54 protein-coding genes, 1 tRNA gene and 1 pseudogene (2 of these 56 cut by a window edge) are annotated in these 56,021 nt (G+C 63.8%); 33 read left to right on the top strand and 23 right to left on the bottom strand.

Going from position 1 to position 56,021, the window contains the following annotated elements; genetic code table 11:
- On the bottom strand, window positions 1-1,339 hold the 5' portion of the coding sequence (locus tag GWG67_RS09695) for an MFS transporter (RefSeq protein ID WP_275169052.1). 50 nt of this gene lie to the left of the window's left edge; 1,339 of the gene's 1,389 nt are visible here — the first part of the coding sequence; it begins with the start codon at window positions 1,337-1,339; the stop codon falls past the left edge of the window.
- 99 nt (window positions 1,340-1,438) lie between these two features.
- Between GWG67_RS09695 and ggt the strand changes: the two genes are divergently transcribed.
- Window positions 1,439-3,190 carry a gamma-glutamyltransferase gene (gene ggt / locus GWG67_RS09690; protein WP_275169051.1) on the top strand — a complete coding sequence of 584 codons (1,752 nt, stop codon included), beginning with the start codon at window positions 1,439-1,441 and terminating at the stop codon, window positions 3,188-3,190.
- Between the two features lie 151 nt (window positions 3,191-3,341).
- On the opposite strand, the gene GWG67_RS09685 is transcribed toward ggt, so the two are convergent.
- Window positions 3,342-4,007 carry a glutathione S-transferase family protein gene (locus GWG67_RS09685; protein WP_275169049.1) on the bottom strand — a complete coding sequence of 222 codons (666 nt, stop codon included), beginning with the start codon at window positions 4,005-4,007 and terminating at the stop codon, window positions 3,342-3,344.
- A gap of 151 nt (window positions 4,008-4,158) precedes the next feature.
- On the opposite strand from GWG67_RS09685, the gene GWG67_RS09680 reads away from it, so the two are divergent.
- The 4 genes and pseudogenes from GWG67_RS09680 to panE all read left to right on the top strand — a co-directional run bounded on the left by GWG67_RS09680 (window position 4,159) and on the right by panE (window position 7,993).
- Entirely contained in the window at window positions 4,159-4,755 is a 597-nt protein-coding gene (locus GWG67_RS09680; RefSeq protein WP_275169154.1) for a DUF2239 family protein, read from the top strand.
- Between the two features lie 89 nt (window positions 4,756-4,844).
- Window positions 4,845-6,181 (top strand): annotated as a pseudogene (locus GWG67_RS09675) (MATE family efflux transporter).
- Between the two features lie 94 nt (window positions 6,182-6,275).
- Window positions 6,276-6,884, top strand: coding sequence for a 2-hydroxychromene-2-carboxylate isomerase (locus GWG67_RS09670; RefSeq protein WP_275169048.1), 609 nt, complete (start codon window positions 6,276-6,278; stop codon window positions 6,882-6,884).
- A 185-nt stretch (window positions 6,885-7,069) separates the two neighbouring features.
- The gene (gene panE / locus GWG67_RS09665) at window positions 7,070-7,993 is read left to right on the top strand and encodes a 2-dehydropantoate 2-reductase (protein WP_275169046.1); all 924 of its coding nucleotides are present in this window, start codon (window positions 7,070-7,072) and stop codon (window positions 7,991-7,993) included.
- Between the two features lie 184 nt (window positions 7,994-8,177).
- Here panE and GWG67_RS09660 read toward each other — a convergent pair whose 3' ends face one another.
- The 4 genes from GWG67_RS09660 to GWG67_RS09645 all read right to left on the bottom strand — a co-directional run bounded on the left by GWG67_RS09660 (window position 8,178) and on the right by GWG67_RS09645 (window position 11,762).
- On the bottom strand, window positions 8,178-8,771 hold the full coding sequence (locus GWG67_RS09660) for a cytochrome c (protein WP_275169044.1): 594 nt from the start codon (window positions 8,769-8,771) through the stop codon (window positions 8,178-8,180).
- Between the two features lie 194 nt (window positions 8,772-8,965).
- Window positions 8,966-10,246, bottom strand: coding sequence for a sorbosone dehydrogenase family protein (locus GWG67_RS09655; RefSeq protein WP_275169042.1), 1,281 nt, complete (start codon window positions 10,244-10,246; stop codon window positions 8,966-8,968).
- 377 nt (window positions 10,247-10,623) lie between these two features.
- Window positions 10,624-11,610 carry an NAD(P)-dependent oxidoreductase gene (locus GWG67_RS09650; RefSeq protein WP_275169041.1) on the bottom strand — a complete coding sequence of 329 codons (987 nt, stop codon included), beginning with the start codon at window positions 11,608-11,610 and terminating at the stop codon, window positions 10,624-10,626.
- Window positions 11,611-11,687: 77 nt separating this feature from the next.
- Window positions 11,688-11,762: transfer RNA gene (locus GWG67_RS09645), tRNA-Gly, on the bottom strand.
- A 275-nt stretch (window positions 11,763-12,037) separates the two neighbouring features.
- Here GWG67_RS09645 and trxA point away from each other — a divergent pair.
- Window positions 12,038-12,961, top strand: coding sequence for a thioredoxin (gene trxA, locus GWG67_RS09640; protein WP_275169040.1), 924 nt, complete (start codon window positions 12,038-12,040; stop codon window positions 12,959-12,961).
- A gap of 31 nt (window positions 12,962-12,992) precedes the next feature.
- Window positions 12,993-13,670, top strand: coding sequence for an LON peptidase substrate-binding domain-containing protein (locus tag GWG67_RS09635; protein WP_275169038.1), 678 nt, complete (start codon window positions 12,993-12,995; stop codon window positions 13,668-13,670).
- Window positions 13,671-13,689: 19 nt separating this feature from the next.
- Here GWG67_RS09635 and GWG67_RS09630 read toward each other — a convergent pair whose 3' ends face one another.
- From GWG67_RS09630 to GWG67_RS09620, 3 genes are all read right to left on the bottom strand, one after another.
- Complete coding sequence (locus GWG67_RS09630) at window positions 13,690-14,283, bottom strand: cytochrome b/b6 domain-containing protein (protein ID WP_275169036.1); 594 nt, start codon at window positions 14,281-14,283, stop codon at window positions 13,690-13,692.
- A 63-nt stretch (window positions 14,284-14,346) separates the two neighbouring features.
- Window positions 14,347-14,625, bottom strand: coding sequence for a PepSY domain-containing protein (locus GWG67_RS09625; RefSeq protein ID WP_247357338.1), 279 nt, complete (start codon window positions 14,623-14,625; stop codon window positions 14,347-14,349).
- Window positions 14,626-14,840: 215 nt separating this feature from the next.
- A complete protein-coding gene (locus GWG67_RS09620) occupies window positions 14,841-15,191 on the bottom strand; it encodes a hypothetical protein (RefSeq protein WP_275169034.1) in 351 nt (116 codons plus the stop codon).
- A 107-nt stretch (window positions 15,192-15,298) separates the two neighbouring features.
- Between GWG67_RS09620 and GWG67_RS09615 the strand changes: the two genes are divergently transcribed.
- Together GWG67_RS09615 and GWG67_RS09610 are read left to right on the top strand one after the other, a co-directional pair.
- On the top strand, window positions 15,299-15,829 hold the full coding sequence (locus GWG67_RS09615; RefSeq protein WP_275169032.1) for a TetR/AcrR family transcriptional regulator: 531 nt from the start codon (window positions 15,299-15,301) through the stop codon (window positions 15,827-15,829).
- A gap of 62 nt (window positions 15,830-15,891) precedes the next feature.
- Window positions 15,892-16,089: a Trm112 family protein gene (locus tag GWG67_RS09610; RefSeq protein ID WP_007598651.1), complete on the top strand. Its 198-nt coding sequence runs from the start codon at window positions 15,892-15,894 to the stop codon at window positions 16,087-16,089.
- Window positions 16,090-16,311: 222 nt separating this feature from the next.
- On the opposite strand, the gene GWG67_RS09605 is transcribed toward GWG67_RS09610, so the two are convergent.
- Window positions 16,312-17,532: a ubiquinone biosynthesis hydroxylase gene (locus tag GWG67_RS09605; protein WP_275169030.1), complete on the bottom strand. Its 1,221-nt coding sequence runs from the start codon at window positions 17,530-17,532 to the stop codon at window positions 16,312-16,314.
- A gap of 213 nt (window positions 17,533-17,745) precedes the next feature.
- Between GWG67_RS09605 and tesB the strand changes: the two genes are divergently transcribed.
- The gene (gene tesB / locus GWG67_RS09600) at window positions 17,746-18,609 is read left to right on the top strand and encodes an acyl-CoA thioesterase II (protein WP_275169029.1); all 864 of its coding nucleotides are present in this window, start codon (window positions 17,746-17,748) and stop codon (window positions 18,607-18,609) included.
- Window positions 18,610-18,654: 45 nt separating this feature from the next.
- Here tesB and GWG67_RS09595 read toward each other — a convergent pair whose 3' ends face one another.
- Window positions 18,655-19,536 carry a DUF4339 domain-containing protein gene (locus tag GWG67_RS09595; protein WP_275169027.1) on the bottom strand — a complete coding sequence of 294 codons (882 nt, stop codon included), beginning with the start codon at window positions 19,534-19,536 and terminating at the stop codon, window positions 18,655-18,657.
- Between the two features lie 239 nt (window positions 19,537-19,775).
- On the opposite strand from GWG67_RS09595, the gene GWG67_RS09590 reads away from it, so the two are divergent.
- The 13 genes from GWG67_RS09590 to xth all read left to right on the top strand — a co-directional run bounded on the left by GWG67_RS09590 (window position 19,776) and on the right by xth (window position 33,411).
- The gene (locus tag GWG67_RS09590; protein ID WP_007598647.1) at window positions 19,776-20,114 is read left to right on the top strand and encodes a P-II family nitrogen regulator; all 339 of its coding nucleotides are present in this window, start codon (window positions 19,776-19,778) and stop codon (window positions 20,112-20,114) included.
- A 127-nt stretch (window positions 20,115-20,241) separates the two neighbouring features.
- Window positions 20,242-21,543 carry an ammonium transporter gene (locus GWG67_RS09585; RefSeq protein WP_275169026.1) on the top strand — a complete coding sequence of 434 codons (1,302 nt, stop codon included), beginning with the start codon at window positions 20,242-20,244 and terminating at the stop codon, window positions 21,541-21,543.
- Between the two features lie 43 nt (window positions 21,544-21,586).
- Complete coding sequence (locus tag GWG67_RS09580; RefSeq protein WP_275169024.1) at window positions 21,587-21,901, top strand: helix-turn-helix transcriptional regulator; 315 nt, start codon at window positions 21,587-21,589, stop codon at window positions 21,899-21,901.
- A complete protein-coding gene (locus GWG67_RS09575; protein WP_275169022.1) occupies window positions 21,898-22,272 on the top strand; it encodes an SRPBCC domain-containing protein in 375 nt (124 codons plus the stop codon). The genes GWG67_RS09580 and GWG67_RS09575 overlap by 4 nt, the downstream gene beginning before the upstream one ends.
- Window positions 22,273-22,313: 41 nt before the next feature.
- Window positions 22,314-22,916, top strand: coding sequence for an ATP-dependent Clp protease proteolytic subunit (locus tag GWG67_RS09570; protein WP_275169020.1), 603 nt, complete (start codon window positions 22,314-22,316; stop codon window positions 22,914-22,916).
- Between the two features lie 437 nt (window positions 22,917-23,353).
- Window positions 23,354-23,692 (top strand): P-II family nitrogen regulator, encoded by a 339-nt coding sequence (locus GWG67_RS09565; RefSeq protein ID WP_008142813.1) that lies wholly within the window; start codon window positions 23,354-23,356, stop codon window positions 23,690-23,692.
- A gap of 38 nt (window positions 23,693-23,730) precedes the next feature.
- Window positions 23,731-25,179: an ammonium transporter gene (locus tag GWG67_RS09560; protein WP_275169018.1), complete on the top strand. Its 1,449-nt coding sequence runs from the start codon at window positions 23,731-23,733 to the stop codon at window positions 25,177-25,179.
- A 205-nt stretch (window positions 25,180-25,384) separates the two neighbouring features.
- A complete protein-coding gene (locus GWG67_RS09555; protein ID WP_275169016.1) occupies window positions 25,385-26,983 on the top strand; it encodes a caspase family protein in 1,599 nt (532 codons plus the stop codon).
- A gap of 116 nt (window positions 26,984-27,099) precedes the next feature.
- Window positions 27,100-27,504 (top strand): GFA family protein, encoded by a 405-nt coding sequence (locus GWG67_RS09550; protein WP_275169014.1) that lies wholly within the window; start codon window positions 27,100-27,102, stop codon window positions 27,502-27,504.
- Between the two features lie 328 nt (window positions 27,505-27,832).
- Window positions 27,833-29,047, top strand: coding sequence for an aminotransferase class I/II-fold pyridoxal phosphate-dependent enzyme (locus GWG67_RS09545; protein ID WP_275169013.1), 1,215 nt, complete (start codon window positions 27,833-27,835; stop codon window positions 29,045-29,047).
- Between the two features lie 9 nt (window positions 29,048-29,056).
- Window positions 29,057-31,534: a DNA translocase FtsK gene (locus GWG67_RS09540; RefSeq protein WP_275169012.1), complete on the top strand. Its 2,478-nt coding sequence runs from the start codon at window positions 29,057-29,059 to the stop codon at window positions 31,532-31,534.
- Between the two features lie 152 nt (window positions 31,535-31,686).
- A complete protein-coding gene (locus tag GWG67_RS09535) occupies window positions 31,687-32,442 on the top strand; it encodes an outer membrane lipoprotein carrier protein LolA (RefSeq protein WP_275169010.1) in 756 nt (251 codons plus the stop codon).
- A gap of 153 nt (window positions 32,443-32,595) precedes the next feature.
- On the top strand, window positions 32,596-33,411 hold the full coding sequence (gene xth / locus GWG67_RS09530; protein ID WP_275169008.1) for an exodeoxyribonuclease III: 816 nt from the start codon (window positions 32,596-32,598) through the stop codon (window positions 33,409-33,411).
- Window positions 33,412-33,523: 112 nt separating this feature from the next.
- Here the strand turns inward: xth and GWG67_RS09525 are convergent, their stop codons facing one another.
- Both GWG67_RS09525 and GWG67_RS09520 read right to left on the bottom strand, forming a co-directional pair.
- Complete coding sequence (locus tag GWG67_RS09525; protein WP_007598631.1) at window positions 33,524-33,967, bottom strand: cyclic nucleotide-binding domain-containing protein; 444 nt, start codon at window positions 33,965-33,967, stop codon at window positions 33,524-33,526.
- A 58-nt stretch (window positions 33,968-34,025) separates the two neighbouring features.
- Entirely contained in the window at window positions 34,026-34,712 is a 687-nt protein-coding gene (locus tag GWG67_RS09520) for a response regulator transcription factor (RefSeq protein ID WP_007598630.1), read from the bottom strand.
- A 235-nt stretch (window positions 34,713-34,947) separates the two neighbouring features.
- On the opposite strand from GWG67_RS09520, the gene GWG67_RS09515 reads away from it, so the two are divergent.
- Together GWG67_RS09515 and GWG67_RS09510 are read left to right on the top strand one after the other, a co-directional pair.
- Window positions 34,948-35,484, top strand: a complete 537-nt coding sequence (locus GWG67_RS09515) for a L,D-transpeptidase (RefSeq protein ID WP_275169006.1) — start codon at window positions 34,948-34,950, stop codon at window positions 35,482-35,484.
- Window positions 35,485-35,490: 6 nt separating this feature from the next.
- Window positions 35,491-36,264: a 2-keto-4-pentenoate hydratase gene (locus tag GWG67_RS09510; protein ID WP_275169004.1), complete on the top strand. Its 774-nt coding sequence runs from the start codon at window positions 35,491-35,493 to the stop codon at window positions 36,262-36,264.
- 138 nt (window positions 36,265-36,402) lie between these two features.
- Here the strand turns inward: GWG67_RS09510 and GWG67_RS09505 are convergent, their stop codons facing one another.
- The gene (locus tag GWG67_RS09505; protein WP_275169003.1) at window positions 36,403-37,092 is read right to left on the bottom strand and encodes a YggS family pyridoxal phosphate-dependent enzyme; all 690 of its coding nucleotides are present in this window, start codon (window positions 37,090-37,092) and stop codon (window positions 36,403-36,405) included.
- Window positions 37,093-37,199: 107 nt separating this feature from the next.
- On the opposite strand from GWG67_RS09505, the gene GWG67_RS09500 reads away from it, so the two are divergent.
- Window positions 37,200-38,897, top strand: coding sequence for a diguanylate cyclase (locus tag GWG67_RS09500; protein ID WP_275169001.1), 1,698 nt, complete (start codon window positions 37,200-37,202; stop codon window positions 38,895-38,897).
- Here the strand turns inward: GWG67_RS09500 and GWG67_RS09495 are convergent.
- Window positions 38,851-39,939, bottom strand: coding sequence for a GGDEF domain-containing protein (locus tag GWG67_RS09495; protein ID WP_275168999.1), 1,089 nt, complete (start codon window positions 39,937-39,939; stop codon window positions 38,851-38,853). The two genes, GWG67_RS09500 and GWG67_RS09495, sit on opposite strands and share 47 nt — an antisense overlap.
- A 193-nt stretch (window positions 39,940-40,132) precedes the next feature.
- Between GWG67_RS09495 and leuS the strand changes: the two genes are divergently transcribed.
- The 3 genes from leuS to holA are packed head-to-tail and all read left to right on the top strand — an operon-like array spanning window position 40,133 to window position 44,371.
- Window positions 40,133-42,757 carry a leucine--tRNA ligase gene (leuS, locus tag GWG67_RS09490; protein WP_275168997.1) on the top strand — a complete coding sequence of 875 codons (2,625 nt, stop codon included), beginning with the start codon at window positions 40,133-40,135 and terminating at the stop codon, window positions 42,755-42,757.
- Window positions 42,744-43,295: an LPS assembly lipoprotein LptE gene (gene lptE / locus GWG67_RS09485; protein ID WP_275168995.1), complete on the top strand. Its 552-nt coding sequence runs from the start codon at window positions 42,744-42,746 to the stop codon at window positions 43,293-43,295. The genes leuS and lptE overlap by 14 nt, the downstream gene beginning before the upstream one ends.
- A gap of 47 nt (window positions 43,296-43,342) precedes the next feature.
- On the top strand, window positions 43,343-44,371 hold the full coding sequence (holA, locus tag GWG67_RS09480; protein WP_275168993.1) for a DNA polymerase III subunit delta: 1,029 nt from the start codon (window positions 43,343-43,345) through the stop codon (window positions 44,369-44,371).
- A gap of 144 nt (window positions 44,372-44,515) precedes the next feature.
- Here the strand turns inward: holA and GWG67_RS09475 are convergent, their stop codons facing one another.
- The 8 genes from GWG67_RS09475 to GWG67_RS09440 form a co-directional block, all read right to left on the bottom strand.
- The gene (locus tag GWG67_RS09475) at window positions 44,516-45,400 is read right to left on the bottom strand and encodes a ParB/RepB/Spo0J family partition protein (RefSeq protein WP_275168991.1); all 885 of its coding nucleotides are present in this window, start codon (window positions 45,398-45,400) and stop codon (window positions 44,516-44,518) included.
- A gap of 170 nt (window positions 45,401-45,570) precedes the next feature.
- Window positions 45,571-46,425 carry a ParA family protein gene (locus GWG67_RS09470; RefSeq protein ID WP_007598621.1) on the bottom strand — a complete coding sequence of 285 codons (855 nt, stop codon included), beginning with the start codon at window positions 46,423-46,425 and terminating at the stop codon, window positions 45,571-45,573.
- A 29-nt stretch (window positions 46,426-46,454) separates the two neighbouring features.
- Window positions 46,455-47,096, bottom strand: a complete 642-nt coding sequence (gene rsmG / locus GWG67_RS09465) for a 16S rRNA (guanine(527)-N(7))-methyltransferase RsmG (protein WP_275168989.1) — start codon at window positions 47,094-47,096, stop codon at window positions 46,455-46,457.
- 139 nt (window positions 47,097-47,235) lie between these two features.
- On the bottom strand, window positions 47,236-49,116 hold the full coding sequence (gene mnmG / locus GWG67_RS09460; protein ID WP_275168987.1) for a tRNA uridine-5-carboxymethylaminomethyl(34) synthesis enzyme MnmG: 1,881 nt from the start codon (window positions 49,114-49,116) through the stop codon (window positions 47,236-47,238).
- Window positions 49,117-49,568: 452 nt separating this feature from the next.
- Window positions 49,569-50,927, bottom strand: coding sequence for a tRNA uridine-5-carboxymethylaminomethyl(34) synthesis GTPase MnmE (mnmE, locus tag GWG67_RS09455; RefSeq protein ID WP_275168985.1), 1,359 nt, complete (start codon window positions 50,925-50,927; stop codon window positions 49,569-49,571).
- A gap of 310 nt (window positions 50,928-51,237) precedes the next feature.
- Window positions 51,238-52,503, bottom strand: coding sequence for a transcription termination factor Rho (gene rho, locus GWG67_RS09450; RefSeq protein ID WP_007598612.1), 1,266 nt, complete (start codon window positions 52,501-52,503; stop codon window positions 51,238-51,240).
- 246 nt (window positions 52,504-52,749) lie between these two features.
- Complete coding sequence (hemJ, locus tag GWG67_RS09445) at window positions 52,750-53,184, bottom strand: protoporphyrinogen oxidase HemJ (RefSeq protein WP_027514824.1); 435 nt, start codon at window positions 53,182-53,184, stop codon at window positions 52,750-52,752.
- A 176-nt stretch (window positions 53,185-53,360) separates the two neighbouring features.
- Complete coding sequence (locus tag GWG67_RS09440; RefSeq protein WP_275168984.1) at window positions 53,361-53,576, bottom strand: hypothetical protein; 216 nt, start codon at window positions 53,574-53,576, stop codon at window positions 53,361-53,363.
- A gap of 66 nt (window positions 53,577-53,642) precedes the next feature.
- Here GWG67_RS09440 and GWG67_RS09435 point away from each other — a divergent pair, with 66 nt between their 5' ends.
- The 4 genes in view from GWG67_RS09435 to dnaQ are tightly spaced (at most 28 nt apart) and all read left to right on the top strand, a layout consistent with a single transcriptional unit that may run on beyond the window.
- A complete protein-coding gene (locus tag GWG67_RS09435) occupies window positions 53,643-54,482 on the top strand; it encodes a pyruvate, water dikinase regulatory protein (protein WP_018459640.1) in 840 nt (279 codons plus the stop codon).
- Window positions 54,483-54,500: 18 nt separating this feature from the next.
- Window positions 54,501-55,109 carry a Maf family nucleotide pyrophosphatase gene (locus tag GWG67_RS09430; RefSeq protein ID WP_275168983.1) on the top strand — a complete coding sequence of 203 codons (609 nt, stop codon included), beginning with the start codon at window positions 54,501-54,503 and terminating at the stop codon, window positions 55,107-55,109.
- Window positions 55,110-55,132: 23 nt separating this feature from the next.
- Window positions 55,133-55,732: a dephospho-CoA kinase gene (gene coaE, locus GWG67_RS09425; protein WP_275169152.1), complete on the top strand. Its 600-nt coding sequence runs from the start codon at window positions 55,133-55,135 to the stop codon at window positions 55,730-55,732.
- A gap of 28 nt (window positions 55,733-55,760) precedes the next feature.
- Window positions 55,761-56,021: the 5' portion of a DNA polymerase III subunit epsilon gene (gene dnaQ / locus GWG67_RS09420; RefSeq protein WP_275168982.1), read on the top strand. 456 nt of this gene lie beyond the right edge of the window; only the first 261 of its 717 coding nucleotides appear in the window; its start codon is at window positions 55,761-55,763; the stop codon falls past the right edge of the window.

Raw genomic sequence — 56,021 nt, 5'->3', positions numbered from 1 at the left:
CCACCAGCACGGCCATGCCGGCCTTCTGGCTCGCCGTCACCGCGGTGATCACGCCGATCAGGAGCGGGCCGATGAAGGACGTCACTTTCCCCGTCAGTGCGAACAGACCGAAATACTGCGCGATGCGGTCCTTCGGTGCGAGACGGATCAGGAGCGTGCGTGAGGCCGCTTGCAGCGGACCGCCGGCTGCACCGATCAGGCAGCCAAGCACCAGATAAGCGCGCTCCGACGCAGCGGCAAACAATGCACCGCCGGGCGCGGGCGGCGCGACCTTGATGAAGAAGATCGAATCCTTGTCGACCAGCAGGATCGCCGCCAGCGCCAGCAGCAGGACCAGCATGCTGCCGGCGATCACGCGCTTCGGCCCGAAGCGATCGTCCAGCTTACCGCCAAACCACGCGCCAAACGCGCCGGCGATCGCGAGCATGATGCCAAAGGTGCCGATCTGGATCGTGTGCCAGCCGAACGTGCCAGCCGCATAGATGCCGCCGAAGGCAAACAGCGACACCAGACCGTCGGTGTAGATCATGTTGGCGAGTAGAAACGCGGCAAGCGATTTCTGCTGCGGCAGCCCCTTGATCGATTGCTTCAGCTCCGACAGGCCTTCGTGCAGTGCCTCGCGCACCGGACGCTTCGCCGGATAGTCCGGAGTGAACAGGAACATCGGCGTCACGAAAATGATGAACCAAAGCCCGGTCAACGGTCCCGCGGCGCGGTCGCCTTGACGGCTGACGGGATCGAGCCCGAACAGCGGCGTAAAGCCGAGCAGCGTGCGGCCGGTCTCGGGATTCGCGGCGAGCAGGCCGAGCACGATGATCAGGCTAACGATGCCGCCGACATATCCCGTCGCCCAGCCGGTGCCGGACAGCCGTCCGATACGCTCCGGCGGCACCAGCGTGGGCATCATCGCATTGTTGAAGAGAGTGGCGAATTCCGCGCCGACGCTGGCGAGCGCGACCGCGGTGAGCAGCGGCGGAATGATCGAGGGATCGCCCGGCTTGCCGATCCACAGCGTGCAGGATGCCAGCACCAACACGGCACCGAATCCGGCGATCCACGGCTTCCTGCGACCCGAAGCATCGGCAATAGCCCCCAGCACCGGCGACATCAGCGCGATTGCGAGGCCCGCGGCAGCCATCGCAAAGCCCCACAGCGATTGCCCGGTGGCGGGATTCGGCGCAATGCCGGTGGCAAAATACGGCGCGAACACGAAGGTCGTGATCAGCGTGAAGTAAGGCTGCGCCGCCCAGTCGAAGAAGATCCAGCTGACGACGGCCCTGCGCTGCGGATAGGTCCGCTGCGCGCCGGCGATGCGCGCATCCGGGGCGATCGTCGTCACTCCACAATCCTCATCACGAACAGTTTTGCCTCTGTCGAAACAAACCGTATAGCATTGCAACGCTGCATGTGAACTGCCCATGGCCATTGCGGAAGTTTGATGATGTCGTCTTTTTCGACACGGCGGACATTTTTCGCCTTCCTTGCCACTCTGGCGTTTGGACTTCCGACCGCGACCGCGCAGGATGCGCGGCGGGCCTATGTGCCGCCGGCGCTCGACACGGTGCGTGCCGTTCCCGCCGAGCACGGCATGGTGGTCGCGCAGGAGAAAATCTCTGCGCAGGTCGGCGCCGACATCCTGCGACGGGGCGGCAATGCCGTCGACGCCGCGGTCGCGACCGGCTTTGCGATGGCCGTGACCTATCCGCGCGCCGGCAATATCGGCGGCGGCGGCTTCATGGTGATTCATTCCACTGAGCGCAACGAAGACATCACAATCGATTATCGCGAGACCGCGCCGGCTGCGACCACGCCACAGATTTTCCTCGGCGCCGACGGCAAGCCCGATGCGGCGAAGTCGCGGGATTCCGCGCTCGGCGTCGGCGTGCCCGGCACCGTCGCGGGTCTTGCGCTGGCCCTGGAAAAATATGGCTCGGGCCGGTTCACGCTGGCGCAACTGCTCGAGCCCGCGATCGCGCTCGCCCGCGACGGCTTCCTCGTCGGCGACGACATTGTCGACACTCTGCCGGGGTGGCACAAGCGGCTGGTGCGCTGGCCCTCGTCGGCCAGGATCTTCTCGCGGCCTGATGGTACACCGCTCGGCGAAGGCGACCGACTGGTGCAGAGCGATCTCGCCGAAACGCTGTCGGCTGTTGCCGCACAGGGCCCGCGCGGTTTCTATGAGGGGCCGGTCGCGGAAAAACTCGCCAAGGCCGTGACTGACGCGGGCGGCATCATGACGCCGGCCGATTTGAAATCCTATCAGGCGGTCATCCGTGCACCGGTGCGCGGCACCTATCGCGGCTATGACATCGTGTCGATGCCGTTGCCGTCGTCGGGCGGCGTGGTGCTAGTGGAGACGCTCAATATCCTCGAAGGTTTTCAGCTCGCTGATCTGAAGCAAGGATCGCCGGCCTCGCTGCATCTGCTGATCGAGGCCATGAAGCGCGCTTATGCGGACCGGGCGCGCTATCTCGGCGATCCCGCGTTCGTCAACGCACCGATCGGGACGCTCACCGCCAAGGACTACGCCGGCAAGCTGCGGGCAACCATCTCCGCCGATCGCGCCACTCCGTCGAAACAGCTCGTTTCCACCGCGGCCTCACCGCATGAGGGCAGCAACACCACGCATTTTTCCGTCGTTGACGGCAGCGGCAACGCCGTCAGCAACACCTATACGCTGAACTTCAGTTACGGCGTCGGCCTAGTCGCCGACGGCACCGGCGTGCTGCTCAACAACGAGCTCGACGATTTCACCGCAGCGGTCGGCGCTTCCAATGCCTACGGCCTCGTCGGCTTCGAGGCCAATTTGCCCGGCCCGGGCAAGCGGCCGCTGTCCTCGATGTCGCCGACCATCGTCCTGAAGGACGGCAAGCCGGTGCTGGTGACGGGCTCGCCGGGCGGCAGCCGCATCATCTCGACCGTGCTCCAGGTGATCGTCAACGTCCTCGATTACAAAATGGACGTCGCGGCAGCCGTGGCCGCACCGCGGCTGCATCACCAATGGCTGCCCGACGAGGTCCGGGTCGAGAGCGGCTTCCCTGAGAATGTGCTGGTCGAGCTGAAGGCGATGGATCATCTCATCGTCACGCCGATGGGGCAGACATCGGCGAATTCGATCGCGGTGACCGCCAACGGTCCGCTCGGCGCGCCCGATCCGCGTACCCGGGGTGCGGAAGCAGCGGGGCAGTAACTCTGTCCTTGCATGGCGCGAAGGCCGGCGGCCGGCTTGCGCGGGCCGCCGCGCGTGCTACCACCGCCAGGCCAGAGAAACCGCCAGAGACGCGCGGACGCGTATTGCATGCGGACTGCCGAGCACTGTCGCGCAGCGCGCAGTGAGGAAGTTAGCGCCCCACCTGATACGGACCGCCCTTCTCGAGCGCCCTCGCGTAGGCCGGCCGCGCGTGAATGCGCTCCAGGAACGCCATCGCCTTGGGATGGCCGAGCTCGAGCCCGCCGCGCGCCTGGGCTGCCTCGAGCGGAAAGCTCATCTGGATGTCGGCGGCGGTGAACTCGTTACCGGCGAACCACTCGCTCTTGCCGAGCTCGCCTTCCCAGTAGTCCATGTGCTGCTTGAGCTGCGGATTGACCAGAGCAGTCAGCGCCTGGTTCGAGACCTTGCGCACCAGGGGGCGGAGCAACGCTGGCGCGCGCTTCGGCATCAGCGTGAACAGCAGTTTGAGCAGCAGCGGCTGCATCGCCGAGCCTTCCGCATAGTGCAGCCAATAGGTGAAGCGCAGCCGCTCGGGCGTGTTCGGCGGCGGGACCAGCCGGCCGTTGCCATAGGTGGCGATGAGATATTCGATGATCGCGCCGGATTCGGCGATGGTGTTGCCGTTGTCGGTGATGACGGGCGACTTGCCGAGCGGATGGATGGCGCGGAGCTCCTTCGGCGCGCGCATGTCCGGCTGGCGCTGATAGCGCACGATCTCGTAGGGCACACCGAACTCCTCGAGCAGCCACAGCACGCGCTGCGAGCGCGAATTGTTGAGGTGATGAACGGTCAGCATCGCGTGGTCCCCGGGGCTAGGCATGGTTCGATCAGCCGCGCGTTCGTGCCAGCCCGGGAACGCAATGTCGAGCCATCCGGTCGGTTATTTTAACCCGGGTATATTGACCTTAGCTATTTACCCGGGTATTAAAAGTCTCAGCACGATCAATATGGCAATGATTCCAATGCAGAAGACTTTCACCGCCTTTCAGGGTCACCGCCGTCTGGTCTCCGGGCCGGCAGGAGAGGTCGCGCTGGTCATCAAGCGGATGGCGGAGCGGCCCGACGAGCCCATCATCATCTTCGAGGATGGCACGGGCCGATCGATCGACTTCGATCTGCGCGGCGGAGACCGCGAGGTGCTGGCGCGGCTGGCGAAGCTTGTCCCGCCCCCGGTTGAGGACACTCCATCGCCGAGCGAACCGCGCGGCCGCGGCCGGCCGAAGCTCGGCGTGGTCGCGCGTGAGGTGACGCTGCTGCCGCGGCACTGGGAGTGGCTCAGCGCGCAAGCAGGCGGCGCTTCGGTGGCGCTGCGGAAACTTGTCGAAGAGGCGCGGCGCGCCAGCGGCGACAAGGACCGCGAGCGGCAGGCGCGCGATGCCGCCTATCACTTCATGTCGACGATGGCCGGCAATCTGCCGCAGTTTGAGGAAGCATCGCGCGCGTTGTTTGCGGACGACCGGCGGCGTTTCACCGGACTGATCGCAGATTGGCCCGTCGACATCCGCGACCACATCGTCAAGCTCGCCTATAGCGACCGCGCTTAGGCGCGCGCCTTCTCACAACCCCATCGACGACCGCGCCGCGCGCACTTTGCGTGGCGACGGTTCCGCACGCCCTGACGAAAGGCCAATCCATGTCCGCCGCCAAGCCGCTCTGGAAAAGTTTTCTGCGCTTCCTCGCGCCGTTGATGCTGAGCGATGCGCTGCAATCGCTGTTCGGCACCCTCAGTAACGTCTATCTCGGCCAGATGGTCGGGGTCGACGCGCTCGCGTCGGTCTCGGCGTTCTTTCCGGTGTTCTTCTTCCTCTTCGCCTTCGTCATCGGGCTAAGCACCGGCGCCACGGTGCTGATCGGCCAGGCCTATGGTGCGGGCGAGCAGGGCCGGATCAAGCTCATCGTGGGCACGACGCTCGCGATCGGCCTGCTGCTCTCGATTGCGATTGCACTGATCGGCGGGATCTTCAGCCGCCAATTGATGACCATGCTCGCAACGCCTGCGGATATTCTCGACCAGGCCAGCGCCTATGCCCGAATCATGCTGCTCACCATGCCGCTCGGCTTCATCTTCCTGCTGATGACGGCGATGATCCGCGGCGTCGGCGACGCGCTGACGCCGCTGCTGGCGCTGGCCTTGTCGACCGCGATCGGCTTGATCCTGACGCCGATGCTGATCCGCGGGTCGTTCGGATTTCCGGCGGCCGGCATCACCAGCCCGGCCTGGGCGGCGGCGATCGCGAACGCGCTGACGCTGGTCGCGCTGGCGGCCTATCTGCTCCGAAGAAAACATGCGTTGGCACCGGACGCTGCACTGCTGCGCCATCTGCGGCTCAATCGTGCGGTGCTGAGACAAATCCTTGGCATTGGACTGCCGAGCGCGATCGGCATGGTGGTGATGGCGATCGCCGAGCTGGTGCTGCTCGGCCTCGTCAACGGGTTCGGCTCGAACGCAACCGCAGCCTACGGCGCGGTCAACCAGGTGATGGGCTACACGCAGTTCACGGCGATGTCGATTTCAATAGCGGTCTCGATCCTCGGCGCCCAAGCGGTCGGCCGCGGCGACAGAGCGGGGCTCGACGGCATCGTGCGCACCGGACTTGCGTTCAACATCGTCCTGACCGGCGGGCTGGTAGCGCTGATCTATCTGGCGCCGCGCGCCGTGCTCGGTATCTTCATCACTGACGACACCGTGCTTGATCTGGCGAAGAACTTGCTCAACATCGCACTGTGGAGCTCGGTGCCGTTCGGCCTGGCGACGGTGTTTTCCGGGGCGATGCGCGCTGCGGGCGTGGCACTGACGCCAATGCTGCTCGCTATCTTCGCCATTGGTGCAATCGAGCTGCCGTCCGCGGTGATCCTGAGCCGCACGATCGGCCTTGAGGGTGTGTGGGCCGCCTATCCGATCGTGTTCTGCTCCATGTTCCTTATTACCTTCTGGTGTGGCGCAAGCGAACAATCCGGCGTCTGACCTGACGACATCATCAAGAGATTATGACCGTCATTAAAAGGTGGACCCGCGGCGCGCGCTGCGCCACAATGCGAAAAAGCGACGTCAGGGAGGATGATTTTGACCCGCACAGCCCCGCAATTCCTGTTCGATTTCGGCAGCCCGAACGCCTATCTCAGTCATCTCGCGATCCCCGCCATCGAGCAGCGCATCGGCGTCAAGTTCGAGTACGTGCCAATCCTGCTCGGCGGCATCTTCAAGTCGACCAACAACAAGTCGCCGGCCGAGACGTTCGCCGGTATCAAGAACAAGCGCGAATTCCACACGGTCGAGACCGAGCGCTTCGTCAAGCGCTTCGAGGTTCAGCCCTACGTCATGAATCCGTTCTTCCCGGTCAACACGCTGAACCTGATGCGCGCGGCGATCGCGGCCCAGCTCGAGGGCGTGTTCGAGACATATGTCGAGGCCGCCTTCCACCACATGTGGCGCGAGCCGAAGAAGATGGACGATCCGGAAATCGCGGCGAAGGCGCTGGCGTCCTCCGGCCTCGACGCGCAAAAACTGTTCACCCGCGCCGGGGAACCCGAGGTGAAGGGCAGACTGATCAAGAACACCGAAGAGGCAGTCGCGCGCGGCGCGTTCGGCTCGCCGACCTTCTTCGTCGGCAACGAGATGTTCTTCGGCAAGGAGCAGTTGCGCGAGGTCGAGGAGATGGTGTCGGGGAAGTGATTTTCGTATGATGGACAAATCGAGCCATCATCTCCGATGTCGTCCTGGCGAAGGCCAGGACCCATAGCCACCGAAGGCTATGGCTGGGACGAGCTGGGGCTTCAACTTGCCCGACAACATGCAGTCGGGGTAATGGGTCCTGGCCTTTCGCCAGGACGACGGCAAGAAACAACAAGGACAATCCCATGCGTATCCTCGTGGTCGGCGCTGGCGCCATCGGCGGCTATTTTGGTGGCAGGCTGTTGCAGGCCGGCCGCGACGTCACCTTCCTGGTCCGGCCGCGGCGCGCCAGCGAGCTTACGAGCGCTGGTCTCGTCATCAAGAGCCCGAACGGCGACGTGACCTTGAAGAATCCGCCGACGGTTCAGGCCGACGCGCTCAAGGAAAAGTTCGAGGTCGTGCTGCTCAGCTGCAAGGCCTTCGACCTCGATGACGCCATCAAGTCGTTCGCGGCAGCAGTCGGGCCGAATACCGCGATCATCCCGATGCTCAACGGCATGAAGCATCTGGACATCCTCGACAGCAAGTTCGGCAAGGAGCGCGTGCTCGGTGGCCTCTGCGCCATCGCCGCGACGCTCAACGAGAAGCGCGAGGTGGTGCAACTCCAGCCGATGCAGTCGATCAATTACGGCGAGCGCGACGGCAAGCTGTCGGATCGCGTCAAGGCGATCGACGAGGCCTTCAAGAGCGGCATCGTTGGGGCCACCGCCAGCCAGAACATCATGCAGGACATGTGGGAGAAGTGGGTGTTCCTGTCCTCGCTGGCGGCGTCCACCAGCCTGATGCGCACCTCTGTCGGCAACATCCTCGCCGCTCCCGGCGGCAGGGATTTCCTGCTCGGCATGCTGGACGAGACCAGCGCAATCGCCGCAGCGTCGGGCTACGCGCCGGGCGGGCCGTTCTTCGAGCGCGTGAAGGGCAACCTCACCACCGAGGGTTCACCGATGACGGCCTCGATGTTCCGCGACGTCAAGGCAGGTCTGCCGGTCGAGGCCGATCACGTCATCGGCGATCTCATCGCCCGCGCCGATGCCGCCAAGGTGCCGGTGCCGAAGCTGCGCATCGCCTACACGCATCTGAAGGCGTATGAGAAGCAGCGGGCGGGGTAGGCCCCTCGCTCGATCGTCATCCCCGGGCGCGCATAACGCGAGCCCGGGATCCATAACCACAGGCCGTGGTTATGAACCGAGCTGGTCACGACGAGTCTTCGCCAAACCACTCCCTGTGGTTATGGGTCCCGGATCTGCGCTTCGCTTCTCCGGGACGACAGTGGGTTTGCAGCTACATCGCGCGCTATTTGAAATACGCGAGATAGTGCGAGACGGCGGTGATTTCCTCATCGCTCATGTGATAGGCGACATCGGCCATCGCCGCGCCTCCGCCGCCGACGCGCTGGCTGCTCTTGTAGTCGTGCAGCGCCTTGACCAGGTATTCCTCGCGCTGGCCCGCGAGCCGTGCGACGGCCTTGGTGCCGGCAAAGCTATCCGTATGGCATGATGCACAACGGCGGCCGACGGCAACTTGGGCGCCCTTTTTCGACAGGTCCGGATCCCCGTCCTCCGCCGCTGTCGGCGGCGTCAGCGCTGCGAAATAGGCGCCGAGATTGCGGACGTCCTCGTTGGTGATTTCCTCGGCGATGGGCTGCATCTGGTCGTTCTTGCGCGAGCCGGCGCGGAAAAACACGAGCTGCCATTGCAGGAATTGATCGGGCTGCCCGGCGAGCGAAGGAATGTTCTCGGTCTGCGAGATGCCGTTCTCGCCGTGACAGCCGGCGCAGACGGCGGCCTTCTCCTTGATCGCGGCATTGTCGGCGGCGCTTGTGGGGAGAGAACCGAGCGCTGCGAGCGCAACCACGCTGATTGCGTGCGAGATGAACTGCCGGCGCATGATTGGAATTCCGATCTATCGAACGCGTCATTTCCCGGCACGCGGCGGCACGAGCCCGGTGATTCATAACCCGCGTTCATGGTCATGGGTTCCGGACTCGCGCAAGCGGCGCGTGATCAGGAACGGCAGCGTGCGAAATTGAAATGAGAAAGGCTGCGGCGCCCCTCGGCACCGCAGCCTCGTGTCATCTTGCGCTACTTCTTGCTGTAGCTGATGCGGTAGATCGCGCCGGCCCAGTCGTCGGCGACGAGGATCGAGCCATCCTTGGCGAGGATGATGTCGTCGGGGCGGCCGAGATAGCCTTGGTCGCCCTCGATCCAGCCGGAGGCGAACACTTCCTGCTTGGCGTTCTTGCCGTCGGGCCCGACGATCACGCGCATGATGCGGCCGCCCTGGTACTTGTGACGATTCCAGGAGCCGTGCTCGGCGATCAGGATGTTGTTCTTGTACTCGGCCGGGAATTGATCGCCGGTATAGAATTTCATGCCGAGCGGAGCGACGTGGGCACCGAGGTTCAGCACGGGCGGCGTGAACTCGGAGCACTTGTGGCCCATCGCGAACTTGGTATCCGGCAGGTCACCCTGGTGGCAGTAGGGATAGCCGAAGTGCTCGCCGATCCTGCTGATCATGTTCAGCTTGTCCGAGGGCAGATCGTCGCTGATCCAGTCGCGGGCGTTCTCGGTGAACCAGAACTTGCCGGTGCGCGGATCGACGTCGCCGCCGACCGAGTTGCGAACGCCCAGCGCATAGATTTCCGCATTGCCGGTCTTGGGATCGACGCGGCGGATCTGCGACACGCTGGTCGGGGGCACGCCGATGTTGAAGGGCGGTCCGAACGGAATGTAGAACCAGCCTTCCTTGTCGACCGCGATGTACTTCCAGCCATGCGCCGCATAGGACGGCATGTCGTCATAGACGACCTTGCCTTCGCCGGGACTGTCGAGCTTGTTCTCGATGTCGTCGTAGCGGATCAGCTTGTCGACCGCGATGACGTAGAGCGCACCGTCCTTGACAGCCAGACCCGTGGGCATGTTCAGGCCCTTCAGGATCGTCTTGACTTCCTTCTTTCCGTTGTTGTCCTTGATGGCATAGACGTTGCCGAGGCCGAAGGATCCGACGAACAGCGTGCCCTTGTCACCCCAGGCCATCTGCCGCGCGGCCAGCACACCGGACGCGTAGACCTCCATCTTGAAGCCTGGTGGCAGCTTGACCTTCTTGACGATGTTGGCGAGCTCGGCGTCGGACGCGCCGGTCGGCGGACCCGACGGCGGCGCCAGGCCCTTCTGCGCCTCGGTCTCGTCGCCGAGGAACCAGTCGTCCGGCGGATGGGTCCAGAACTCCTTGGTGCCGGATTCGTATTTCTTCAGCGGCTTGTTCTTGTCCTGCTGCTGCGCGTGACCGGCGCTTGTCCCCGCGAGAAGGGCAACCGCTGCAAGCGCCAGGACGGATTGAAAGACGGATCGATGGAATTTCATCGCGTCACTCCCCTAAGGCAGCCATCAGGGCTGCACGTTATTTGTTTTGCTAGTCGAGAGGCGAAGTTTGAACTCTGTCGAGAGGACAGACGAAAAAGGTTAGCACATCTGCCAGCGGAGAGAAGCGCGCCGCGTGCGCTGCGATAGCGCTCAATAAAAATTGAGACGGAAAGTCAACGATGGCGAATACCGTGACGACAACGCTCTCGCTGCAGCGCGGAATCAAGATCGCGCGCGGCTAATTTGCGGGCAGCAGGAGCTCCGGAACAAAAAAACGCGAAAACAACCCCATGCACAGTAGAACGGATCTGGCCATCTTGCTGCCTGTGACTCCGGGTAGACATCTGACGACTCGAGCGAATTAGCAAAGGTCGCGGCTACGGGGCGACGGGGTAGGGACCGTCGTCGAAAATCGTCTCATGATAGCCTTTGGACCCGACATCGCGCGCCAGCGTGCTGCGAAAATCGCGGTCATCGCGAAGACACTTCAGGATATGCGCGAAGTCGAATTCGGGCCGCCAGTCCAGCTCGCGCCGCGCGCGCTCGTTGACATAGACGCGGTCGATCGCGGGGAACAGCCGCCAGCCGCGCGTCGCGTAGAGCTCCGCACAATCCGGATAAAGCTCGCGCACGACACCGGCCGCGTCGCGCGCCAGCGCGGCGAGATGGCGCTGCTCGAACGGGCTCGTGGCCGAGACGATGTAGCGGGCAAACCCGATATCCGGCGCGCGCTCGACGGCGAGCAGATGGGCGCTCACCGCATCCGCGATATCCAGCCGGCGATAGAGCAGCTCGTTGGCCCGCGCATTCTCCGGAGCGTAAGCCGATCGCATCGCCGGATCGTCATCGTCTTCCGGGAAGAAGCGCGAGGTCCTCAAGACCACGACAGGCAGGCCGCGCTCGCGAGCGAATAGCTCGCAGAGAGTCTCAGCCATCAGCTTGGTCGTGCCGTAGATGTTCTTCGGGATCGGCGGCAGGTCCTCGGTGACCCACACCGCGGCTTGGTCGGCGTCGGGCCGAAGCTGCGAGCCAAACGCGCTGGTGGTGCTTGTGAAGACAAAACTGCGCACGCAGGCGGCCACAGCCGCTTCGAGCAGGTTGAGCGTGCCGGTGACATTGGTGTCGATGAAATCTTGCTTGCTGTGGGTCGCCACATGCGGCTTGTGCAGCGTCGCGGTGTGGATCACGGCGGTGACGCCGCCCATCTGGCCCCGCACGAAGTCGGGATCGACGATCGAGCCGACGGCATCGGTGAAGGGCGACGCCTTCAGGTCGATCCCACGCGCAGGCGAACCGCGCCCGCGGAGCGTGCGGAGAAGGGCTTCCCCGAGATGGCCTGCACTGCCGGTGACCAGAATTGTCATTCGTGACCCAATACAGCCGCCAGCGGCGTGGAAGAACACGTGCCCGTCCGGTTCGGCTGGATGCTTTGGGAGAAAATTGGAGCGGGCGAAGGGGCTCGAACCCTCGACCCCGACCTTGGCAAGGTCGTGCTCTACCACTGAGCTACACCCGCATCCTGTGTCGGTCGCATGACTGCGCCGGCAACGGCTGTCGTATGCCAAAAGCGGGAGGGGAATGCAACAGCTACCGGCGGCATAGCTTCGCAATCGGCGGCCCGAGATCGACCCGAACGCGGCCAAATGACCCAAAAATGCCCCGGAACCGCCGAATCGGCACGCACGGATTGAAATTCGGCCGTCCCGGCCCAATTTAGGGCCAACAGCGAAGCATATGAATTGGCGACGTGCTAAAGACCCGCCAATTCCAGACATCAGACGAGGGGATCCCGTGACGATCATCGACCAGGGTAACGGAGCAGCGGGCCCGGCTGCCGCCGATCTGATCAAGGACACGACCACCCAGACCTTCGTGAAGGACGTCATCGAGGAATCGAAGCGCCAGCCGGTGCTGATCGACTTCTGGGCGGAGTGGTGCGGGCCCTGCAAGCAGCTCACGCCCTTGCTGGAAAAAGCGGTCAAGGCCGCCAAGGGCAAGGTCAAGCTGGTCAAGATGAACATCGACCAGCACCCGGCGATCCCGGGCCAGATGGGCATCCAGTCGATTCCGGCGGTGATCGCCTTCGTCAACGGCCAGCCGGCCGACGGCTTCATGGGCGCGGTCCCGGAGAGCCAGCTGAACGCCTTCATCGAAAAGCTGACCAAGGGCGTGACCGCGCCGGGTGAGCCGAATATCGCGGAAATCCTCCAGGAAGCCGAGGCCGTGCTCGCCGAGGGCGATGCCGCCGCGGCCGCCCAGATCTACGCGGAAGTGCTGCAGCTCGAATCGACCAACATCGCAGCCCTTGCCGGGCTCGCGAAATGCTACGCCGTCTCCGGCGCGATGGAGCAGGCCAAGCAGACGCTCGCCATGGTGCCGGAATCCAAGCGCAACGACCCGGCTGTGAAAGCCGTGCAGACCGCGATCGATCTCGCCGAGCAGGCGGAGCAGCTCGGGCCCGTCGCCGAGCTGGAACAGAAAGTCGCCGCAAACCCGCTCGATCATCAGGCCCGATTCGACCTCGCGATCGCGCTCAACGCCCAAGGCAACCGGGCAGCGGCCACCGAGCACCTGCTCGCGATCGTCAAGCGCGACCGCAAATGGAACGACGACGGCGCCCGCAAGCAGCTGGTGCAGTTCTTCGAGGCCTGGGGCGGCACGGACGATGCAACGGTCGAGGGACGCAAGCGCTTGTCGATCATCCTGTTTTCCTGACGCGCGCTGGCAAGGCCAGGGGACCCGGCAGATGCCGATCAATATCGAATATCGCGGGCCCGCCGACCTTCCGGAGATCCTTCCGGTGTTTCCGTTGCCGGGCGCGCTGCTGCTGCCGCGCGGGCAGATGCCGCTCAACATCTTCGAGCCGCGCTACCTCGCGATGATTGACGATGCTTTCCGCGACGGCCATCGCCTGATCGGCATGATCCAGCCCGACATCGCGCACTCGCCCAAGAATTCCGACAAGCCGGCGCTGTTTCGTGTCGGCTGTGTCGGCCGCATCACCCAGCTCGCCGAATCCGGCGACGGCCGCTACATCCTCGAGCTCACCGGCGTCTCGCGCTTTAGGGTGCTCGAGGAGCTCGAAGTGCTCACCGCCTACCGGCAGTGCAAGGTGGATTTCTTTGCCTTCGTCGACGACTTCACGCCGCGCATGGGCGAGGAGGAGGTCGATCGCGAAGCACTGCTGACGGTGCTGGCGGACTTTCTGAAGGCCAACAACCTCAAGGTCGACTGGGAGGGCGTCGAGACCGCCCCGAACGAAGCGCTCGTCAACGCACTGGCGATGATGTCGCCCTATGGCGTGGCCGAGAAGCAAGCGATGCTGGAAGCGCCCGACCTGAAGACCCGCGCTGAAATCCTGGTCGCGGTCACCGAGATGGATCTCGCCAAGAAGCGCACCAGCGGCGATCCGCCGCTGCAGTGACAGGTGCGTGCGCAGCTGCTCAGGAATGACCGCGGATGCGCTTGCGTCCGGTGATCATCGCGCTGATCAGGTTCTCGCGTTGAAGACGCCCCATCATCAGCACGCCCAAGACGTGCAGCACGACCAGGACGATGACCGCGTCGGATGAATAGTGGTGGGTGTCCTCGACCCACCAGACGCCGAAAAATGTCACGGTTACCGACATCGCACCTGATATCGTCGAGACCGCGAGCGAGACCAGCAGCGCCACCAGCATCAACGTGCCGGCGGGATTGAGACCGATATAGCGGCCGGTGATGCCGCGGCGCAGATTCCAGAGATAACCCGGTGCGGCCCGAAGCCTGACGCCGACCATGCGGAAGCGCGAATAGCGGCTTCCCCAAACACCCCAGACCAGACGGAACGCAACAAGCCCGAGTACGGTATAACCGAGGATGCGGTGAAGTCCGTCATAGACGGTCGGCGTGAACCACGCGGCCAGAACGCAAGCCGCGAGCGCCCAGTGCCAGAGCCGCAACGGGAGGTCCCAAACCGCGACTGTCCGCGCAACGGCTCGATCCGCGGGGGTCCGGTTGGACTCCCCGCGTGCGTGCGGCACCGTTTCTTCGATCAAGCGAGGACCACCCTCAGGCATGACTTTGCGCAGACCATTTGCGCGCAGACCATCTCGCGCGGTCTACTTCGCAATCGTGTGCTTCAGGCTGAGATCTTCGGGGCTGTAGAACAGCTCGTAAAGCTTGCCTTCCTTGACGCCGTAGACCTCGTAGCACGAGCCTTCGATCTTGGAGCGCCGCACCTCGTAGCCGAGCGCCTTGGCCTTGGCTTCGGCTTCGCTCGCCGGCTTCCACGACGCCTTGTCGAGCTTGGTGCAGTCCTTGAAACCATCGGCCAAGGCGGCCGATCCCATGCCAATCCCGATCGTCAATGCAACGGCAACAACACGAATAACCTTCACGAACGTCTCCTCTTCTGTCGTGGGCGCTACGCCCTGAGGCGAAGCGGGACCGAAGGAAGCAAAGCACATGATGAAGTCAATCCGCAGCTACGGCGGAAGCCTTTAGAGATATTCTAACGATCCGAAAAAGCTCAGCGCCCTCCGCGCGCAACGTGCATTTGGTGCGTCGATGCGGCCTTTCGCCTCACAACAGGCATGACTGCGATATACCGCGCCTAGTAGCCGGCAGCCGCCATCGCGACGACCGCACTGAGCGCCATCCAGCCGAAGTGCCGACCGCGCGTTGCCCATGCGTTGGCGAGAGCAGAGAAGCCGAACACGCCGGCCATGGTGACGACGATCCAGTGACGCGCCGGCTCCGATTGCATCCAGGGCGCCGCGATCAGGAGCACACCCCCGCCGATCCAGGCAACGGTCGAGGCCTGCCAGACCAGGCGGATCAGGGTGCGGAGCCGCTCCGGCTCGATGCGGGCGCGGGCAAAGACCTTGGTCTCGCCGAGAATGCCATGAATGAGGGCCACGGCAATGGTCACGACCCCGGCGCACTGGAGCAAGAGATCACGCATCGTCAAAGCTCCCTGCAAATCTCGTCCATACAGTTATGTATGGTGAGATAGGCGCTGGCCTGCTCGCTGTCAATACACTAGTGTATGGTTTGCATCCGGAACCCGACATGGCCGAACAGCTGACCGCCGACGACTGGATCAAACAGGGCCTGAAGGCGCTCGCGAGAGACGGCTTCACCGCGCTGAAGGCCGATCCGCTGGCGAAAGCCATGGGGGTGTCGCGCGGCAGCTTCTATTGGCATTTCGCCGATCTCGGCGCGTTCCATGCTGCTCTCTTGAAGCGTTGGCGCGAGATCGCGGCCGAGCAGATCATCGCCGATGTCGAGGCGGACAGCGACGAGCCGCTGAAAGCGCTACTGCGCAGGACTTTTAGCGCGCGGCTCGACCTCGAGCGCGCGGTGCGGAATTGGGCGGCCTTCGATGCGGCGGCACAAACGGCGGTGCGTGCCATCGACCGGCGCAGGCTCGACTATATCAAAGAGCTGCTGGGAAAGCGCGGGTTGGAGGTGGCGACGGCACGAGCCCGCGCGCAAATCCTGTACTGGACGTTTCTCGGCTTCGCCTTATCGGGCCCGCCATTGCCGGCCGCGCGGCTCGAGGGCCTGCTCGACGAGATCCTGCGGATGGTTTCCGCTTGAGGCGACGCGATGGGCTGCTACGATTTTTCATGCTAGAGGCAACCGACCGCCGGAGACCCCCCATGAACGCGCCCACCGAACGCCCCGAAGCCAGCGTCGATCCCAAATTGCTGGAGATTCTGGTCTGCCCGCTGACCAAGGGGCCGCTGGAGTTCGATTCTGCAAAGCAGGAACTGATCTCGCGCAGCGCCAAGCTCGCCTATCCGATCCGCGACGGCATCCCGATCATGCTGCCGGAAGAGGCCCGCAAGATCGATTGAGGGACTTGTAGCGCGCCGGTCGTTTGGTGCGATGACCGCGCCACACCCTAGCTGTCGCCCCGGCGAAGGCCGGGGCCCATAACCACAGGACGTGGTTATGGCGCAAGCCGGCAACTCCGAATCATCGCAAAACTAATGCTGCGGCGTATGGGTCCCGGATCTGCGCGCGCTTGAGGCGCGCTTGTCCGGGACGACGGCGGAGAGTGAGGCGTCAGCGCGGCGCTACAGCGCCTCGCCCTTCAACAGCCGCGGTATCTCACCGGTCAAACCCGCGGCCTGGCGGATGAACAGGTTCTTCAGCGGCGGAGCGCGGTCGACGAGGCCGAGGCCGATGTCGCGCACGGTGCGCAGCAGCGTCGACTGGTTGGAGAACAGGAAGTTCAGCGAGTTGGTAGCGACGCCCATGGCCATGGTGTCGAAGCGGCGCCAGCGCTGGTAACGTTCGAGCACGTCGGCGGCGCCGATATCCATGCCGAGCCGTGCCGCATCGACCACGACCTCGGCCAGCGCGGCGACGTCCTTCAGCCCCATATTGAGGCCTTGGCCCGCGATCGGGTGGATGACGTGGGCGGAATCGCCGACCAGCGCAAGGCGCTGAGCAATGAAAGAGCGTGCAACGAAATAGGACAGCGGAAACGCGCGCGGCTTGTCGAGCGCCTTCACCTCGCCGAGATGCAGGCCGAAGCGTTGCTCGAGCTCGCCGTGGAATTCCTCGTCGCTCAACGCAACGATACGCGCGGCTTCGCTGCGGCGCTCGGTCCAAACCAGCGAGGAGCGCTTGCCTGAAAGCGGCAGGATCGCGAACGGACCCGCCGGCAGAAAATGCTCTTCGGCGCGACCCTCGTGATCGCGCTCATGGCCGACAGTGACGACGATGCCGGACTGATCGTATTCCCAGCCATGGGTGGCGATGCCGGCGCGCTCGCGCAGTTTCGACTTTGCACCGTCGGCCGCGACCAGGAGGCTCGCGGCAATCACGCTGCCATCACCGAGCGTCACGTCGATGCCTTCGGCCCGCGCGTCGTAAGACGACACGGTGGTTGCGCGGAGATCGATGCCCTCGGCCTCGGCGCGCACCACCAGCGCATCGATTAGACGGCGGTTCTCGACCATATGCGCGAAGGGCTCGCCCGGCGCGACGTCGCCGGCAAAGTTGAGGAACGCCGGACGGGTGGCGTCTTCCAGCTTGGAATCGGTGACGATCATGTCGAGGATGGGCTGCGCCTCGCCCCGGACGTCGTCCCAGGCGCCGATCGCCTCGAACAGGCGGCGGCAGGCGGCCACGATCGCGGTCGCGCGCGGGTCCCGGCTCGGCCGTGTGCCGAGCGCGGGGTCGGCGACGATGACGGGGATCTCGGGGCCGAGCCCCTGGCGCAGCGCTAGAGCCAGCGCCAGACCCGCAAACGCGCCGCCACCGATGACAATGCTACCCTGTACCGACATACCCAATTCCCGGCTAAGTCTTCGCGTTTTCTTGGTCTTGCTACCAGACTTGAGGTGGGCGAAACAGTGCGGTGAAACAAGGGCGGAACGGCCTCATTCCGTCGTTCCGGGGCTCGCGCGAGCGCGAATCCGGAATCCAGAGGTCGTCAGCTCAAGATTTCAGGTTCGCACTCCGTGCGCCCCGGAATGACGAGGCATTTTGAAAGCACCAGCATGTCCAAGAGCCTGATCGACCTCATCTCGATCCTCGACCTCGAACAGCTCGAGGTGAATCTGTTTCGCGGCAACAGTCCGAAGACCAGCTGGCAACGGGTGTTCGGCGGCCAAGTGATCGGGCAGGCGATGGTTGCAGCGTGCCGCACCGTCGAGGGCCGGCTGCCGCATTCGCTGCATTGCTATTTCATCCTGCCGGGCGATCCGCAGATCCCGATCATCTACCAGGTCGAGCGCCTGCGCGACGGCAAGAGCTACTCGACGCGACGCGTCACCGCGATTCAGCATGGCAACGCGATCTTCTCGATCATGGTGTCGTTCCATGCCGAGGAAGAGAGCGCGTTCGATCACCAGGACAAGATGCCCGACGTGCCGCCGCCGGAAAAGCTCACGGCGGAGGAAGTGGCGAAGCAGCCGATGTTCAAGGAGATGCCGGAGTTCATCCGCCGCTACTATGAATCCGACCGTCCGATCGAGCTGCGCCCGGTCGAGCTCGGCCGCTATTTCGGCCAAAAGATCGAGGACGGCCGCATCCATGTCTGGATCAAGACCGCGGCGACGCTGCCGGACGATCCAGCGCTGCACATGTGCGCGCTGGCTTACGCGTCCGACTTCTCGCTGCTCGATGCCATCATGGCGCGCTACGGCCGCACGCTGTTCGATAAGCGCATGATGCCGGCGAGCCTCGACCACGCGATGTGGTTTCACCGGTCGTTCCGCGCCGACGAATGGCTGCTCTACGCGCAGGATTCGCCGAGCGCCCGAAGCGGCCGTGGCTTGACCCGCGGCTCGATCTTCAAGCCTGACGGCACGCTGGTGGCCTCCGTCGCGCAGGAAGGCTCCGTGCGCGAGCGGAAAGCCTAGTCTAGGAGGCATAAGCACGATCGATCGCGCTTATGCCTCTCGAGGTCATGCCCGGAGCGATCCTCGCGGAGCCAGGACGGTCTCCGACGCGAACCAGTTCATGATCCAGCGATACACCCATGGGATCGGGATGATGAAGCCGCACAGGAATGCGGCCACGATACCCCTCCAGAGAATCCCGAGACCGCTGCCGTTGAAGACAATCTCGCGCCGCGTACCTTCGATGCTGCGGCAGAACCAGCGCATCTGGGCTGCGGCGACCCAGGCCCAGCCGATGATGGTGATGATGGAGATCGCGAACAGCAGGCTCCAGCCCACATAGGCCCAGACCGTGCCGGTGAAGCTCAGGCCGAGCGGCTGCCCGTTGGAGGCGAGGTTCGCGACCATCCATTTGATCAGGAGCCAGTACAGAACGATCTGGGCGATGAACAGCAAATTGCTCAGCAACGGGGCGCCGATCAACCCGATCACGATCGCCAGGACGATGAAGCCGAAATACCAGGGCACCAGCGTCATCGCATTGCCGGTGAAGCTGAGATTGGGCCGTCCGGGGACCTTCACGCAGGACACGATCCATTTCGTGTACCAGACGAACACCCACGGCACCGGGATGATGAAGCACATGCCGATCAGCATCACGATGCTGCGCCAGGTGAACTCGAGGATGCCGAAATCGACCGCCAGCGATCCTCCGCCGCCATAACCGCCGGAGCCCATCATCGGCGGGCCGCCAGCCGGCATCATCGGGGGCGCACCGCTGCCGCCGATCAGGCCGGGGATTTCGGCGGCCTTCTGCCAGCCAGCCATGCCCTCCGACCACACCAGCGTATCCGGGCGCACGACTCCCTGGGCGACGAGGTCGCGGAATTGCCCTTCCTGATAGGGTCCCTGCTGCTTGCCCTCGGATGCGTAGAACCAACTCGCCATGAAGCGTCCCCCTCAAACATAGTTTTGTACCGGCCGCGACGCTTGGGTTCATCGCATCCATGCCAAAAACGCATTGTGGAGGATGAACGGCTGCCCTGTACAGAGGCGGCCGTTCACATGGTCCAACGATTTTCCGCTTCAATCTGCAACATTTTTATGCCATTTGCCCGGAAAGATGCCAGATTGACGCTGCGCCGGGGACATACGGCGCTGCGCATCCCCGGGGAACAGGCCTGACCATGAAACTCGTCGTCGCGATCATCAAACCCTTCAAGCTCGATGAAGTCCGCCAGGCGCTGACGGCGATCGGCGTCCACGGCATGACCGTGACTGAAGTGAAGGGCTATGGCCGCCAAAAGGGCCACACCGAGATCTATCGCGGCGCCGAATATGTCGTGAATTTCCTGCCGAAGCTGCGGATCGAGATCGCGGTTGCCTCCGATATCGCCGAGAAGGCCGTCGCCGTGATCACTGCGACGGCGCGCACTGGCCAGATCGGCGACGGCAAGATCTTCGTCACGCCGATCGATCACGCGACCCGCATTCGCACCGGCGAAACCGACAGCGACGCGCTCTAGATTTTTGTTCTGACGCGTTTTCCTTACGCGAACCGGTATCCACTTCGCTCGAAAACGCTCTTCTTCTTCGATCGCACCGGGCAACGGCGCCACAGCGTGCGACGCAATCAATAGCTGGGGGAACGACATGGCGGGATTGTTGCGCCGCGCGGCCGCTATGGCCGCGCCGATCGGGCTTGTCTCGATCATGGCTTCGCCGGCGCGCGCCGCGGGCTCAGAGATCAGCACCGCCGACACCGCCTGGATGATCGTCGCCACCGCATTGGTGCTGATGATGACGATCCCGGGGCTCGCGCTGTTCTATTCCGGCATGGTGCGCAAGAAGAACGTGCTCGCCACCATGGCGCAAAGCCTCGCCGCGGTGACGATCATCTCCATTCTCTGGGTCGCGTTCGGCTATTCGCTGTGCTTCGTCGGCGACGGCCCGTGGATCGGCACGCTCGACCGCTGGTTTCTCGCCGGCATGACCATGGACAGCGTCAATCCGGCGGCGAAGACGATCCCGGAAGCGCTGTTCATGCTGTACCAGATGACGTTTGCGATCATCACGGTGGCGCTGGTCGCGGGCGCGGTGGCCGACCGGATGCGGTTCTCGGCCTATCTGTTGTTCTCGGTCGCCTGGTTCATCTTCGTCTACATTCCGCTGGCGCATTGGGTGTGGGGCGGCGGCTTCCTCGCCAGCATGGGCGTGCTGGATTTCGCCGGCGGGCTCGTGGTGCATCTGTCGGCCGGCACCGCCGGCCTCGTGGCGGCGAAGGTGATGGGACGCCGTCATGGCTACGGCACTGAAAATCTCTCCCCGTTCGATCTGTCGCTCGCGGTGATGGGCACCGGGCTGTTGTGGGTCGGCTGGTTCGGCTTCAACGGCGGCTCGGCGGGCGCAGCCAATTCGCGCGCGGTGCTGGCGATCATCGCCACCCATCTCGCCGCCTGTTCCGGCGCGCTGACCTGGGGCGCGATCGAATGGTCGACGCGGCGCAAGCCGTCCGTGCTCGGCATGATCTCCGGCGCGGTCGCCGGCCTCGGCACCATCACGCCGGCCTCGGGATTCGTGGCGCCCTGGCACGGTATCGTCATCGGCGTGATCGCAGGCCTCGTCTGCTACTGGGCCTGCACCTGGCTGAAGCACCGCTTCGACTATGACGATTCGCTCGACGTGTTCGGCGTCCACGGCATCGGCGGGCTGACCGGCACCCTGCTGGCCGGCGTGTTCGCAACCAGCGCGATCGGCGGCACCGCCGGCCTGCTCGAAGGCCATCCGCAGCAGCTTCTGATCCAGCTCTCAGGGGTCGCCGTCACCTTCGTCTGGTCGGCCGGCGTGAGCTTCGTCCTGCTCAAGCTGGTCGGCCTGTTCGTGCCGTTGCGCGTCTCCCGCGAGCACGAGCTTGAAGGACTGGATATTTCGCAGCACGGCGAGGCGCTGCAATGATCGGGGGCTTGCGCAACACATAAGCGTATGCTTATGTGTTGCCATGATCGAAGCCGATATCTTCAAGGCGCTGGCCGACCCGACCCGCCGCAAGGTCTTTGAGAAGCTGGCCGGCGGAAGCCTGAATGCCAGCGCTTTGCGCGACGGATTGGAGATCAGCCAACCGGCGATGTCGCAGCATCTCGCGGTTCTGCGCGGGGCAGGCCTGGTGCGCGAACAGCGGCAGGGCCGCTTTGTGAATTACGAAGTCGATCCCGAAGGAATCGTTGCCATCGGGACGTGGCTTGCGCGCTACCGCGCCTATTGGCCGAAACGTATGGATGCCCTCGCCGATCTCTTGAAGGAGATGGATCAATGAGCGACGCCGTGAAGCCTGATCCCTCCGACGCAGACTTGGTGCTCAAAACAGACTTGGTGCTCGAATATGAATTCGATGCGCCGCCGGCCAAGGTCTGGCGCGCGGTGACCATTCCGGCTTTGCGCGAGCGCTGGCTGCCGGATTGCGATCTTGCGGGCGCCGAGCCTGAGACATCGATCCCGGGCCAAGAGGTGCGCTACCGGCTTCGCGATTCCGAACCGCCGTTTCGCGAAAGCCATGTCATCTTCCGGATCGAACCGACCGAGGACGGCGGCACCCGCTTTCGCATCATCCAGCAAGCCTGCGATATCGGCATGAAGCTGCCGCAGCCGGCCAACAGCAATGGCTGCCTGATGCGCGCGGCCGCCTAACACCAACACCAGTTCATCACCCGCAGACATGGAGGTCGCCGATGCGCGACATGCTTCAGCTCGTCCCTATGGTCGTCGAACAATCCGCCCGCGGCGAACGATCCTTCGACATCTATTCGCGCCTGCTGCGCGAGCGCATCATCTTCCTCAACGGCGAGGTCAATGACGCGATGTCGGGACTGGTCTGCGCGCAGCTCTTGTTTCTGGAGGCGGAGAATCCGAACAAGCCGATCAATCTCTACATCAATTCCTATGGCGGCGTGGTCACCAGCGGCCTCGCGATGTACGACACCATGCAATTCATCAAGGCGCCGGTGCATACGCTGTGCATGGGCACCGCGCGCTCCATGGGCTCGTTCCTGCTGATGGCCGGCGCGCCCGGTCACCGCGCCGCCCTGCCCAATGCGAGCCTTCACGTGCATCAGCCGCTCGGCGGCTTTCAGGGCCAGGCGTCGGACATCCTGATCCATGCCACCGAGATGCAGGAAACCAAACGGCGCCTCATCCGGCTCTATGCACAACATTGCGGGCGCCCCGAGCAGGACGTGGAACGGACCCTGGACCGCGACCACTTCATGACCGCGCAGCAGGCGGTCGACTGGGGGCTGATCGACCGGGTGTTCGCGGAACGCAGCGCCGCCTGACGGTCTCTGGCGGCGGCCGTCCAGCAAACCTCGCCACGCTCCCGCTGGTTGGCTCGGTTGCGCGTATTCCGTGAGCATTTGTGCGAGGGGCCCGATATTCCGCAGCACGGCCAGCCCTGCAGCAGGCGTCCGCCCTTACAGAAATACCTTTCTGCTGCCCGACGCGTGAGCACCAATGTGTCGGCAGCTTGTCATGCCTTTATTTTAATCAGGCATGGCTAGGTATTGAGCGCGGCGTAATGGCGCACTGCACCGCAATACCCGTCCAACGCGAAAACACCCGTTTTCATAGTCCGTTAGGCAACACGCCCGATCTGGCACGGCATTTGATTCTATGGGTCCTGGCTGTGCCCGCGTAGTGAACTTTCTCCCTCGTGGCGAACCAGTCGAGAAACGCCCGGCCACGTCCGGACCGGGCCCAAGCGGGGATAGGACCCATGAAAATTGTTATGGCGATTATTAAGCCATTCAAGCTGGAAGAAGTCCGTGACGCCCTGACCGCCATCGGCGTTCACGGTCTCACGGTGACGGAAGTCAAGGGATATGGCCGCCAGAAGGGCCATACGGAAATCTATCGCGGCGCCGAATATGCCGTGAGCTTCCTGCCCAAGATCAAGATCGAGGTCGCTGTCGCCTCCGACCAGGTCGACAAGACCATCGACGCCATCACGTCTGCCGCGAAAACCGGACAGATCGGCGACGGCAAGATCTTCGTCATCAATCTCGACCATGCGGTTCGCATCCGCACCGGCGAGGCCGATGCTGCGGCCCTTTGATTTCGCGCTCAATCAAAATTCAATCAGGAGTAAATGAAATGACGTTTAAGCGTCCCTATGGCGCGGGATTGGCGGCTCTCGCAGTCGGCCTGTTCGCTGCGACCGCAGCCTACGCCGAGCCAACGGTCAACAAGGGAGACAACGCCTGGATGCTGACATCGACAGTGCTCGTGCTGTTGATGACGATCCCCGGCCTCGCGCTTTTCTACGGCGGCCTCGTCCGCTCCAAGAACATGCTCTCGGTCCTGATGCAGGTGTTCTACACCGTATGCGTCGTCACCGTGATCTGGGCCGTGTACGGCTACAGCCTCGCCTTCACCGGCGGCTCGGACTTCATCGGCGGCTTCTCCAAGGCCTTCATGATGGGCGTCACCACCGATTCGAAGGCAGCGACCTTCTCGGTCGACGCCAACATCTCGGAGCTCATCTATATGTGCTTCCAGATGACCTTCGCGGCGATCACGCCCGCCCTCATCGTCGGCGCCTTCGCCGAGCGCATGAAGTTCGCGGCGCTCGCGCTCTTCGTTCCGCTCTGGGTCACGCTGATCTACTTCCCGATCGCGCACATGGTCTGGTATTGGCCCGGCCCGGACATGATCCAGGATGCTGCCAAGGCTCTGGCTGCTGCGACTGACGCGGCGGCGAAGACCGCGGCGCAGGCCAAACTCGACGAGATCAACGCCGACGCAGGCTGGATCTTCAAGAAGGGCGCGATCGACTTCGCGGGCGGCACCGTGGTGCACATCAACGCCGGCATCGCAGGCCTCGTCGGTGCTCTCCTGATCGGCAAGCGCGTCGGTTACGGCAAGGAGCTGATGGCTCCGCACTCGCTGACGATGTCGATGATCGGCGCCTCGCTGCTCTGGGTCGGCTGGTTCGGCTTCAATGCTGGCTCCAACCTCGAAGCCAACGGCGGCGCAGCCCTCGCCATGACCAACTCCTTCGTCGCCACCGCAGCCGCCGCGCTGTCGTGGATGTTCGCGGAATGGATCATCAAGGGTCACCCGTCGGTGCTCGGCGTCATCTCCGGCGCTGTCGCGGGCCTCGTGGCCGTCACGCCTGCCGCCGGCTTCTCCGGCGTGATGGGTGCGATCGTCCTCGGCCTCGTGGTCGGCGTGGTCTGCCTGTTCTTCTGCACCGTCGTGAAGAACGCGCTCGGCTACGATGACAGCCTCGATGTGTTCGGCGTGCACTGCGTCGGCGGCATCATCGGCGCCCTCGGCACCGGCATCCTCGTCAATCCGGCGCTGGGTGGTGCGGGCATCATCGACTACACCGCGATCCCGCCGAAGGTTGCCGATTACGACTTCGCGGCGCAGATGATCTCCCAGATCTGGGGTGTCGGCACCACGCTGGTGTGGTCGGGTATCGGTTCGGCGATCCTCTACAAGGTCGTCGATGTGATCGTTGGCCTCCGCGCCAATGTCGAGAGCGAGCGTGAAGGCCTCGACATCACGGAGCACACCGAGCGCGCCTACAACATGTAAGTCTCCTCCCGGGCGCGGCCTCCTCGGAGGTCGCGCTCACAACTACGGTTTGGGGCACATACCCGGCAATGTCCCGACCGTTGAGGGGCTCCAGCGCAAGTTGGAGCCCCTTTCTTTTTGGTCCCGTGCCGCTGGGCCGTCATAAGTTAAATTGCATTGCTGCGAGCTTGCTGAATATCATGCTCCCCGTTTGGAGCAGGATTTCATGCGTCTGCCCTATTGCCTGGTCTGGTGTTTCCTGTTGCTCGCTTTGTCGAGCCTCGAGGCCCGCGCGGACAAGCGCGTCGCGCTGGTGATTGGCAACGGCGCCTACCGAAACGTTCCCACGCTCGCCAACCCGACCAATGATGCGGCCGATGTCGGCGCGGCCCTCAAGCGATCGGGGTTCGATCCTGTCGTCGCGACCGACCTCGACCAGCCCGCCATGCAGGACACCATTCTTCGCTTCGCGCGTGAGGCCCGCGGCGCCGATGTCGCCCTGTTCTACTACAGCGGGCACGCGCTCCAGTTCGCCGGCGTCAACTATCTGGTGCCTGTCGATGCCGTCGTTCGCGACGAGGTCGATCTGCGCCGCCTGGTACGTGCCGACGAGATCCTGGCGGATCTGCAGCAGGCCAAGAACCTGCGAATCCTCGTGCTCGACGCCTGCCGCGACAATCCATTTGCCGACGAGTTGCGGCGAAACGTCGGACAGGGCCGCGGCGTCACCGTCTCGCGCGGCCTCGCCAAGATGGAAAGTCCCGAGGGCACCATCATTTCCTATGCGACACAGGCCGGCCGGACCGCCGACGACGGCAGCGGCCGCAACAGCCCCTATACCAGCGCGTTCCTGGAGCACATCGGCGACAAGGGCAACGTCAACACGGTATTTCAGACGATCAGCGCCGGCGTCTACCAGCGCTCGAAAGGCTCGCAAGTGCCGGAGCTGTCGCTGTCGTTCTTCGGCGAGTTCTACCTGAACGGCAAGCCCGAGACGGCGGCGTTGTCGCCTGCGACGCCTCAGGTGGATCCCTGCGCGGAGGCCGGAGACCATTGGCGCAGCGCGGAAGCGCTGGGAACGCTCGCGGTATTCAAGGATCACCTCGTACGCTTCCCGGCCTGCGCCTTCGCAGATCTGGCGAAATCACGCATCGAGAGCTTGGCGAAACCAGCGGACGCCGCCAAGCGCGTAACCACGTTCGATGGAACCTGGATCGCGAAGGAGACTTGCGAGAACAAGCCTCCATTTTCCGAGGCCTATTTCCAGTATGCCCTGCGCGTCAAAGATGGCGTCCTGCACACTCTCTCCGGGGAAGAGGGCAAGCCCGGTGCGACAATCTATGACGGGAAGATTGAAGCGGATGGCCGCGCGACTGTCACCGTCAGCGGGCTGGTTGGTGAGAATGATCCGCTGCGCCGCACCGCCGGCGCGCCCTATCGGTACAAGCTCGCACTCGAGCTGAAAGGAACCACCGGCGCCGGCGTCCGCACCGAGACCAGCCGACCGTGTCGGATGGAACTCTCCAAGCTGACGACACAGAGCCCCGCCGCAAGTCCGGGCCAACCTGATTCGAAGCGGGCGCCCACGCGCGACGACAAGAGGGCGGTGCTGCCGCCAGATCAGGCCGGAGCAGGGCAACCGCGGCAGACCGGAAGCGGCATGAGCTGTTCGTTCATGCGAAGCAGGTGCGCCACGGCATGCGCCAGTATGGGCGGCCGCGCGGATTGCGCTTCAACCGCTTGTCCACGGCTGGAGGCCGAGTGCATGAGCAGCGGGTGCTGGCGCGGCCGGGGATTCAACGGCTGCGGACTTGCCAAGAGATAGTTGCACGAACCGGCTGCGGATGGGCTGCCTTTGTCCGCTCGCAAAGAAAAAGATTGCCATTCCATGCCGCCGGGGCAGAAATATCGACCTCAAGAATAACAAACCGGGAGGTCGTCATGCGTTTGGAAGGCGGATGCTATTGCGGCGGAGTGCGCTATGTCGCCGAGGGCGACCCGATGATGCAGGCGCAGTGTCATTGCCGCGAGTGCCAGTACATCTCGGGCGGCGCGCCCAACACCTTCATCGCGATGCCGGCGGCCGGCTTCAGCTACATCACCGGGCAACCCAAGCAGTTCACACGCAAGGACCTCGAACGCGCCGTGACGCGCGAATTCTGCGCCGAATGCGGCACGCATCTAGTGACCAAGGTCCCCGGATTGCCGGCCGCGATCCTGAAGGTCGGCACGCTGGACGAGCCTGCGCAGTTCCATCCGCAGATGGCAATCTACACCTGCGACAAGCAGGACTTCCACGCGATCCCCGCGGGCATGGCGACCTTCGAGAAGCTTCCGGCGCGCTAGGCGCGCCTGGTCACGAGCCCGTCGTGCCCGGGCCTCCACGTTCTTGGGCACAGCAGGAAGTTCTTGGGCACAGCAGGAAAGGCCGTGGATGGCCGGGCCTTCGCCTCGCCGAAGCGGCTTCGGCCGCGCAGGCGGGACAAGCCCGGCCATGACGAGCTTGGGGTTCGCCGCGCATCCCGTTGTTATCCGGCCTCATTATTCCTGCTCTGGACGGAGGCGGCGACCGATGGTTAATCGCGTCTTAACCTCGCCCTATCTATGGTGAACTGAACCGCTTCCCGCCGGCGCCGTGCTGCGACCGGCTGTTCCAAGAGTGCTGGCGTCCAGAATGGCTATGACCGCTTCATCCCGTGCGCCGCAGGACAGTGGAAGCTCCGATAGCGAACGCTCTCCCTTCGTCCGGCTGAACGAGCTGCTGGCACCCCATCAGCCGGGCAAGTCATTGATTTCGCTTGCCGTCGGCGAGCCGCAGCATCCCGTACCCGACTTCGTCGGCCCGGTGCTGGCCAAGCACATCGCCGATTTCGGCCGTTACCCCGCGAATAAGGGCACCGACCCGTTCCGCAAGACAGCGGGCGCCTGGCTGTCGTTGCGCTTCAAGCTGCCGCGCGCCCTCGATCCCGAGAGCGAGATTCTCGTCCTCAATGGCAGCCGCGAGGGGCTGTTCCTCGCCGCGATCGCGGCCGCGCGCTATGTCGGCCCGCGTCCCGGCAAGCCCGCGATCCTGATGCCGAACCCATTCTATCCGGTCTATGGCGCCGGCGCCGGCGCCGCGGGCTGCGAGCCGGTGTTTCTGCCGACCACCGCCGAAAATGGTTTCCTGCCCGATCTCGACGCCATCGACGAAGCGACGCTGGCGCGCACGGTGGCGTTTTATCTGGCTTCGCCCGCCAACCCGCAGGGCTCGGTGGCCTCGCGCGATTATTTCACGCGCCTGAAGCAGCTCGCCGACCGCTACGGCTTCGTGATCCTCAGCGACGAATGCTATTCTGAGATCTACACCCGCGAAGCGCCCGGCAGCGCGCTCGAATGCGCAGGCCCTGATTTCACCCGCGTGGTTGCGTTCCAGTCGCTCTCGAAGCGCTCGAACCTGCCGGGCATGCGCGTCGGCTTCGCCGCCGGCGACAAAAAGTTCATTGGCATGTTCCTCGAGCTGCGCAACATTGCGGCGCCGCAGGTGCCGGTCCCGCTGCAGCATGTCGCGACCGTCGCTTACGGCGACGAGGCGCATGTCGAGGAGAATCGCAGGCTCTACCGGATCAAGTTCGATCTCGCCGACCAGATCATCGGCGATCGGTACGGCTATCGCCGACCTGACGCCGGCTTTTGCGTCTGGCTCAACACGTCCGCAATCGGCGACGACGTGTCTGTGTGCCTAAAACTCTTCACGGAAGCAGGCGTGCGCGTGGTGCCCGGCAGCTATCTGGCGCGGCTCCAGCCCGACGGCTTCAATCCCGGCGCGGGCTACATTCGCCTTGCGCTGGTGCAGGATGGCGAGACCACGGCGCAGGCGCTGCACCGCCTGGTCGAGACTCTGGGTTAGGCGGGGCCCGTGAGCATGTCGACGATCGAACGTGTTATTCCCCTGGTCGGCCATCTGCCGCCCTCGATCCGCGAGGGGCTGGCGCGGCGCGTGCGCGAGCTCAGCGGCCTCGGCCTGATCGCATTGTCGGGCGTCGCCTCGGCGGCGTTGATGACCTGGTCGGTGCAGGATCCCAGCCTCAGCCACGCAACGTCGCGGCCGATCCGCAACATTCTCGGCTATGCCGGCGCGATCGGCGCCGACCTTGCGATGCAGATCCTCGGGCTCGGCGCAATCATGCTGGTCCTGACGGTCGCGGTCTGGGGCTGGCGCATGCTGACCCATCGCCCGTTCGACCGCGAGGCGCTGCGGCTCGGCTCCTGGATCCTCTGCACGGTGATCGCGGCGGGCTTCGTCAGCTGCTGGCCGCATGGCGGCGCCTGGCCGCTGCCGACAGGCCTCGGCGGCGTGGTCGGCGATGCCCTGGTTCGCGCGCCCGCGGTGATCTTCGGACCGGCGGGCATGATCTATCGCATCGTGCTCGGCACGATCCTGTTCGCGGCGATGACGGCGACCTTCCTGATCGCCTGCGGCCTTGGCGCACGCGAGCATGACGACGAACTCGCGGAAATCGAGGATGACGACAAGCCGCTCGACCAGGACGAGGAGGGCGATCGCGGTTCGGTATCGCTGGGCTGGCTGTTCCACGCCTTGATGAGCACGAAGGCGCGGCTGACCTGGTTGCTTGGCGCGGCCTACCGCTCGCTCGTCTCGAGCGGACCGAAGACAAAGGCCGTTTCATTCAGCCGCCAGGAGCCGAAGCTCGGTGGCGGCCGCGCCGCGCCGCCGATCTCGCCGCAGGCCCAGGACGAGGACTACGACGACGAGCACGAAGAGGTCGAGGAAGACGAGGAGGAAGAGGAGGAGCCGGTTGCGCGCGCCCCACGCAAGAAGGCAGCGCCGAAAGCCACTTCCAAGAAATCCTCCGACAAGTTCGAGCTTCCCTCCGTATCGGTGCTGGCCGCGCCCAAGGCCGGCGATCGCCAGCCGCTCAGCAAGGCCGAGCTGGAAGCCAATTCGCGCGCGCTCGAAGGCGTGCTGCAGGATTTCGGCGTTCGCGGCGAGATCGTGAAGGCCCATCCAGGTCCCGTGGTCACGCTGTACGAGCTGGAGCCGGCGCCGGGAATCAAGTCGTCGCGCGTGATCGGACTGTCCGACGACATCGCGCGTTCGATGAGCGCGCTGTCGGCGCGCGTCGCCGTCGTGCCCGGCCGCAACGCGATCGGCATCGAGCTGCCCAACGCCCATCGCGAAAAGGTCTATCTGCGCGAGCTGCTGGTCGCCAAGGAGACCGTCGATTCGGTTGCGAAACTGCCGCTTTGCCTCGGCAAGACCATCGGCGGTGATCCCGTCATCATCGACCTCGCACGCACGCCGCACATGCTGATCGCCGGTACCACCGGCTCGGGCAAGTCGGTCGCCATCAACACCATGATCCTCAGCCTGGTCTACCGGCTGCGCCCCGACCAGTGCCGCCTGATCATGGTCGACCCGAAGATGCTCGAACTCTCAGTCTATGACGGCATTCCCCATCTGCTCACGCCCGTCGTGACCGACCCGAAGAAGGCCGTGGTCGCGCTGAAATGGGCCGTGCGCGAGATGGAAGAGCGCTACAAGAACATGGCCAAGCTCGGTGTGCGCAACATCGACGGCTATAACACGCGCTTGCTCGAATTGAAGGCCAAGGGCGAAGAGCCGACGCGCACGGTGCACACCGGTTTCGACAAGGAAACCGGCAAGGCGATCTACGAGGAAGAGAAGCTCTCGCTCGACCCGCTGCCCTACATTGTCATCATCGTCGACGAAATGGCCGACCTGATGATGGTCGCCGGCAAGGACATCGAAGGCGCGGTGCAGCGCCTCGCGCAGATGGCGCGCGCCGCCGGCCTGCACGTGATCCTCGCAACGCAGCGTCCCTCGGTCGACGTCATCACCGGCACCATCAAGGCGAACTTCCCGACCCGCATCGCCTTCCAGGTGACGTCCAAGATCGACAGCCGCACGATTCTCGGCGAGATGGGCGCAGAGCAGCTGCTCGGCCAAGGCGACATGCTCTACATGGCGGGCGGCGGTCGCATCAGCCGCGTGCACGGTCCTTTCGCGTCGGACGACGAAGTCGAGAAGGTGGTGCGCCACCTCAAGACGCAGGGACAGCCGGAATATCTCGAAGCCGTCACGGCCGAAGAACCCAGCGAGGACGAGGACGGCGCGGTGTTCGACGCGTCCGCCATGGGCGCGGACGGCGGCGGCGATTTGTTCTCGCAGGCCGTTGCGATCGTCAAACGCGACCGCAAGGCCTCTACCAGCTACATCCAGCGTCGCCTGCAGATCGGCTATAACCGCGCCGCATCGCTGATGGAGCGCATGGAACTGGAGGGCATCGTCGGACCCGCCAACCACGCCGGCAAACGCGAGATTCTCGTCGAGGAAGAAGACAGCCATATGTGAGGCGAGCCGCCTCAGACCACCATTTCACGCAAAAACGTTATCTGCTTTTGGCCGAAATCAGGCTAAAAGGGCGCCCAGCCACACAGGACGACGCGTTGATCAGACATCCGGACATTCGATTCGCTGCCATCGTCGCTGCGCGAAGCGCGCGCATGGCCGGCGTGATTCTCGTCATCGCCGCGATGGTGAGTGCGGCGTCGTTCGCGCAGACCGTTCCCGTGCCGAAGCCCGCACCGAAGGGCCGCGATGGCGGTCCGGCCGGCGGCGGGCCCACTGTCACCGGCGCGACCCAGGCGCCGCCGAATCCGGTGATCCCGGACCCGCGCCGCAACGTGCCGAGCAGCATCTTCCAGACCTTCGATGCGAACCAAAAGGCCCAAGCCGCCAAGGTCAGCGCCTACCTGTCGTCATTGTCGACGTTGGTCGGAAATTTCGTCCAGGTCGGCCCCGACGGCAGCAAGACGCAAGGCGACTTCTACATCCAGAAGCCGGGCAAGGTGCGCTTCGAATACGACGCGCCGAGCCCGATCGACATCGTCGCCGACGGATCGTCGCTGGTGGTGCGCGACCGCAAGCTCGCGACGCAGGACGTCTATCCGCTGTCGCAGACACCGCTGCGTTTCCTGCTGTCCGACCGCATCGACCTGATGAAGGACACCAACGTCGTCAACGTCTCTGCCGATGACGTCTTCGTCAGCGTCACCATCGAGGAGAAGCAGGCGCTGGTCGGCACCAGCCGCCTCTTGCTGATGTTCGGCGCCAAGGACGGCCAGTTGAAGCAGTGGACCGTCACCGACCCGCAGGGCTACGACACCACGATCGCGGTCTATAATCTGGACACGAGCAAGAAGCTCGATCCCGGCATGTTCAAGATCGACTTCACGAATTACGGCGCGTCGCCGGGCTGACGGTGCGTAGGGTGGGTTAGCGAAGCGTAACCCACCATCTCGGTCCGCAAATGTGGAAGCATGGTGGGTTACGCTGCGCTAACCCACCCTACGAATCCACTTGCTGTGGACAAGCATTTTCCCCGCATCAATCCATGCTAAGACGCATCCCTCATGCGTTTTTCCCTGACAACCTGGAACATCAACTCGGTGCGGCTGCGCATCGATCTGGTCGCAAAATTTCTCAAGAGCGCGCGACCGGACGTGCTGTGTCTCCAGGAAACCAAGTGCATCGACGACGCCTTTCCCCTGAAGCGCTTCAAGCGGCTCGGTTACGAGCATGTCGCGTTGAACGGGCAGAAGGGCTATCACGGCGTCGCCATCGTCTCCAAGATTCCGTTCGAGTCGAAGGATATCCGCACCTTCTGCGACAAGGTGGATTCTCGCCACATCTCAGTATCGTTCGGTGAGAAGGCTGGGATCGCGAAGCCCCTGGTGGTGCATAATTTCTACGTGCCGGCCGGCGGCGACATTCCCGATCCCGCGTTGAACGAGAAATTCGATCACAAGCTCCGCTTCCTCGACGAGATGAAGGCGTGCGAGCCGTTGCATCCGCGCGGCGAGGATCGCCACATCCTGGTCGGCGATCTCAACGTCGCTCCGCATGAGAACGACGTCTGGTCGCACAAGCAGCTTCTGAAAGTGGTGTCGCACACGCCTGTCGAAACCGAAAAGCTGCAAGCCGCGCTCGCCGCCGGCGAGTGGGTCGACGTCGCCCGCGAGCGCATTCCGCTTTCGGAAAAGGTCTACACCTGGTGGAGCTACCGCTCCGCCGATTGGACCGTCGGCGATCGCGGCCGCAGGCTCGACCACATCTGGGTCTCGCGCGCGCTGAAAGATGCGGTCAGTGATTTCAAGATTTTGCGCGACGCGCGCAACTGGGAGCGGCCGTCGGACCATGTGCCGGTGACGGTGACGCTGGATCTATGATTACGGGAGATCCGTAGCCCGGATGGAGCGAAGCGCAATCCGGGACGATCTTTCCGTAGGCGAGTATCCCGGATTACGCTTCGCTCCATCCGGGCTACGAAGCTATGACCTCTCAACTCGTCAGCTTCGCACCGGCCATCAATATATCGCTGGCGATCTGGCTGGAGCGAACCGCGAATTCATCGCGCAGGCGGACGGCGGCGGCGGGATCGCTTTCGAGCACGCGCTGAAACAGGCTGCGCGCGACGCGGATGACGGAGGCGTGCTCGATTGCGATCGCGCTCGACGGCCGCTTCATCGGCACGATCAGCGCGAGCTCGCCGATCAGCGCACCGGGACTTGCGATCATCTCCGCGCCGGCGCCGTCGTCGACCCGGAAGGCGCCGCGCTGGACCACGAAACCCGCATCGGCATCGTCGCCGAGATTGAACAAGACGTCGCCGCGGACGAAGTCACGCTGCTCGGAGCCGATCGCTAGCATGCGCAACGAAGCGTCTCCCAACAGGCGCAGTGTCGGGACACGCTCGAGAAGCGCTACATCGTCGTCGATTGACATTCAGGTCCGGGGCTCAAGGGCATGCGATCTAAAACGATTCGCACGCCCCAGAAGCGTATCACGGCACCAGCTTGTAGCCACCGGCTTCCGTGACCAGGATTTCCGGGTTGGCGGCGTCCTTCTCGATCTTCTGGCGAAGGCGGTAGATGTGGGTTTCCAGCGTGTGGGTGGTGACGCCAGAATTGTAGCCCCAGACCTCCTGGAGCAGGGTCTCGCGCGAGACCGGCATCTGGCCGGCCCGGTAGAGGAAGCGGAGGATGGCGGTTTCCTTCTCCGTCAGCCGGACCTTGCGCGCATTGGCGGCGGTCAGCATTTTGGAGCCGGGCCGGAATGAGTAGGGGCCGACCGAGAACACCGCGTCCTCGCTGGCTTCGTGCTGCCGGAGCTGGGCGCGGATGCGCGCCAGCAGCACGGCGAAGCGGAAAGGTTTTGCGACATAGTCGTTGGCGCCGGATTCCAACCCCAAAATCGTGTCGGAATCGGTGTCATGCCCGGTGAGCATGATGATCGGAGCCTTGAACCCACCCTTGCGTAACGAACGGACCACTTCGCGGCCATCCGTGTCGGGCAGGCCAACATCCATCAGGACGAGATCGGGGGCATTGGCCTTCGCGGCGCTCGCGCCCTTGGCGCCGGTATCGACCGCGGAGGCTTCGAATTCTTCGTGCAGCGACAATTGCTCCACCAACGTATCGCGCAGATCGGTATCGTCATCCACGATCAGGATCTTGCGGGCATTGGCCATAGGGGGTCATCCTTTTGGGGTCCGGCGCGGCGCGCATCCATGCTGCACCCAGCCGAGAGGGAAGTTTAGGGGTCGCCGTTATTATTGTTGTTCGTCTTGAAGTAGTGGGCTGTTACCGATTCACAAGCCAGAACCACTCTAACCCAGAATAGCAGGCCGTTTTGATGAATGTCCTGTAATGAATTCGACATCGCACGTTCACATGAAAAATAAAGCTGCTTCAGCTAGTTACACCATGAACCGAAGCGCCGGGCCGCTCTCGGCGATCCGCGTTAAGCCTGCCGCCGGGAATCCGCGCCGGGGTTGGCTGACTGCCGGAGCGCTGACGATTCCGGTGGCGCTCGGACGCGGCGGCATTCTGGCGAACAAGCGCGAGGGCGATGGCGGCACCCCGAGGGGCAGCTTCCGTCCCAGGCGATTGTGGTGGCGGGGCGACCGGCATAGCCGCCCGCAGACCTTCCTGCCGGCCCGGATCATCACCGGCGAGGACGCCTGGTGCGAGGATCCCAAGGACCGTCACTACAATCGGGGAATCCGGCTCGGCGAGGGGCAGGGCGGTGACCGGCTCAAGCGGGCCGACCATCTCTATGACTTCATCATCGAAATCGACCACAACACGAGGCCGCGGATCGCCGGCCGCGGCAGCGCGGTGTTTTTGCATCTGGCGCGCGACAATTTCGGCCCGACCGCAGGCTGCGTCTCGATGACCGAAGCGGCGATGCGACACTTGCTGCGGCGGCTGGGACCAAAAACAAAAATCATCATCGGGTGAGGACACATGCTCGACACGGATCAGATCGCCGCCACTTCGCAGGTCCTGGTCAAACATTGGCGCGACGGCACCAAGTTGGACGCACTGGAGCCACGGTTGCGGCCTCAGAACCGCACCGAGGGTTACGCCGTGCAGGCTGCGCTCAGCGGGACATTGTTCGGCTGGAAGATCGCGGCGACGAGCGAGTCCGGACAGAAGCACATCAATGTCGCGGGACCGCTGGCCGGTCGGATCATGAGCGACACCGTGATCGCCGATGGCGGCACTGCCTCGATGAAGGGCAACGCGATGCGCGTCGGCGAACCCGAGTTCGCTTTCCGCATGGCGCGCGATCTGCCGCCGCGCGCGGCGCCGTATCCTGTCGACGAGGTGCTCGCCGCCGTGGACAGCTTGCATCCCGCGATCGAGATTCCCGATTCGCGCTTTGCCGATTTTGTCAGCGCCGGCGAGGCGCAGCTGATCGCCGACAACGCCTGTGCGCATCTGTTCGTGCTGGGCGCAGCGACGAATGCGAACTGGCGCGCCATGGATCTCGTCGAGCAGCGGCCGCAGATCACGCTGCGCGGCCAGCGCTATCTCGGCCACGGCAAGAACGTGCTCGGCGATCCTCGCATTGCCCTGGTCTGGCTGGCGAACGAGCTGCGTGGCCTCGGCATCACCTTGCGGGCAGGGGAGGTGGTGACCACGGGCACGTGCCATCCGCCGCTGCCAATCCAGGCGGGCGATCATTTCGCGGCGGATTTCGGCGTGCTGGGGACGGTGTCGGTGGGGTTTGACTAGGCCCGGCATACACCACCGTCATTGCGAGCGCAGCGAAGCAATCCAGAGTCCCTCCGTGGAAAGATTCTGGATTGCTTCGCTGCGCTCGCAATGACGAAATCGATAGCCGTTGCCGGGCGCGACCCAGGCTTACAGCTCTCACCGGTGCCCGAAGATCGCACTCCCCACGCGCACATGGGTGGCGCCGAGCATGATCGCGGTCGCATAATCCGCGCTCATTCCCATCGAGAGCTTCTTCAATCCATTGCGCGCGGCGATCTTGGCGGTCAGCGCGAAATGCGCCGCCGGCGGCTCGTCTACCGGCGGGATGCACATCAACCCCGATATCGTCAGCCCATAGCTGTCGCGGCAGCTCGCGATGAAAGCATCGGCCTCGCCGGGGGCGATGCCCGCCTTCTGCGGCTCCTCACCGATATTGATCTGGACGAACAATTCCGGGTGCTTGTTCTGGGATTCGATTTCCTTGGCTAACGCCTGGCAAATGCTCGGGCGGTCGACCGAATGGATGGCATCGAACAGCGCGACCGCCTCTTTCGCCTTGTTGGATTGCAGCGGCCCGATCAGATGCAGCGCGATATCGGAGTAACCAGAAGTTAACGCGGGCCACTTGCCTTTGGCCTCCTGCACGCGATTCTCCCCGAATACGCGCTGTCCGGCGTCGATGACCGGAATAATTGCATCCGCGGCGAAAGTTTTCGATACCGCGATCAGCGTCACGGAGCCACGTTCGCGGCGCGCATCCTTGCAGGTGCGCGCGATTTCAGCTTCGACCGCGGCGAGCGCGTTTGGTGAATGGCCGGTTAGCGGCGCGGCGTTGGCTTCAGTCATGATGTCGCATCGGAGTTGTTGTTGCGGAGCTAGTTCCAATTTTACCGAGTTCAAGAAAGAGTTTTTGAACCCTTTGCTTTACCTTGGCTGCGGGATGGGCAGCGAAGATGGCAAACGTCAGTTTCAACCGCAAACGAGCGAAACTCAAGCAGGTTCTCGGAATCCGGGCGCGGCTTGCGTTGCTCGCGGTGATTCTGGTGACGCCTCTGATGTTCGAGCGCATCCGTTCGCTTGAAGACACGCGCACGCGGCAGATCGCGCAGGCCACGGCCGAATTCACCACCGTTGCAAGGCACAGCGCCGATGCGCAGCGCGAGGTGATCTCGTCGGTCGAGACCATCCTGAAATCGGAAGCTTTCATCCGCGCCTCCGCCGGCGGCATCAGCAAGAGCTGTGACGTGCTGCGCGCGAGCCTGCCGTCAAATCTCCCCTGGATCCGCACGCTTCTGATTGCCGGCCAGGACGGACGCATCCAGTGCGCCACCAACAACATGTATGTCGGTCTCGACCTCAGCGATCGGCCCTACTTCCAGCAGGCGCAGGAAACCGGCCGTTTCGTGCTGAGCGACTTCATCCTGTCGCGCCCGGTGCTAACACCGACCGTCATGGCGGTCTACCCGGTGTCCGCCTTTAGCGGCGTAGCGGATGCCGTCGTGCTCGCCACCGTCAACCTCGACTGGATGTCGAAGGTCATGAGCAATCTGGGTGGCCGCGCCGGCATCACGGCCGTGCTGGTCGACAGCGCCGGCATCGTGCTGGCGGCACCGGCCGACCAGCATAGCGCGATCGGCCGTCCGCTCGACAACATGCCGCTGATGTCCGCGATCGCCGACAAGGCGCTGAGGTCGGACCAGGACGAAGGCTCACTCTCTTTCCTCGCTGCCGACGGCTCCCGCCGCGCGGTCAGCTATATCCGCATCGCCGGGACCAATGCCCGCCTGATCGCCAGCATCGACGAGGACAAGGTGTCCGCGGCCGTGAGCCGCGACATCCGCACCGCCTATCTCCAGCTCGCTTTCGTCGTGCTATTCGTGCTGCTCGGCGCGCTGATCGCAGCCGAGAAGCTGGTGATCAAGCCGATCAGGATGCTCGCCGACATGGCCAAGCGTCTGGGCGAGGGCGATCTGTCGGCACGCGCCGCGCGCAATCGCCTGCCGGCCGAGTTCGTGCCGCTGGCCCGCGCATTCAACGCGATGGCCGCGCAGCTCAGCCAGCGCGAACGCGAGCTGATGGCGAGCAATGACCGGCTCACGGTGATGGCCTCGATCGACATGTTGTCGGGGCTCGCCAACCGCCGCGGCTTCCAGAGCCGCCTCGACTTCGAATGGATGCGCGCGCAGCAATATGGCAGCGACCTCGCGCTTTTGATGATCGACGTCGACCATTTCAAGCTGTTCAACGACACCTATGGCCATCTCGAAGGCGATTCCTGCCTGACCAGGCTCGGCGAATCACTGTCCGGCATCGCCGCCGACACGATGGGCTTCGCGGCTCGCTACGGCGGCGAGGAATTCTGTCTGTTGCTGCCGAACACCGACGTGGCGCGCGCCGTCGAAATCGGCGAACAGGCGCGCGCGGCCGTGCTGAAGCTGTGCCTGCCGCACATCACCTCCGACCACATGATCGTCACCGTCTCGATCGGCGTTGCCGCGACAAAGCCCAACGAGAGCTTGCGTCCGGGCGATTTGATCGAAGCCGCCGACGCAGCGCTCTACGCCGCCAAGCACCGCGGTCGCAACAACGTCGTCGAGCACGGCATCACCGTGATCGACAACGGCGCGGCGGAAATGATGATGGCGGGTTGAGGACTAACCCGGCGCCATCGAGTTCGGTCTCGGTGACCACGCGATTGCGGCCGCTGTTCTTGGCGAGATAGAGCGCACGATCGCAGCGCTCGATGAGATCGGTGATCGCTTCGCCGCTCCGGTACTGCGCAACACCAATCGACACACTGATATGGGGAAGGACCTCGCCGGTCGACCGGCGCGTGATCCTGCATTCCGCGATCGCGTGCCTGATGCGCTCGGCAATCTGGGCGCAGACGGCGAGATCGGCATCCGGCAACACCGCGATCAGCTCCTCGCCGCCATAGCGGGCCGACAGGTCCTGCTCGCGGACCTTTTCGCGCAGCACCTTGGCCATCAGGCGCAGCACCTGGTCGCCGACGCCGTGGCCGAAACTGTCGTTGAAGGTCTTGAAGTGGTCGATGTCGAGCATGAGCATGCTGAGCGGCTCGCCCCAGTCCGCAGTCGCCTGCGCCTTGCGCAGGAATTCATCGAGCGCCCGCCGGTTGGCAAGACCTGTGAGCGTATCGGTCCGGGCACGCTCCTCGGATTTGGAGAGAGAGGCGCGAATCACGTCGAGCTCGCGGGTCTTTTCCGCGAAGCCCGCCTCTAGCCGCGTCGCGCGGGTGGCCGCGCGACCCAACTCGTTCATGAGCTGGGCGACCAGCGCTTTTGGGTCGACACCGGCCTTGCCCTGGTCCGCGACCTCGTTGATCGCTTGCATCTGGGAGTGATTGTCGGCGATCGCGGTTGCTAGAAAATCCTTCGCCGCTCCCATGAGAGCATGCAGCCGCTCCGAGGTCTCCGAGACGATAGCGCCCCCCTTGGGCGCGACATAGGTCTTGAACAGATCCTGATTGGTCCTGACGTCGAAGGGACGGTTATGATCGATCAGGAGGTCGATGGCGTTGCGCAGATCGTCATGGCTGCCCGCGAAATAGCGAAACCAGACGGCGAAATTGGCCGGCGTGGCAGGGATCCGCTGTTCGGCCATGCTCCGCATCGCCCGTTCGGCAACGGACGCGGCATAGTCGTAATCGGGATCGTCGAAGCTGGCGTCCATCACAAGTCTTGAGAATTCTGGTCAGCCGCAAACTGGCATCGACCCCTTAATCACGCCCCAACGCGGCCTCAGTAGTTATGCGGTGCAGCGCCGAAGGTTCCCAAATTGCGGCAACCCATTGACCCCTTGAGGACTTCTATGGCCTAGTCCGCCGTCTTTAGACGGCCCAGATCCACGAAAACCCAACGATTCCATGACCTCCGAACGCTATAACGCCCGCGACGCCGAACCGCGCTGGCAAGCCGCCTGGGACCAACAGGCGATCTTCGTCTCCAAGAACGACGATCCGCGGCCGAAATATTATGTGCTGGAGATGTTCCCCTACCCGTCGGGGCGCATCCATATCGGCCATGTCCGCAATTACACGCTCGGCGACGTGCTGGCCCGCTTCATGCGCGCCAAGGGTTTCAACGTGCTGCATCCGATGGGCTGGGACGCTTTCGGCCTGCCGGCCGAGAACGCCGCGATCGAGCGCAAGGTGGCGCCGAAGGCCTGGACCTACGACAACATCGCCGCGATGAAGAAGCAGCTCCGCTCGATCGGGCTATCGCTGGACTGGAGCCGCGAGATCGCGACCTGCGATCCCAGCTACTACAAGCACCAGCAGAAGTTGTTTCTGGACTTCCTGCGCGAAGGTCTCGCCGAGCGCGAAAAGCGCAAGGTGAACTGGGACCCCGTCGACATGACCGTGCTCGCCAACGAGCAGGTGATCGACGGCAAAGGCTGGCGTTCGGGTGCCGTTGTCGAACAACGGGAAATGAACCAGTGGGTCTTCAAGATCACAAAGTACTCGCAGGAGCTGCTGTCGGCACTGGATACGCTGGACCGCTGGCCCGACAAGGTGCGGCTGATGCAGCGCAACTGGATCGGCCGATCCGAGGGGCTGTTGATCCGCTTCGCGCTTGATGCGGCGACGACGCCGGCCGGCGAGAGCGAACTGAAGATTTTCACGACGCGCCCCGACACGCTGTTCGGCGCGAAGTTCATGGCGATCTCGGCCGATCATCCGCTGGCGCAGGCCGCCGCGGCGAAGAATCCGAAGCTCGCCGAGTTCATCGGCGAGATCAAGCGGATGGGCACGGCGCAGGAGATCATCGACACCGCCGAGAAGCAGGGATTCGATACCGGCATCCGTGCGGTCCACCCGTTCGACCCGAGCTGGAAGCTGCCGGTCTATGTCGCCAACTTCGTGCTGATGGAATACGGCACCGGCGCCATTTTCGGCTGTCCCGCACACGACCAGCGCGACCTCGACTTCGTCAACAAGTATGCTCTCGGCAACACGCCGGTGGTGTGCCCCGAAGGCCAGGATCCCAAGAGCTTTGTCATCACCGATACCGCCTATGACGGTGACGGTCGCATGATCAATTCGCGCTTCCTCGACGGCATGACCATCGATCAGGCCAAGGACGAGGTGGCGAAGCGTCTCGAGACCGAGCTGCGCGGCAATGCGCCGGTCGGCGAGCGCCAGGTGAACTTCCGCCTCCGCGACTGGGGCATTTCGCGCCAGCGCTATTGGGGTTGCCCGATCCCCGTCATCCATTGCCCGAAGTGTGATGTGGTGCCGGTACCGGATGCCGACCTTCCGGTGGTGCTGCCGGAGGATGTGAGCTTCGACAAGCCGGGTAACGCGTTGGATCATCATCCGACCTGGAAGCACGTCAGCTGCCCAAAATGCGGCGGCAAGGCTAGCCGCGAAACCGACACCATGGACACCTTCGTGGATTCGTCCTGGTACTTTGCGCGCTTCACCGATCCCTGGAACGAAAACGCGCCGACGACGCCAGAGGTCGCCAACCGCATGCTGCCGGTCGACCAGTATATCGGCGGCGTCGAACACGCGATCCTGCATCTGCTCTACAGCCGCTTTTTCACCCGCGCGATGAAGGCGACCGGGCACATCGCTCTGGACGAGCCGTTCGCCGGCATGTTCACGCAGGGCATGGTGGTGCACGAGACCTACCAGAAGGCCGACGGCACCTACGTCCAGCCGGTCGAGGTGAAGGTCGAGACCGGCGCCAACGGCCGCCGCGCCACGCTGCTGACGTCAGGCCAAGACATCCAGATCGGCCCGATCGAGAAGATGTCGAAGTCGAAGAAGAACACGGTCGACCCCGACGACATCATCGAGACCTATGGCGCCGACGTCGCGCGCTGGTTCATGCTGTCGGACTCCCCGCCCGAGCGCGACGTGATCTGGAGCGATGAGCGCGTCCAGGGCGCCTCGCGCTTCGTGCAGAGGCTGTGGCGGCTGGTGAACGACTCCATCGAACCCGGCAAGACCGCGCCGGCGGCCCGGCCGGCCAGCTTCGGCCCGGACGCCACCGCCTTGCGCAAGGCCGCCCACGGCGCGCTGGACAAGGTCACGACCGGGATCGAGCGGCTGCACTTCAACGTCTGCCTCGCCCATATCCGCGAATTCACCAATTCGTTTGCGGAGGTCTTGCAGCGTCCCGGCCAGCCGGCTCCAGACTTGGCCTGGGCGATACGGGAGGCCAGCCAGATCCTGGTCCAGCTGTTCTCCCCGATGATGCCGCATCTGGCCGAGGAGTGTTGGCAGGTTCTGGGCCATAGCGGGCTGGTTTCCGAGGCCAATTGGCCCCAAATCGAACGCGATTTGCTGGTTGAAGACAGTGTGACCCTGGTGGTCCAGGTCAACGGCAAGAAGCGAGGCGAGGTCACAGTTGCAACAGCGGCCGAGAATCCGGAAATCGAGGCTGCCGTTTTGGCCCTCGATGCAGTAAAACTGGCCTTGGACGGCAAGCCCGTCCGCAAGGTGATTATCGTCCCCAAGAGGATCGTGAATGTTGTCGGCTAGGATCCGCATCGCAGCCCGCTTGCTGGCGGTCGCCGCATTGGCGGCCATGACGGCCGGCTGCTTCCACCCGATGTATGCCGAGCACACCGACGGCACCCCCGGCCTGCGCGAGAAGCTGATGGGGGTCGATCTGCCCCCGATCGCCAAGGCCAATGCCTCGCGCGAGGCCCGCGTCGGCGTCGAGGTCCGCAACGCGCTGGCCTTCAAGCTCTATGGCACCGCCACCGGCATGCCGCCGACCCACCGCCTCGAGATCCGCTTCGCAAGCAGCAAGACGTCGCTGATCGTCAATCCCAATACCGGCCTGCCGAGCAGCGAAAACTACGGCCTCGACGCCCAGTACAATCTGATCGAGGTGGTCAGCGGCAGGTCGGTGATGACCGGCACGACGTTCTCCCGCGTGTCCTACGACATGCCCGGCTCCTATCAGCGCTTCAGCCGCAACCGCGCGATACGTGATGCCGAGGATCGTGCCGCCAACGAGATCGCAGAGAACATCACGACTCGCCTCGCCTCGTTCTTCACCGCGGGCACTTAATTCATCCCGTCATCCCGGTTCGCCCGGAATGACGACCCCCAGGCAACATGGTCGCGCTGCGCGGAAAAGAGATCGACGCCTTTCTCGCCCGCCCCGATGCGGGCCGTCCGATCATCCTGCTCTATGGTCCTGACGCCGGCCTGGTCCGCGAACGCGCAGATGCGCTGATCGCCTCGGCTGTCGACGATCCAAACGATCCCTTTTCACTGGTCAAGGTCGATGGTGACGAGCTCTCCGCCGAGCCGTCGCGCCTCGTCGACGAGGCCATGACGGTGCCGCTGTTCGGCGGCCGCCGCGCCATCCGGGTGCGCGCCGGCTCGCGCAGCTTTGCCAGCGCTATCGACACGCTGGCGGAGATGGGCGTGAAAGATTGCCGCATCGTGATCGAGGCCGGCGAGCTGCGTCCGGAATCGCCACTGCGCAAGGCCTGCGAGCGCGCCAAGACGGCCGTCGCGATCGCCTGCTATCCCGATACCGAGCGCGACCTCGCCAAGCTGATGGAAGACGAGCTCCGCATCGCCAATCTGCGCATCGCGCAGGACGCCCGCGCAGCGCTGATGTCGTTCCTCGGCGGCGACCGACAGGCCTCCCGCAACGAGCTCCGCAAGCTCACGCTCTATGCCCATGGCAAGGGCGAGATCACGCTGGATGACGTGATGGCTGTGGTCGCCGATGCGTCGGAGCTGAAACTCGATCCGATCGTCGATGGTGCGTTCGCCGGCCGGCCCGAGATCGTCGAGAACGAGTTTGCCAAAGCCATGATCGCCGGCACCTACCCCGGCGTGATCATCTCTGCGGCGCAGCGTCAGGCGGCGTGGCTGCACAAATCGGCCCTCGCGATCGCCGACGGCACGCCCGCTTCCGCCGTGCTCGACAGCGGCTACCCGCGCCTGCATTTTTCGCGGAAGCCCGCGGTCGAAACCGCACTGCGTAATTTCAGCGTGGCGCGTCTCGCCGCCATCATCGAGCAGCTCGCGACGGCCGCGCTCGACACCCGCAAGCAATCTACCCTCGCCGCCGCCATCGCCCAGCGCACGCTGATGGCGATCGCCGCGAACGCGAAGCGGCGGGGCTGAGCACCCGCTCTGTCTGTCCCCTCGTCATTGCGACGAGCCCTTGCGACGAAGCAATCCAGAATCTCTCCGCGGAAAGATTCTGGATTGCTTCGAGACGCCGCTTCGCGGCTCCTCAGGGTGAGGGTGAGAGAGCGAAAACAACGGCTACACCGCGCCCTTTGCCAGCCGCCGCATGACCTCGTCGAGCTGATCGAGGTTGCGGTAGTTGATCTGGACCGAGCCGCCGGGGTCGCGGTGGCTCACCGTGACCTTGAGCCCGAGCGCGTCGCTGACGCGCTTCTCCAGGTCGACCGTATCAGGGTCCTTTTCCTTCGCTCCCGTGCGGGCCTTCTGCGGCTTGCGCTCCGGCACGCCCTCTTCATGCGCCAGCGCCTCGGTCTGGCGGACGTTAAGGCCCTCTTCGACGATGCGCTTGGCAGCCGCGAGCGGATCAGGCACGCCGATCAGCGCGCGCGCATGACCCGCGGTCAGCTCACCGCTCGTGATCAACGCTTGCACCTCGGCGGGAAGCTTCGTCAGCCGCATCATGTTGGCGATGTGGCTGCGGCTCTTGCCGACGACTTTGGCGATGTCGTCCTGGCTGCGTTTGAACTCGTTGGCGAGCGCGTGATAGCCGAGCGCCTCTTCCATCGGGTTGAGGTCTTCGCGCTGCACGTTCTCGACGATCGCGAACTCCAGCGCATCGCTGTCGCTGATGTCGACGGGAACGATCGGCACTTCGTGCAGGCCGGCCATTTGCGAGGCGCGCCAGCGCCGCTCGCCGGCGATGATCTCGAAGCGGTCCTGCGCCCCCTTCACCGGGCGCACCACGATCGGCTGGATCACGCCGTGCTGCCTGATCGAATCGCTAAGCTCCCTGAGCTCGCTTTCCGAAAAGGTGCGGCGCGGGTTGCGCGGATTGGGCTTGATGAACTCGATCGGCACCTTGCGCTGCGCGCGCGGCCGATCGACATGCTGAGCCTCGCCCCCGACGTCACCGATCAGACTCGCAAGACCCCGGCCCAATCGCGAACGCGCTTCGTCGGCCATCGCCAGCTCCCTTGGATTCACGCTGCAGCACTCCAGAACTGAATTTCGAATCGTAGGGTGGGTTAGCCCTGCAGATGCGCGAAGCGTATCTGCTCGGCGTAACCCACCTCTTCTGTTTCCGCGGAGATCGACAGTGGTGGGTTACGCCTTCGGCCCACCCTACGGCAACATCAATGTGTCGTCCGCAGCTCGCGCTCGCGCTGGATTACTTCGGTGGCGAGCCGCAGATAAGCTTCGCTTCCGACGCATTTGAGATCGTAGACCAGCACCGGCTTGCCGTAGGACGGCGCCTCCGAGATGCGCACGTTGCGCGGAATCATGGTCTTGTAGACCTTCTCGCCCATGAACTGCCGGACGTCGGCAACGACCTGGTTCGAGAGATTGTTGCGCGAGTCGAACATGGTCAGCACGATGCCGTGGATCGACAGGTTCGGATTGAGCGTCGAGCGCACCTGCTCCACCGTCTGCAGCAATTGCGACAAACCTTCGAGCGCGAAGAACTCGCACTGGAGCGGCACCAGGATCGCGTCGGAAGCCGCCATCGCGTTCACGGTGATCAAGTTGAGCGAGGGCGGACAGTCGATCAGCACGTAGGTGTAATCGGCGTCGGGAGAGACGTTGTTGTTGAGCGCGCTGATCGCGTCACGGAGCTTGTACGCACGACCGGGCGTGGTGCCGAGCTCGAGCTCGAGGCCGGAGAGATCCATGGTCGAGGGCGCGATATGCAGCCGCGGCACAGCCGTCGAGACCACCGCTTCCCGCAGGCTCGCCTCCCCGACAAGAACGTCATAGGTCGAGCAGGAGCGATTGCGGCGATCGATGCCGAGGCCGGTCGAGGCGTTGCCCTGCGGATCGAGATCGACGATCAGGACACGTTCGCCGATCGCAGCGAGCGCCGTCCCGAGATTGATCGCGGTGGTTGTTTTTCCCACGCCACCCTTCTGATTCGCCAGCGCCAGGATGCGCGGATGGCCCTGCGGGACGGCGGCGGTCTGTTCTTGCTGCGGCTCGTCAATCACGCTCATCGCAAATTCCCCACTCGGCCCCTGACGCCTCACCCGCGCCGTTCGACGGAAGCCAGCTCGACGATCCAACCGTCGCCTGTCCGGCTTTGGTGAAGCTGCGGCTGAATATTCCAATATTTAGTGGCTTCGGTCAATTCAGACTCTACATCTTGACCCTTGAGAAACAACGCTTTTGCGCCCTGGCGCATCAGCGGCTCCGCAAAGCCGATAAGTTGATGTAGCGGAGCCAGCGCACGCGCGGTGACGCAATCGACAGGGCCGGTGATTCTATCCACATTATCCCCGATCTCAGCGAGATGTACGACTCCCGGAGATGTCGTGACGCGAATGGCTTCGCGGAGGAAGGCCGCCTTCTTGGCGATTCGCTCGACCAGATGGACGCTCGCCCCGACGGTCCCCGCCATGGCGCAGGCCAGGACGATTCCCGGAAAGCCGCCGCCGCTGCCGAGGTCGGCCCAGCGTTGGGCGGACGGGGCGAGAGCGACGAGCTGAAGCGAATCGGCGATGTGCCGGGTCCAGAGATGCGGCAATGTCGAGGGCGCGACCAGGTTGGTCTTGGCCTGCCACTCCCGGAGCAGTGCGATGTAGCGATCGAGCCGGGCCTCGGTTTCATGTGAAACGGGCGCGAGCTTGAGCGCCGCAACCTTGTCGGCCGCGATGACGGCGTCCAAGGATCGATCGTTGGCGCTGGCCTTGTCGATCTTCGGCCGGGTCGGCGCCGGGTCGGAGCGACGACCGGGACCCTCATCCGCCGAGGGTTTTCCTGATGACGATCTGCCGCCGCCCGGCCCGCGCTGTTTCACGTGAAACCTATGCGATTGCTTTGGAAGTCTTCCGCGCTTCGCGGCGAAGATAGGCCGCAAGGATACCGAGGGCCGCCGGCGTCATGCCGTCGATTCGACCGGCTTGGCCAACGGTGAACGGCCGCGCCTTCTCCAGCTTGGCCCTGACCTCATTGGAGAGACCGGGGACCTGCTGGTAATCGACGTCGGACAGCACCATCCCCTCGTCTCGCCTGAAGGCTTCCACATCGGCGCTCTGGCGCTCCAGATAAACATCGTACTTCGCGTCGATCTCGAGATGGGTGGCAATGACGGGATCAATGGCCGCGAGCTCCGGCCAGATCGCACGGACCTGGCTCCAGCCGATGTCGGGATAGGCCATCAGCTCGAAGGCCGACCGCCGCTGGCCGTCCCGGTTCAGGGACAAACCATGCTTGATGGCCTCGCTCGGGGTGATCGTCAGCGACTTCGATAGTGCTCGAGCCGCATTCAGGGCGTCCATCTTGGCGCGATGATGCGCGGTCCGGCCGCTCCCGACGCATCCCAAGGCGATGCCCTTCTCGGTCAAACGCTGATCGGCATTGTCGGCCCTCAGCGTCAGCCGGTATTCGGCCCGCGAGGTGAACATCCGATAGGGTTCGCTGATGCCGCGGGTGACGAGATCGTCGATCATGACGCCGAGATAGCCGTCTGCCCGGTCGAACACCGTCAGCGCGGCGCCGCTCGCCGCCAACGCCGCGTTCAGCCCGGCCACGATGCCCTGGCCGGCGGCTTCCTCGTATCCGGTCGTGCCGTTGATCTGCCCGGCCAGGAACAAGCCGCGCAGACGCTTGGTCTGGAGGGTCGGATCGAGCTCCCGTGGATCGACGTGGTCGTATTCGATGGCATAGCCCGGCCGGACCATCTTCACCCGCTCCAGGCCCGGAATGGTTGCGAGGATGGCGAGCTGGACCTCCTCCGGCAGCGAAGTCGAGATGCCGTTGGGATAGACCGTGCTGTCGTCGAGCCCTTCCGGCTCCAGGAAGATCTGGTGACCGTCGCGATCGCCGAAGCGAACGATCTTGTCCTCGATCGAGGGGCAATAGCGCGGTCCGGAGCTCTTGATCTGGCCGGAGTACATCGGAGAGCGATGGACATTGGCCCGGATCACGTCGTGGGTGGCGGAATTGGTCCGGGTGATCCCGCACTGGATCTGCGGCGTCGTGATCCGCTCGGTCATCACCGAAAACGGCTCCGGAGGCTCGTCCCCCGGCTGCATTTCGACCGCCGACCAATCGATCGTCGTGCCGTCCAGACGCGGCGGGGTCCCTGTCTTGAGCCGTCCGAGGGTGAACCCGGCGCGCTCGAACGAGGTCGAAAGGCCCATCGCAGGCGCCTCGCCAACCCTGCCGGCCGGCCAGTTCTTCTCGCCCAGATGGATCAGACCGCGGAGGAAGGTGCCGGTGGTGACGACGACAGCCCCTGCCCGGAGTTCGCGGCCATCTGCCAGGCGCAGGCCGATCACCCGTCCCTCGACCCCGATCAGCTCGTCGGCCTCGCCTTCGACGACGGAAAGGCCCTCGGTCTCCCGGATCGCCGCCTGCATCGCGGCGGCATAGAGCTTCCGGTCGGCCTGGGCGCGCGGCCCACGCACCGCCGGGCCCTTACGGCGATTGAGGACGCGAAACTGGATGCCGCCGGCGTCGCCGACCCGGCCCATCAGACCATCGAGCGCGTCGACCTCGCGAACCAGATGACCCTTGCCGAGGCCGCCAATGGCGGGATTGCAGGACATCGCGCCGACCGTGGAGAAACGGTGCGTCACCAAAGCGGTCGCCGCACCCATCCGGGCGGAGACAGAAGCAGCCTCACAGCCGGCGTGGCCGCCGCCAATCACGATGACGTCGAAGCTCTCTCGCTCTGTTCGCATGGGCGGACTTCTAACTCACAGGCAGGGAAGCCGGAAGTGGAAACTGGAGGGGGCGGTGGTTTCACGTGAAACGGGGCAAAGCAGAGGCCCAAGTGTTTTCCGCGAAAACAACCCCATGCACAGTAGAATGACCCTTGGAAAGATTACCATTTTCAGTGAGAGGAAAAGGCGAGTCGGGAAGGAAAAGTAACGCCTCAGATATGGGCTGGCCCTCGGAGGCGCGATGGCAGCGGCATACCCCGACCATTGTGGGCGACGATCCAAGATCTTTCCAATCACCCTCGCCGTAAGTCGCCACCGTTCGGACGGCGAACCCAAGTCGCCCTCGCATACCGACTAATCTTGGGTTAGTGGGCCACTGTTTCACGTGAAACATTCCGGAGCCACGCCGACGGTTTCACGTGAACAACCAAGAAGTGGAACAAAGGCTAGTCTACAATGAAGAACTAGCTCTACTTTCCAACACAGAATTTCTGGAAAATGGCCCCAAGGACGTCCTCGACATCCACCCGACCCAGTAGCCGGCCCAAGGCATAGGCAGCCGCGCGCAGCTCTTCGGCGGCAAGCTCCTCACCCTCTTCTACGAGCTCAAGACTCCGGCGCAAGCTGTCCGCTGCCCGGCGCAGCAGATCCCGCTGGCGAGCCCGGGTCACCAGTGCCCCCTCGGTCGTTCCGAAGAAGTCGGCGGCGAATTTCACCAGGGCATCGACCAGTTCGGGAATGCCATCCCCCCGGCTCGCTGCGATTCCGAACTCACCGCGCGGCCCGACGTCCTCGACCGCGCCGAGATCGATCTTGTTGCGCACGATCCAGACCGAGCCGCCGGAGGGACTGCTTGCGTTGCCAGACTTCCCCAGCAGCGGCATCGCGGCTTGGTCGACGGCGCGCCCAGCCTCCACCAGCCACAATACGAGGTCGGCGTCTTCGGCTCGCGCTCGCGCCCGGCGTACACCCTCCTGCTCGACCGGATCGTCAGTCTCGCGAATGCCGGCGGTGTCGATCACCGTGACGGGGTAGCCATCGAGATCGAGCTGCACCTCGATCACATCGCGTGTCGTGCCGGCATGCGGCGAGACGATCGCGACGTCGCGGCGCGCGAGCTGGTTGATGAGCGTCGACTTGCCGACATTCGGCTCGCCGGCGATCGCGACCACCAAGCCGTCGCGCAAACGTTCAGCTTGTCCCTGTGCCGCAAGGACTTCTGCGATTTCGTCGTGCAGCACACTGATTGCCTTCACGGCAGGCGCCATCAACTCGGCGGGTACATCGCCCTCGTCGGAGAAATCGATGCCGGCCTCGATCAAAGCCGAGGCCTCGATGATGCGCTCGCGCCAGTCGCGCGCGCGATTGCCGAGGAGGCCCTGCAACTGCCTTAACGCCTGGCGGCGCTGGCGGTCGGTGTCGGCATGAATGAGATCGTCGAGGCCCTCCGCCTCGGTCAGATCGAGCTTGCCGTTCTCGAAGGCGCGCCGGGTGAATTCGCCGGGCTCGGCGGCCCGCATATTCGGAATGGCGGACATAGCGGTGAGGAGTGCGGCCAGCACCGCGCGACCACCATGGACGTGAAATTCGGCGACGTCCTCGCCAGTCGCGCTGGCGGGGCCTGGAAACCACAACACCACGGAATCGTCGATCGGCCGGCCCGCGCCGTCATGAAGCAGCCGGCGGCTGGCCTGTCTCGGCGCCGGCAGCTTGCCCGCCAGCGTCGTCAGCGCCAGGCTGGCGGATGGCCCGGAGACGCGCACCACCGCAAGCGCGCTTGGCGGACGGCCGGACGACAGTGCAAAGATCGTGTGGTCTCGCGGATGCATGGCCTATTTGTCCGGCTGACAGGAAAAAGGCAAACGTCCGTTTTGGCCGACAAATCGCGCGATTTTGCTGCACCAATTCCCGCAGCAAAACCTATATTGCGATGCAACAAATTCGCGAGCGTCTGCTGCAAAGCCACTCCCAACGGAATGAGCAGCGCTTCTCTATCAAAATATTCAACAACTATATCAATATCTTAGGCAACATGTAGTCCAGGCGACGAACACCCCGCCGTGCTGCACCTTCGCTGCAGCAAAGCCGCACAACAAAAAAGGGCGCCCGGAGGCTCCCTTTGATCATGTTGCACTGCAATCAGGTGTTCATCGAGTCGAAGAACTCGGAATTGCTCTTGGTCGAGCGCAGCTTGTCGAGCAGGAAGTCGATTCCGTCCATCGTCCCCATCGGGTTCAGGATGCGGCGGAGCACGTACATCTTCTTCAGGACCACCGGATCGGTGATCAGCTCTTCCTTGCGGGTGCCGGAGCGCGAAATGTCGATCGCCGGGAAGGTCCGCTTGTCCGAAACCTTGCGGTCGAGGATCAGCTCGGAGTTACCGGTGCCCTTGAACTCTTCGAAGATGACTTCGTCCATGCGGCTGCCGGTATCGACCAGCGCGGTCGCGATGATCGTCAGCGAGCCGCCCTCTTCGATGTTGCGGGCGGCGCCGAAGAACCGCTTCGGCCGCTGCAGCGCGTTGGCATCGACACCGCCGGTCAGCACCTTGCCCGATGACGGCACCACCGTGTTGTAGGCGCGGCCGAGGCGCGTGATGGAGTCCAGCAGGATCACGACGTCGCGGCCATGTTCGACCAGACGCTTGGCCTTCTCGATCACCATCTCAGCGACCTGGACGTGGCGCACCGCCGGCTCGTCGAAGGTCGAGGACACCACCTCACCCTTCACCGAGCGCTGCATGTCCGTGACTTCTTCCGGACGTTCGTCGATCAGGAGCACGATCAGATAGCACTCGGGATGATTATGCGCGATCGAATGCGCGATGTTCTGCATCAGCACGGTCTTGCCCGTGCGCGGCGGCGCGACGATCAGCGCGCGCTGGCCCTTGCCGATCGGCGCGACGATGTCGATAACCCTTGCAGACAGGTCTTTCCGCGTCGGGTCGTCGATTTCCATGCGGAAGCGCTGATTCGGAAACAGCGGCGTGAGGTTGTCGAAATTGACCTTGTGCTTGGCCTTTTCCGGGTCCTCGAAATTGAGCGTGTTGACCTTCAGCAATGCGAAATAGCGCTCGCCCTCTTTCGGGCTACGGATGTGGCCTTCGATGGTATCGCCGGTGCGCAGGCCAAAACGGCGGATCTGCGAGGGCGAAACGTAAATGTCGTCCGGTCCCGGCAGATAATTCGCATCGGGGGAGCGGAGGAAGCCGAAGCCATCGGAGAGAACCTCGACGACGCCTTCGCCGACGATGTCGGTCTCAGCGAGCGCAAGCTGCTTGAGGATGGCGAACAGCAGCTCCTGCTTGCGCATGGTGCTGGCATTCTCGACCCCGTTCTCTTCCGCGAACGAGACGAGCTCGGCCGGCGTCTTCGACTTGAGGTCCTGGAGTTTGATTTCCCGCATTGGGGTGGTCCTGTGGGGTAACCTGGGGAGGGGGTGCGAGGAGGCTCTGAAATGCGGACGCGAAAAGGCAAGGTCCGCAGGTCTGGCAAGGAGAGTGCCGGTGAGGCTTCAAACCTGATGGGGTGTCCGGCCTCTGGAAAGCTCAGACACAACCACATCCGCCTGCGTTGGGTGGGATATTGCTAATATAGAAAATCGCCTCACACTCCGCAAGCAGAAGCACTGAGCGATTGTTCACGACCCTGCCTAGAACGGCTTCACGATCACCATGATGACGATCAGAATCATCAAGGCAGTCGGTACTTCGTTGATAATCCGATAGAATTTCTGGCTCCGGGGGCGTCGGTCCGCCGCGAAATCCTTCAACCAGCGCGAAAAAAAGCCGTGGACCGCGGACATCGCCAGGACCAGTGCCAGTTTTACGTGCAGCCAGCCGAAAGTGAACCAGTGTCCGGCCCAGGCGAGATAAAGCCCGGCGAGCCAGGTCACGATCATGGCGGGGTTGATGATGGCCTTGAACAGCCGCCGTTCCATGACCTTGAACGTTTCCGACTGCTTCGAGCCGATTTCGGCCTCGCAATGATAAACGAATAGCCGTGGCAAATAGAGCATGCCCGCCATCCAGGAGATGACGGCGATCACATGCAGCGCCTTGATCCAGAGATAGACGTCTTCAAACATGTCTGGGGTCCGGATTCCTGCCCAGCGGAGGGGAACGCTGGGGATAGTAAGGAGTCGTTAAGGTCTTGCCTGCACACATATCCGTCCGTAGCGCCCTTCTCCAATAAGAATCTTAGATTCTTAAGGTTTGAGTCTATGTGACGGTGAATTGGACTCACACATTTCCGTCCGCCCGTTCACACGCGCTTGTTCACATCCATCAACATATCCCTGATCGCTCTGGCCACTCTCGATAAGTCGGTCAGCTTCAAAGGCTTGCGCGTTTCTGTCGGCAGCTTATCAAGAGGGTTATCGACGCAATCCCGTTTCCCTTTCGGCAGGGCGTCGAAGTTGTTCTCAGGGGCAGTGGTGTGAAGAAAATCGGCACTTGTCCCGCCCCCGGTGTCGCACATCCCTTTCCGAGCGGTTAAGGTCCACAGAAATCCACAAACCACACCGACTTCATACAAAGGGCTTTTGTGCCGACCTCGAACAATTATTTCCATCTGCACCTCGTGTCCGATTCCACCGGTGAGACGCTGATCACGGTCGCGCGCGCCGTTGCCGCCCAGTACGCCAACGTCACGCCGGTCGAACACGTCTATCCGCTGGTGCGCAGCCAGAAACAGCTCGATCGCGTGCTCGACGAGATCGAGGAAGCACCGGGAATCGTATTGTTCACGCTGCTCGAGAAGGATCTGGTCTCCAGGCTCGAGGACAAGTGCAAAGGAATCAATGTTCCGAGCTTGTCGATCATCGGCCCGGTGATGCAGTTGTTCGAGGCCTATCTCGGAGCTGCCACGACCGGCCGGGTCGGCGCCCAGCACGTGCTCAACGCCGAATACTTCAAGCGCATCGACGCGTTGAACTACACGATGATCCACGATGACGGCCAGCATGTCGAAGGGCTCGACGATGCGGACGTGGTGCTCGTCGGTGTCTCCCGCACCTCCAAGACCCCGACGTCGATCTATCTTGCCAACCGAGGCATCCGCACTGCCAACGTGCCGCTGGTTCCCGGCATTCCGGTGCCGTCGCAATTGGAAACGTTGACGCGACCGCTGGTGGTGAGCTTGCATGCGACGCCAGAACGCTTGATCCAGGTGCGCACGAACCGCTTGCTCTCCATGGGCGCCGATTCCAGCAGCGACACCTATACCGACAAGCAGTCGGTCGCCGAGGAGGTCGCATTTGCCCGCAAGCTGAGCGCCAAGCACGATTGGCCGCTGCTCGACGTCACGCGGCGCTCGATCGAGGAAACCGCCGCGGCGATCATGAAACTCTACAGCGATCGCCAGCGTAACCGGCCTTCTGAATAGTTTTGGGATAGTTTCGCGATGGGTCTGTGGCTCGGCAAATCTTCGTTGATCCTGGCCTCGCAGAGCAGCGCGCGAAAGATGCTGCTGGCGAATGCCGGGCTCGAGTTCAAGGCGATCACGGCTGATATCGACGAGCGCGAGATCCAGGCCGCCTCCGGGCTTTCTGATCCGCGCGAGATTGCCCTGCTGCTGGCGCGCGAAAAGGCCAAGGCAGTCTCGACCCATCACGCCGGAAGCACCGTCATCGGTGCGGATCAAACGCTGGCGCTTGGCGATCGCCTCTTCAACAAGCCTGCGGGCCGCGCCCAGGCGCTGGCGCAACTGCGTGATCTCTCCGGCCATAGCCATGAGCTGAATTCCGCCGTGGCGATAGCACGCGACGGCGAGATCATCTTCGAGGACATCTCGGTCGCGCGCCTCACCATGCGGCAGATGACGGAGGCCGAGCTTTCGGCCTATCTCGACATCGCCGGCGATGCCGTCACCACCAGCGTCGGAGGCTATCAGCTCGAAAGCCTGGGTATCCATTTGTTCGAGCGCATCGAGGGCGACCACTTCACCATTCTCGGTTTGCCGCTGCTGTCGCTGCTTGCGTTCCTGCGGCGCGAGCGGCTAGTTGCGGTGTGAATGGCAGATATGGCTGGGTGCTGATGCGGATCCTGGGACTGACCGGCTCGATCGGGATGGGCAAATCGACCACCGCGAAATTATTCGCGGAGGCTGGCGTCCCTGTCTACGATGCCGATGCGGCCGTCCATCAGCTCTATGAGGGTGAGGCTGCGCCCGCGATCGAGGCGGCCTTCCCCGGCACCACCGCGAACGGCAAGGTCGATCGGCCAAAACTCTCGGCGCGTGTGGTGCACGATCCTGCCGCCATCAAGCAGCTGGAGCAGATCGTCCATCCGATGCTAGGCGCTTCCCGGAAGAAATTCTTCGCTGACGCCGAAGCCGCCAACGCGCCGGTGGTGGTGCTGGACATTCCACTGCTGTTCGAGACGGGCGGCGAGACGAGGGTCGATGCCGTGGTCGTCGTAACCACGTCTCCGGAACTGCAGCGCGAGCGCGTGCTGGCGCGCGGCACCATGGACGAGGCCAAGCTCGACGCCATCATCGCCAAGCAGACACCCGACGCGGAAAAGCGCAAGCGTGCCGATTTCGTGGTGGATACGTCACACGGACTCGAGCCGGTGCGCGCCCAAATCGCGCACATCCTGGCTGAGGTCGTTAAGATGCCGCAGCGGCGCGCCTGATTCGCCGCCTGACACGGCTTTTCAGATCATGCGCGAAATCGTTCTCGACACCGAAACCACCGGCCTCGACCCGCTGCGGGGAGACCGCCTGGTCGAAATCGGCTGCGTCGAGATGCTCAATCGCATGCCGACGGGACAAAGTTTCCACGTCTACATCAATCCCGAAAGGGATATGCCAGCAGAAGCTTTTGCGGTGCACGGGCTGTCGGCCGAGTTTCTGGCGACGAAGCAGCTGTTCCACGAGGTCGTCGACGATTTTCTGGAATTCATCGGCGACGCGCCGCTGGTG

Origin of the sequence: Bradyrhizobium sp. CSS354, assembly GCF_029051725.1 — a bacterium.
GTDB lineage: Bacteria > Pseudomonadota > Alphaproteobacteria > Rhizobiales > Xanthobacteraceae > Bradyrhizobium.
Note: the sequence above shows the minus strand (reverse complement) of the source record. Positions and strands in the feature narration are given on the sequence as shown.

What these genes read in the sequence shown, in the direction of transcription:
- GWG67_RS09520 (WP_007598630.1), bottom strand. Translation starts at nt 34,712, where the DNA reads ATGGCCAATGCCCGCAAGATCCTGATCGTGGATGACGATACCGATCTG.
- GWG67_RS09545 (WP_275169013.1), top strand. Translation starts at nt 27,833, where the DNA reads ATGGCTATGACCGCTTCATCCCGTGCGCCGCAGGACAGTGGAAGCTCC.
- GWG67_RS09655 (WP_275169042.1), bottom strand. Translation starts at nt 10,246, where the DNA reads ATGAAATTCCATCGATCCGTCTTTCAATCCGTCCTGGCGCTTGCAGCG.
- holA (WP_275168993.1), top strand. Translation starts at nt 43,343, where the DNA reads ATGGTCGCGCTGCGCGGAAAAGAGATCGACGCCTTTCTCGCCCGCCCC.
- GWG67_RS09500 (WP_275169001.1), top strand. Translation starts at nt 37,200, where the DNA reads ATGGCAAACGTCAGTTTCAACCGCAAACGAGCGAAACTCAAGCAGGTT.
- GWG67_RS09620 (WP_275169034.1), bottom strand. Translation starts at nt 15,191, where the DNA reads ATGCGTGATCTCTTGCTCCAGTGCGCCGGGGTCGTGACCATTGCCGTG.
- GWG67_RS09590 (WP_007598647.1), top strand. Translation starts at nt 19,776, where the DNA reads ATGAAACTCGTCGTCGCGATCATCAAACCCTTCAAGCTCGATGAAGTC.
- tesB (WP_275169029.1), top strand. Translation starts at nt 17,746, where the DNA reads ATGTCCAAGAGCCTGATCGACCTCATCTCGATCCTCGACCTCGAACAG.
- panE (WP_275169046.1), top strand. Translation starts at nt 7,070, where the DNA reads ATGCGTATCCTCGTGGTCGGCGCTGGCGCCATCGGCGGCTATTTTGGT.
- GWG67_RS09635 (WP_275169038.1), top strand. Translation starts at nt 12,993, where the DNA reads ATGCCGATCAATATCGAATATCGCGGGCCCGCCGACCTTCCGGAGATC.
- rho (WP_007598612.1), bottom strand. Translation starts at nt 52,503, where the DNA reads ATGCGGGAAATCAAACTCCAGGACCTCAAGTCGAAGACGCCGGCCGAG.
- GWG67_RS09505 (WP_275169003.1), bottom strand. Translation starts at nt 37,092, where the DNA reads ATGACTGAAGCCAACGCCGCGCCGCTAACCGGCCATTCACCAAACGCG.
- GWG67_RS09595 (WP_275169027.1), bottom strand. Translation starts at nt 19,536, where the DNA reads ATGGCGAGTTGGTTCTACGCATCCGAGGGCAAGCAGCAGGGACCCTAT.
- GWG67_RS09555 (WP_275169016.1), top strand. Translation starts at nt 25,385, where the DNA reads ATGCGTCTGCCCTATTGCCTGGTCTGGTGTTTCCTGTTGCTCGCTTTG.
- GWG67_RS09685 (WP_275169049.1), bottom strand. Translation starts at nt 4,007, where the DNA reads ATGCTGACCGTTCATCACCTCAACAATTCGCGCTCGCAGCGCGTGCTG.
- GWG67_RS09515 (WP_275169006.1), top strand. Translation starts at nt 34,948, where the DNA reads ATGAACCGAAGCGCCGGGCCGCTCTCGGCGATCCGCGTTAAGCCTGCC.
- GWG67_RS09615 (WP_275169032.1), top strand. Translation starts at nt 15,299, where the DNA reads ATGGCCGAACAGCTGACCGCCGACGACTGGATCAAACAGGGCCTGAAG.
- xth (WP_275169008.1), top strand. Translation starts at nt 32,596, where the DNA reads ATGCGTTTTTCCCTGACAACCTGGAACATCAACTCGGTGCGGCTGCGC.
- GWG67_RS09565 (WP_008142813.1), top strand. Translation starts at nt 23,354, where the DNA reads ATGAAAATTGTTATGGCGATTATTAAGCCATTCAAGCTGGAAGAAGTC.
- GWG67_RS09650 (WP_275169041.1), bottom strand. Translation starts at nt 11,610, where the DNA reads ATGACAATTCTGGTCACCGGCAGTGCAGGCCATCTCGGGGAAGCCCTT.
- GWG67_RS09575 (WP_275169022.1), top strand. Translation starts at nt 21,898, where the DNA reads ATGAGCGACGCCGTGAAGCCTGATCCCTCCGACGCAGACTTGGTGCTC.
- mnmE (WP_275168985.1), bottom strand. Translation starts at nt 50,927, where the DNA reads ATGCATCCGCGAGACCACACGATCTTTGCACTGTCGTCCGGCCGTCCG.
- GWG67_RS09550 (WP_275169014.1), top strand. Translation starts at nt 27,100, where the DNA reads ATGCGTTTGGAAGGCGGATGCTATTGCGGCGGAGTGCGCTATGTCGCC.
- GWG67_RS09510 (WP_275169004.1), top strand. Translation starts at nt 35,491, where the DNA reads ATGCTCGACACGGATCAGATCGCCGCCACTTCGCAGGTCCTGGTCAAA.
- GWG67_RS09535 (WP_275169010.1), top strand. Translation starts at nt 31,687, where the DNA reads ATGGCCGGCGTGATTCTCGTCATCGCCGCGATGGTGAGTGCGGCGTCG.
- GWG67_RS09560 (WP_275169018.1), top strand. Translation starts at nt 23,731, where the DNA reads ATGACGTTTAAGCGTCCCTATGGCGCGGGATTGGCGGCTCTCGCAGTC.
- GWG67_RS09570 (WP_275169020.1), top strand. Translation starts at nt 22,314, where the DNA reads ATGCGCGACATGCTTCAGCTCGTCCCTATGGTCGTCGAACAATCCGCC.
- GWG67_RS09470 (WP_007598621.1), bottom strand. Translation starts at nt 46,425, where the DNA reads ATGAGCGTGATTGACGAGCCGCAGCAAGAACAGACCGCCGCCGTCCCG.
- GWG67_RS09440 (WP_275168984.1), bottom strand. Translation starts at nt 53,576, where the DNA reads ATGTGCGACACCGGGGGCGGGACAAGTGCCGATTTTCTTCACACCACT.
- GWG67_RS09525 (WP_007598631.1), bottom strand. Translation starts at nt 33,967, where the DNA reads ATGTCAATCGACGACGATGTAGCGCTTCTCGAGCGTGTCCCGACACTG.
- GWG67_RS09585 (WP_275169026.1), top strand. Translation starts at nt 20,242, where the DNA reads ATGGCGGGATTGTTGCGCCGCGCGGCCGCTATGGCCGCGCCGATCGGG.
- leuS (WP_275168997.1), top strand. Translation starts at nt 40,133, where the DNA reads ATGACCTCCGAACGCTATAACGCCCGCGACGCCGAACCGCGCTGGCAA.
- lptE (WP_275168995.1), top strand. Translation starts at nt 42,744, where the DNA reads ATGTTGTCGGCTAGGATCCGCATCGCAGCCCGCTTGCTGGCGGTCGCC.
- GWG67_RS09495 (WP_275168999.1), bottom strand. Translation starts at nt 39,939, where the DNA reads ATGGACGCCAGCTTCGACGATCCCGATTACGACTATGCCGCGTCCGTT.
- coaE (WP_275169152.1), top strand. Translation starts at nt 55,133, where the DNA reads ATGCGGATCCTGGGACTGACCGGCTCGATCGGGATGGGCAAATCGACC.
- GWG67_RS09430 (WP_275168983.1), top strand. Translation starts at nt 54,501, where the DNA reads ATGGGTCTGTGGCTCGGCAAATCTTCGTTGATCCTGGCCTCGCAGAGC.
- GWG67_RS09660 (WP_275169044.1), bottom strand. Translation starts at nt 8,771, where the DNA reads ATGCGCCGGCAGTTCATCTCGCACGCAATCAGCGTGGTTGCGCTCGCA.
- GWG67_RS09475 (WP_275168991.1), bottom strand. Translation starts at nt 45,400, where the DNA reads ATGGCCGACGAAGCGCGTTCGCGATTGGGCCGGGGTCTTGCGAGTCTG.
- hemJ (WP_027514824.1), bottom strand. Translation starts at nt 53,184, where the DNA reads ATGTTTGAAGACGTCTATCTCTGGATCAAGGCGCTGCATGTGATCGCC.
- GWG67_RS09605 (WP_275169030.1), bottom strand. Translation starts at nt 17,532, where the DNA reads ATGTCGGTACAGGGTAGCATTGTCATCGGTGGCGGCGCGTTTGCGGGT.
- ggt (WP_275169051.1), top strand. Translation starts at nt 1,439, where the DNA reads ATGATGTCGTCTTTTTCGACACGGCGGACATTTTTCGCCTTCCTTGCC.
- mnmG (WP_275168987.1), bottom strand. Translation starts at nt 49,116, where the DNA reads ATGCGAACAGAGCGAGAGAGCTTCGACGTCATCGTGATTGGCGGCGGC.
- GWG67_RS09610 (WP_007598651.1), top strand. Translation starts at nt 15,892, where the DNA reads ATGAACGCGCCCACCGAACGCCCCGAAGCCAGCGTCGATCCCAAATTG.
- GWG67_RS09580 (WP_275169024.1), top strand. Translation starts at nt 21,587, where the DNA reads ATGATCGAAGCCGATATCTTCAAGGCGCTGGCCGACCCGACCCGCCGC.
- GWG67_RS09680 (WP_275169154.1), top strand. Translation starts at nt 4,159, where the DNA reads ATGGCAATGATTCCAATGCAGAAGACTTTCACCGCCTTTCAGGGTCAC.